Source organism: Odoribacter laneus YIT 12061 (assembly GCF_000243215.1).
In the GTDB taxonomy this organism is placed as follows: Bacteria; Bacteroidota; Bacteroidia; order Bacteroidales; family Marinifilaceae; genus Culturomica; species Culturomica lanea.
In genome coordinates this window covers 1-57,671 of the sequence record NZ_JH594597.1, presented here as the reverse complement: position 1 = coordinate 57,671, position 57,671 = coordinate 1, and the positions used below count along the sequence as shown (strand labels likewise).

51 protein-coding genes and 1 tRNA gene (1 of these 52 running past the window's edge) are annotated in these 57,671 nt (G+C 40.0%); 32 read left to right on the top strand and 20 right to left on the bottom strand.

Features of this window, described 5'->3' with window-relative positions:
* Positions 1–763 carry the 5' portion of a type I phosphomannose isomerase catalytic subunit gene (locus HMPREF9449_RS12550; RefSeq protein WP_009137636.1) on the bottom strand. Its footprint begins 215 nt before the window's first position, so the window shows 763 of its 978 coding nt (coding positions 1–763); it begins with the start codon at positions 761–763; its stop codon lies beyond the left edge, outside the window.
* Positions 764–884: 121 nt separating this feature from the next.
* On the opposite strand from HMPREF9449_RS12550, the gene HMPREF9449_RS12545 reads away from it, so the two are divergent.
* Positions 885–1,955: a hypothetical protein gene (locus HMPREF9449_RS12545; RefSeq protein WP_009137635.1), complete on the top strand. Its 1,071-nt coding sequence runs from the start codon at positions 885–887 to the stop codon at positions 1,953–1,955.
* On the opposite strand, the gene HMPREF9449_RS12540 is transcribed toward HMPREF9449_RS12545, so the two are convergent.
* The 7 genes from HMPREF9449_RS12540 to HMPREF9449_RS12505 all read right to left on the bottom strand — a co-directional run bounded on the left by HMPREF9449_RS12540 (position 1,952) and on the right by HMPREF9449_RS12505 (position 12,340).
* The gene (locus HMPREF9449_RS12540) at positions 1,952–2,719 is read right to left on the bottom strand and encodes an alpha/beta fold hydrolase (RefSeq protein WP_009137634.1); all 768 of its coding nucleotides are present in this window, start codon (positions 2,717–2,719) and stop codon (positions 1,952–1,954) included. The genes HMPREF9449_RS12545 and HMPREF9449_RS12540 overlap by 4 nt on opposite strands.
* 46 nt (positions 2,720–2,765) lie before the next feature.
* On the bottom strand, positions 2,766–3,527 hold the full coding sequence (locus tag HMPREF9449_RS12535) for a succinate dehydrogenase/fumarate reductase iron-sulfur subunit (RefSeq protein ID WP_009137633.1): 762 nt from the start codon (positions 3,525–3,527) through the stop codon (positions 2,766–2,768).
* A 72-nt stretch (positions 3,528–3,599) separates the two neighbouring features.
* A complete protein-coding gene (locus HMPREF9449_RS12530; protein ID WP_009137632.1) occupies positions 3,600–5,540 on the bottom strand; it encodes a fumarate reductase/succinate dehydrogenase flavoprotein subunit in 1,941 nt (646 codons plus the stop codon).
* Between the two features lie 73 nt (positions 5,541–5,613).
* The gene (locus tag HMPREF9449_RS12525) at positions 5,614–6,297 is read right to left on the bottom strand and encodes a succinate dehydrogenase cytochrome b subunit (protein WP_009137631.1); all 684 of its coding nucleotides are present in this window, start codon (positions 6,295–6,297) and stop codon (positions 5,614–5,616) included.
* A 186-nt stretch (positions 6,298–6,483) separates the two neighbouring features.
* Complete coding sequence (locus tag HMPREF9449_RS12520; RefSeq protein WP_040611927.1) at positions 6,484–9,492, bottom strand: glycoside hydrolase family 3 N-terminal domain-containing protein; 3,009 nt, start codon at positions 9,490–9,492, stop codon at positions 6,484–6,486.
* A 270-nt stretch (positions 9,493–9,762) separates the two neighbouring features.
* Positions 9,763–11,022: a hypothetical protein gene (locus tag HMPREF9449_RS12510; RefSeq protein ID WP_040611988.1), complete on the bottom strand. Its 1,260-nt coding sequence runs from the start codon at positions 11,020–11,022 to the stop codon at positions 9,763–9,765.
* A gap of 13 nt (positions 11,023–11,035) precedes the next feature.
* On the bottom strand, positions 11,036–12,340 hold the full coding sequence (locus HMPREF9449_RS12505) for a DUF4270 family protein (RefSeq protein ID WP_040611924.1): 1,305 nt from the start codon (positions 12,338–12,340) through the stop codon (positions 11,036–11,038).
* A gap of 265 nt (positions 12,341–12,605) precedes the next feature.
* Between HMPREF9449_RS12505 and HMPREF9449_RS12500 the strand changes: the two genes are divergently transcribed.
* Positions 12,606–13,751, top strand: a complete 1,146-nt coding sequence (locus HMPREF9449_RS12500) for a Kelch repeat-containing protein (protein ID WP_147640191.1) — start codon at positions 12,606–12,608, stop codon at positions 13,749–13,751.
* Positions 13,752–14,146: 395 nt separating this feature from the next.
* Here HMPREF9449_RS12500 and HMPREF9449_RS12495 read toward each other — a convergent pair whose 3' ends face one another.
* Entirely contained in the window at positions 14,147–15,802 is a 1,656-nt protein-coding gene (locus tag HMPREF9449_RS12495; protein WP_009137626.1) for a hypothetical protein, read from the bottom strand.
* A 156-nt stretch (positions 15,803–15,958) separates the two neighbouring features.
* Here HMPREF9449_RS12495 and HMPREF9449_RS12490 point away from each other — a divergent pair, with 156 nt between their 5' ends.
* Positions 15,959–16,939: an IS30-like element IS4351 family transposase gene (locus HMPREF9449_RS12490; RefSeq protein ID WP_009136301.1), complete on the top strand. Its 981-nt coding sequence runs from the start codon at positions 15,959–15,961 to the stop codon at positions 16,937–16,939.
* Between the two features lie 372 nt (positions 16,940–17,311).
* Positions 17,312–19,285, top strand: a complete 1,974-nt coding sequence (locus HMPREF9449_RS12485) for a tetratricopeptide repeat protein (protein WP_009137625.1) — start codon at positions 17,312–17,314, stop codon at positions 19,283–19,285.
* A 7-nt stretch (positions 19,286–19,292) separates the two neighbouring features.
* Here the strand turns inward: HMPREF9449_RS12485 and HMPREF9449_RS12480 are convergent, their stop codons facing one another.
* Entirely contained in the window at positions 19,293–19,715 is a 423-nt protein-coding gene (locus HMPREF9449_RS12480; protein ID WP_009137624.1) for a helix-turn-helix domain-containing protein, read from the bottom strand.
* A 226-nt stretch (positions 19,716–19,941) separates the two neighbouring features.
* Between HMPREF9449_RS12480 and HMPREF9449_RS12475 the strand changes: the two genes are divergently transcribed.
* The 3 genes from HMPREF9449_RS12475 to HMPREF9449_RS12465 are packed head-to-tail and all read left to right on the top strand — an operon-like array spanning position 19,942 to position 21,649.
* Positions 19,942–20,757, top strand: a complete 816-nt coding sequence (locus HMPREF9449_RS12475) for a metallophosphoesterase family protein (protein ID WP_009137623.1) — start codon at positions 19,942–19,944, stop codon at positions 20,755–20,757.
* Positions 20,738–21,394: an SPFH domain-containing protein gene (locus HMPREF9449_RS12470; protein ID WP_009137622.1), complete on the top strand. Its 657-nt coding sequence runs from the start codon at positions 20,738–20,740 to the stop codon at positions 21,392–21,394. Before HMPREF9449_RS12475 ends, HMPREF9449_RS12470 begins: the two co-directional genes overlap by 20 nt.
* Positions 21,395–21,451: 57 nt before the next feature.
* Positions 21,452–21,649 carry a hypothetical protein gene (locus HMPREF9449_RS12465; RefSeq protein ID WP_009137621.1) on the top strand — a complete coding sequence of 66 codons (198 nt, stop codon included), beginning with the start codon at positions 21,452–21,454 and terminating at the stop codon, positions 21,647–21,649.
* A gap of 202 nt (positions 21,650–21,851) precedes the next feature.
* On the opposite strand, the gene HMPREF9449_RS12460 is transcribed toward HMPREF9449_RS12465, so the two are convergent.
* The gene (locus HMPREF9449_RS12460) at positions 21,852–23,039 is read right to left on the bottom strand and encodes a 6-phosphofructokinase (protein ID WP_009137620.1); all 1,188 of its coding nucleotides are present in this window, start codon (positions 23,037–23,039) and stop codon (positions 21,852–21,854) included.
* A 164-nt stretch (positions 23,040–23,203) separates the two neighbouring features.
* On the opposite strand from HMPREF9449_RS12460, the gene HMPREF9449_RS12455 reads away from it, so the two are divergent.
* The 7 genes from HMPREF9449_RS12455 (at position 23,204) to HMPREF9449_RS12425 (ending at position 29,531) form a co-directional block, all read left to right on the top strand.
* Positions 23,204–24,334 carry a glycosyltransferase gene (locus HMPREF9449_RS12455; RefSeq protein ID WP_009137619.1) on the top strand — a complete coding sequence of 377 codons (1,131 nt, stop codon included), beginning with the start codon at positions 23,204–23,206 and terminating at the stop codon, positions 24,332–24,334.
* Positions 24,325–24,945, top strand: coding sequence for an RNA polymerase sigma factor (locus HMPREF9449_RS12450; protein WP_009137618.1), 621 nt, complete (start codon positions 24,325–24,327; stop codon positions 24,943–24,945). The genes HMPREF9449_RS12455 and HMPREF9449_RS12450 overlap by 10 nt, the downstream gene beginning before the upstream one ends.
* Positions 24,932–25,597, top strand: a complete 666-nt coding sequence (locus tag HMPREF9449_RS12445; protein WP_009137617.1) for a carboxypeptidase-like regulatory domain-containing protein — start codon at positions 24,932–24,934, stop codon at positions 25,595–25,597. Before HMPREF9449_RS12450 ends, HMPREF9449_RS12445 begins: the two co-directional genes overlap by 14 nt.
* 391 nt (positions 25,598–25,988) lie before the next feature.
* Positions 25,989–26,597 carry an OmpH family outer membrane protein gene (locus HMPREF9449_RS12440; protein WP_009137616.1) on the top strand — a complete coding sequence of 203 codons (609 nt, stop codon included), beginning with the start codon at positions 25,989–25,991 and terminating at the stop codon, positions 26,595–26,597.
* Between the two features lie 27 nt (positions 26,598–26,624).
* Entirely contained in the window at positions 26,625–27,854 is a 1,230-nt protein-coding gene (locus HMPREF9449_RS15975) for a glycosyltransferase family 2 protein (protein ID WP_009137615.1), read from the top strand.
* A 47-nt stretch (positions 27,855–27,901) separates the two neighbouring features.
* Positions 27,902–28,285: an SRPBCC domain-containing protein gene (locus tag HMPREF9449_RS12430; protein ID WP_050810445.1), complete on the top strand. Its 384-nt coding sequence runs from the start codon at positions 27,902–27,904 to the stop codon at positions 28,283–28,285.
* 10 nt (positions 28,286–28,295) lie between these two features.
* On the top strand, positions 28,296–29,531 hold the full coding sequence (locus HMPREF9449_RS12425; RefSeq protein ID WP_009137613.1) for a Gfo/Idh/MocA family protein: 1,236 nt from the start codon (positions 28,296–28,298) through the stop codon (positions 29,529–29,531).
* Positions 29,532–29,534: 3 nt separating this feature from the next.
* Here the strand turns inward: HMPREF9449_RS12425 and HMPREF9449_RS12420 are convergent, their stop codons facing one another.
* The gene (locus HMPREF9449_RS12420) at positions 29,535–29,747 is read right to left on the bottom strand and encodes an RNA-binding S4 domain-containing protein (protein WP_009137612.1); all 213 of its coding nucleotides are present in this window, start codon (positions 29,745–29,747) and stop codon (positions 29,535–29,537) included.
* Between the two features lie 259 nt (positions 29,748–30,006).
* Between HMPREF9449_RS12420 and HMPREF9449_RS12415 the strand changes: the two genes are divergently transcribed.
* Both HMPREF9449_RS12415 and HMPREF9449_RS12410 read left to right on the top strand, forming a co-directional pair.
* Positions 30,007–31,386 (top strand): OmpP1/FadL family transporter, encoded by a 1,380-nt coding sequence (locus HMPREF9449_RS12415; protein ID WP_009137611.1) that lies wholly within the window; start codon positions 30,007–30,009, stop codon positions 31,384–31,386.
* A 469-nt stretch (positions 31,387–31,855) separates the two neighbouring features.
* A complete protein-coding gene (locus tag HMPREF9449_RS12410; protein ID WP_009137610.1) occupies positions 31,856–32,632 on the top strand; it encodes a glycerophosphodiester phosphodiesterase in 777 nt (258 codons plus the stop codon).
* Between the two features lie 130 nt (positions 32,633–32,762).
* On the opposite strand, the gene HMPREF9449_RS12405 is transcribed toward HMPREF9449_RS12410, so the two are convergent.
* Positions 32,763–33,167 carry a DUF6249 domain-containing protein gene (locus tag HMPREF9449_RS12405; RefSeq protein ID WP_009137609.1) on the bottom strand — a complete coding sequence of 135 codons (405 nt, stop codon included), beginning with the start codon at positions 33,165–33,167 and terminating at the stop codon, positions 32,763–32,765.
* A gap of 143 nt (positions 33,168–33,310) precedes the next feature.
* Here HMPREF9449_RS12405 and HMPREF9449_RS12400 point away from each other — a divergent pair, with 143 nt between their 5' ends.
* The 3 genes from HMPREF9449_RS12400 to dinB all read left to right on the top strand — a co-directional run bounded on the left by HMPREF9449_RS12400 (position 33,311) and on the right by dinB (position 35,469).
* Positions 33,311–33,862, top strand: a complete 552-nt coding sequence (locus HMPREF9449_RS12400; protein WP_009137608.1) for an RNA polymerase sigma factor — start codon at positions 33,311–33,313, stop codon at positions 33,860–33,862.
* A complete protein-coding gene (locus HMPREF9449_RS12395) occupies positions 33,859–34,236 on the top strand; it encodes a hypothetical protein (RefSeq protein ID WP_040611921.1) in 378 nt (125 codons plus the stop codon). The genes HMPREF9449_RS12400 and HMPREF9449_RS12395 overlap by 4 nt, the downstream gene beginning before the upstream one ends.
* A gap of 156 nt (positions 34,237–34,392) precedes the next feature.
* Entirely contained in the window at positions 34,393–35,469 is a 1,077-nt protein-coding gene (dinB, locus tag HMPREF9449_RS12390) for a DNA polymerase IV (protein ID WP_009137606.1), read from the top strand.
* Between the two features lie 45 nt (positions 35,470–35,514).
* On the opposite strand, the gene bla is transcribed toward dinB, so the two are convergent.
* The gene (bla, locus tag HMPREF9449_RS16280; RefSeq protein WP_009137605.1) at positions 35,515–36,405 is read right to left on the bottom strand and encodes a class A beta-lactamase, subclass A2; all 891 of its coding nucleotides are present in this window, start codon (positions 36,403–36,405) and stop codon (positions 35,515–35,517) included.
* Positions 36,406–36,491: 86 nt separating this feature from the next.
* Positions 36,492–36,564 (bottom strand) — tRNA-Phe (locus tag HMPREF9449_RS12380).
* Between the two features lie 229 nt (positions 36,565–36,793).
* Between HMPREF9449_RS12380 and HMPREF9449_RS12375 the strand changes: the two genes are divergently transcribed.
* A complete protein-coding gene (locus HMPREF9449_RS12375; RefSeq protein ID WP_040611919.1) occupies positions 36,794–37,108 on the top strand; it encodes an RNA recognition motif domain-containing protein in 315 nt (104 codons plus the stop codon).
* Between the two features lie 33 nt (positions 37,109–37,141).
* On the opposite strand, the gene HMPREF9449_RS12370 is transcribed toward HMPREF9449_RS12375, so the two are convergent.
* Together HMPREF9449_RS12370 and thiL are read right to left on the bottom strand one after the other, a co-directional pair.
* A complete protein-coding gene (locus HMPREF9449_RS12370; RefSeq protein WP_009137603.1) occupies positions 37,142–37,753 on the bottom strand; it encodes a hypothetical protein in 612 nt (203 codons plus the stop codon).
* A 34-nt stretch (positions 37,754–37,787) separates the two neighbouring features.
* Positions 37,788–38,843: a thiamine-phosphate kinase gene (thiL, locus tag HMPREF9449_RS12365; protein WP_009137602.1), complete on the bottom strand. Its 1,056-nt coding sequence runs from the start codon at positions 38,841–38,843 to the stop codon at positions 37,788–37,790.
* Positions 38,844–39,307: 464 nt separating this feature from the next.
* Between thiL and sufB the strand changes: the two genes are divergently transcribed.
* The 10 genes from sufB to HMPREF9449_RS17045 all read left to right on the top strand — a co-directional run bounded on the left by sufB (position 39,308) and on the right by HMPREF9449_RS17045 (position 50,506).
* Positions 39,308–40,753 carry a Fe-S cluster assembly protein SufB gene (gene sufB / locus HMPREF9449_RS12360; protein ID WP_009137601.1) on the top strand — a complete coding sequence of 482 codons (1,446 nt, stop codon included), beginning with the start codon at positions 39,308–39,310 and terminating at the stop codon, positions 40,751–40,753.
* A gap of 70 nt (positions 40,754–40,823) precedes the next feature.
* Complete coding sequence (sufC, locus tag HMPREF9449_RS12355) at positions 40,824–41,576, top strand: Fe-S cluster assembly ATPase SufC (RefSeq protein WP_009137600.1); 753 nt, start codon at positions 40,824–40,826, stop codon at positions 41,574–41,576.
* Positions 41,577–41,634: 58 nt separating this feature from the next.
* On the top strand, positions 41,635–42,996 hold the full coding sequence (gene sufD / locus HMPREF9449_RS12350) for a Fe-S cluster assembly protein SufD (RefSeq protein WP_009137599.1): 1,362 nt from the start codon (positions 41,635–41,637) through the stop codon (positions 42,994–42,996).
* A gap of 66 nt (positions 42,997–43,062) precedes the next feature.
* A complete protein-coding gene (locus HMPREF9449_RS12345) occupies positions 43,063–44,283 on the top strand; it encodes an aminotransferase class V-fold PLP-dependent enzyme (RefSeq protein ID WP_009137598.1) in 1,221 nt (406 codons plus the stop codon).
* Between the two features lie 51 nt (positions 44,284–44,334).
* The gene (locus HMPREF9449_RS12340) at positions 44,335–44,757 is read left to right on the top strand and encodes a SufE family protein (protein ID WP_009137597.1); all 423 of its coding nucleotides are present in this window, start codon (positions 44,335–44,337) and stop codon (positions 44,755–44,757) included.
* A 32-nt stretch (positions 44,758–44,789) separates the two neighbouring features.
* A complete protein-coding gene (locus HMPREF9449_RS12335; protein WP_009137596.1) occupies positions 44,790–45,104 on the top strand; it encodes a metal-sulfur cluster assembly factor in 315 nt (104 codons plus the stop codon).
* Positions 45,094–46,002 (top strand): tRNA epoxyqueuosine(34) reductase QueG, encoded by a 909-nt coding sequence (gene queG, locus HMPREF9449_RS12330; protein ID WP_009137595.1) that lies wholly within the window; start codon positions 45,094–45,096, stop codon positions 46,000–46,002. The genes HMPREF9449_RS12335 and queG overlap by 11 nt, the downstream gene beginning before the upstream one ends.
* A gap of 229 nt (positions 46,003–46,231) precedes the next feature.
* Positions 46,232–47,731, top strand: coding sequence for a [FeFe] hydrogenase H-cluster radical SAM maturase HydG (gene hydG / locus HMPREF9449_RS12325; RefSeq protein WP_009137594.1), 1,500 nt, complete (start codon positions 46,232–46,234; stop codon positions 47,729–47,731).
* A gap of 128 nt (positions 47,732–47,859) precedes the next feature.
* Positions 47,860–50,241: a ferrous iron transport protein B gene (feoB, locus tag HMPREF9449_RS12320; protein ID WP_009137593.1), complete on the top strand. Its 2,382-nt coding sequence runs from the start codon at positions 47,860–47,862 to the stop codon at positions 50,239–50,241.
* Positions 50,242–50,344: 103 nt separating this feature from the next.
* Positions 50,345–50,506 (top strand): FeoB-associated Cys-rich membrane protein, encoded by a 162-nt coding sequence (locus tag HMPREF9449_RS17045; RefSeq protein WP_147640189.1) that lies wholly within the window; start codon positions 50,345–50,347, stop codon positions 50,504–50,506.
* Between the two features lie 4 nt (positions 50,507–50,510).
* Here HMPREF9449_RS17045 and HMPREF9449_RS12315 read toward each other — a convergent pair whose 3' ends face one another.
* The 3 genes from HMPREF9449_RS12315 to HMPREF9449_RS12305 form a co-directional block, all read right to left on the bottom strand.
* Positions 50,511–51,263, bottom strand: coding sequence for a hypothetical protein (locus HMPREF9449_RS12315; RefSeq protein WP_009137592.1), 753 nt, complete (start codon positions 51,261–51,263; stop codon positions 50,511–50,513).
* 101 nt (positions 51,264–51,364) lie between these two features.
* Entirely contained in the window at positions 51,365–52,747 is a 1,383-nt protein-coding gene (locus HMPREF9449_RS12310; RefSeq protein WP_009137591.1) for an MltF family protein, read from the bottom strand.
* Positions 52,748–52,843: 96 nt separating this feature from the next.
* The gene (locus tag HMPREF9449_RS12305; RefSeq protein WP_009137590.1) at positions 52,844–54,796 is read right to left on the bottom strand and encodes a putative porin; all 1,953 of its coding nucleotides are present in this window, start codon (positions 54,794–54,796) and stop codon (positions 52,844–52,846) included.
* 77 nt (positions 54,797–54,873) lie between these two features.
* Between HMPREF9449_RS12305 and HMPREF9449_RS12300 the strand changes: the two genes are divergently transcribed.
* Positions 54,874–56,580: a glutamine--tRNA ligase/YqeY domain fusion protein gene (locus HMPREF9449_RS12300; protein ID WP_009137589.1), complete on the top strand. Its 1,707-nt coding sequence runs from the start codon at positions 54,874–54,876 to the stop codon at positions 56,578–56,580.
* A 1-nt stretch (position 56,581) separates the two neighbouring features.
* Positions 56,582–57,463 (top strand): YitT family protein, encoded by an 882-nt coding sequence (locus tag HMPREF9449_RS12295; RefSeq protein WP_009137588.1) that lies wholly within the window; start codon positions 56,582–56,584, stop codon positions 57,461–57,463.
* Positions 57,464–57,671: the final 208 nt, after the last annotated feature.

The following is a 57,671-nucleotide window of genomic DNA, read 5'->3' as shown; positions in this document are numbered from 1 at the left end:
AATTAGTTGTAAAATAATTACAGGATACTAATTCCTCTGTATGATTTTCATGGGAGTGGTAATGTATGCTGTGTTCTGTTTGTTGCTTAAAGCAAATGACATCTGTAGCCAGTTCGGTATGGAGTTCTCTGGCTTGCCCGTTTTTATCCCGGCGGTCGTAATCGTAGATCCGATAAGTAATGTCTGATGTTTGTTGAATTTCTGCAATCAGACAACCTTTTCCGATAGCGTGTACTGTTCCGGCGGGGATAAAAAAGCAATCTCCTTTTTTTACTTTTTCGACATTGAGAAGTTCAGGTAAGGTATGATGCTGAAGTTTGTCCAGGTATTCTGTTTTATCAGTATTTTTATTGAATCCCAGTAATAAACGGGCTTCCGGGGTGGCATCTACCACATACCACATTTCTGTTTTTCCGTAGGCATTGTGCCGTTCACGCGCAATGGCGTCGTCGGGATGTACTTGGATGGATAAATCGTCGCAGGCATCTATGTATTTAATTAATAAGGGGAATTCTATACCGAATTTTTCATAGACCCGGTCACCTACCAGGTCGCCCATATAAACTTCAATTAATTCTTCCAAATTGTTGCCCGCCAGAGGACCTTCGCTTACGACAGACTGGTTTTCCTGAACGCCTGATATTTCCCAACTTTCCCCGATAGGAGAAGACTGTACGTTCTTATTTTGGCTTTTATAAGCTAGTTTTTCTCCCCCCCAAATTGTTTGTTTGAGGATAGGGGTGAATTTTAAAGGATATAACATATTTTTGTTTTTATTGTCGTGTTTATTTTTTTTCTTTTCTGGCATAAAAATTGTATCTTGCACAAAGATAGAGAAATTTAAAAACCAAAAACGAATAATTAAAAGCTAAAAATTGACAGTTATGAAAATCTTGAAATGGATGTTGGGAACGATGTGCTTGTGTGGGATGATTTCTTGTAGTGATGATAACGGGCGTGACGATACGATACTGGAAATGCATCGGCTTACCGGAAAATATTGGTATTGTACGAATTGGGCGAATAACAAAGAGGGGTATACCACTGACGATTTACTGGAAATATTGAAATTCGGGGAAGACGGAAAATTGTGGCGGATGGATTTTGGCGGAAAGATTGATGAGGTAGTCGGAAGCTGGACGAGTGATAACAATGTAATTACTTTAAATTATACGGAGAGTGGGGAAGAAAAGTGGAATGTGTTGCATAGTGGAGAGGATTACCTTCATGTAAAGGTAAACAAAGGAGAACGGAATTTTGTGCTTGAACCTCGTTATTTGCAGAATTTAGCTGCTGATGCTTTTTTAATTCAAGAGATAAGTAAGACGGAAGAAGTGCCCCTGCGGGTGGGTGTAGAGATAACCGGTGCTAATACAGTAAATATTGGAGATGCTGAAGTCATTTTGGCAAAAGGTCAGGTTGTTCCGATGGTATATAAAAGCCGTACCAAATCTTGGAATGCCCGGGATGTTATTGAAGCGAATCATTTGGGATTGCCTGGAGAAGAGCGGTTGGTCGTATTTTATATAAATGCAGGGGGGAACCCTGTAAAATTCAGTGATCGTATTTATGCCGGAGAAGTTCCTTCAAAAAGTTTTGATGCTTTCCAATTGAATGCGATTAATAAAGGACAAGTTTTGGAAGTAAGCTGGAATGCTTTTGCTCAAGCCGGAATTTACTACCGGGTAGAGGTGCTGAATGGGAATATGGATACTTCTAATCCTTATTTTGTAAGCGTATTGTACGACAATATCAGCACTTTATCCATTACCAAAGATACAAAGACAAACAATGATCTGCCTAACCGTATGGGGGAACTGAAAAACGGGATGAATTATGTGGTCCGTTTGTCTGCTATTGTCTTGGAGCCCGGCATGGATTATAATCACAAATACAGTTATACGAATCTGCAGTCTGTTACTTTTGTAAAAAGGGCCTTTGTCTGGGAAGATTAGGCAAGAAAGGCAGAAATAATTTCCGCAAGAGCTTCTGGTTGTTCAGCATGTATCCAATGGGAAGAGCCAGCTACTGTGGTGATCCGGGCAGCTGGAAAATACTTTAGAATAGACGTGATATTTTGAATGTAGGATGAATTTTCTCCTTTTATAAATAAAACAGGATCTCTGTAAGTTGCTTCCTCCCATGTGGCGGGATAGCTACAGAGATTTTCCATATTTTTTTGTATAAAATCAGGATCCGTTTTCCATTCAAAATACTTATCTGTTTTGGAAATGTTTTTTAGAACGAGCTGTACGAATTTTTCTTCCGGAAATTGTTGACGGAGGGAAATCAGTAAATCTTTTCTTTCTTTGAATTCATTGATAGGGATAGACTTCATATAATGGAGAATACGCTTGTGTTCTGCAGAGAGGGGATAAGCAACCGGGGCAATATCTACCAGGATTGCTTTTCGTACGAAGGAGGGATAAGTCAACAGAAGTTCCATAACCGTTTTTCCGCCCATCGAGTGGCCGATGATATGCGGTGGAACTGCAAGCTTTAAGCCGGTAATAAATTCTCTGACATCTTCGCTCATCGCTTGGTAAGTATGTTCCGGATGACGGGGAGAACGGCCGTGATTCCGTAAATCCGGAAGAAAAACGTGAAAATGTTCAGCTAGGAGATTGGCTACAGGTAGCCAGTTTTCAGAAGCCCCCCATAATCCGTGCAGAATAATCAACGGATAGCCTTTGCCTTTTTCTCTGTAAAATAATTGCATAGATGCAGGAATAAAGGAAAAAAGCCGCCCGGAGGCGGCTTCTTATTTAGTCTTTCAGTTTTGCTTTTAAGAACTCCCGGTTGAGACGGGCGATGTGTTCGATAGAAATGCTCTTTGGACATTCTGCCTCGCAGGCGCCGGTGTTGGTACAGTTTCCAAAACCGAGTTCATCCATTTTAGCGACCATCGCTTTGGCTCTTCTGGCTGCTTCTATTTTTCCCTGAGGCAATAGGGCCAGTTGGGAAACTTTTGCGGCAACGAAAAGCATAGCGGAAGAGTTTTTGCAGGTAGCGGCACAAGCTCCACATCCGATACAAGCTGCTGCATCCATTGCTTCTTCGGCATTGTCGTTAGAGATGGGAATGGCATTTGCGTCGGGTATTCCTCCCGTATTTACGGATACGTAACCTCCGGCCTGAAGAATTTTATCGTATGCTTTCCGGTCGACGATAAGGTCTTTTATAACGGGAAAAGCTCCGCAACGCCAAGGTTCTATAGTAATCGTAGCTCCCTCTTTAAAGCGGCGCATATGTAATTGGCAAGTCGTTACATCGTCGTCGGGTCCATGAGCGCGACCGTCGATGAATAAACTACAAGTGCCGCAGATGCCTTCTCGACAGTCATGGTCGAAAGCTACCGGTTCTTTGTTTTCGCTTACCAGTTGTTCGTTCAAAATATCCAGCATTTCCAGGAATGAAGTACCGGTAGAGATATTATGGACTTTATAGGTTTCAAATCCGCCTTTGGATTTGGCATCTTTTTGACGCCATACCTTAAGTGTTAGTTCTTTTAATATTGTATCTGCCATAACAGTTTTCTATTTATGATTTACGACCGGGACATTCGCTTGAGGGGCTTATGTCCTTGTCTGAATCGTCAATTATTTATATGAGCGTTGTGTAAGTTCAACATTCTCGAATACCAGCTCTTCTTTATGTAATTCCGGAGCTTTGTTTTCACCTGTATATTCCCATATGGAAACATATTTATAATGCTCATCATCCCGTTTTGCTTCTCCATCGGGAGTAACAGATTCCAAGCGGCAGTGTCCTCCGCAGGATTCGTTCCGGTCCAGGGCATCGTGAGCCATCAAATCAGCTAATTCGATAAAGTCTGCTACGCGGGCTGCTTTTTCCAGCTCGTTGTTCATAGCGGTAAACTCACCTACTACGCGCAAATCTTTGTAGAATTCTGCTTTCAGATCGGCAATTAACTGGATGGCTTTTTCCAATCCCTTTGCTTCACGGGCCATACCGATATAATCCCACATGATGTGTCCGAGTTGTTTGTGGAAATGATCCGGAGATTTGGTTCCTTTGATATCATATAACTTACGCAAGCGGTCAGTAACGTGTTTTTCGGCGGCTTCGAATTCGGGTGTATTGGTTTGGATTTTCGGAGTTTGGATTTCTTTCGCCAGGTAATCTCCAATTGTATAAGGCAGGATAAAATATCCGTCAGCTAATCCCTGCATCAGGGCAGAAGCCCCCAAGCGGTTTGCTCCATGGTCAGAGAAGTTACATTCCCCTATGGAATATAATCCGGGGATGGTAGTCATCAGGTTGTAATCTACCCAAAGTCCGCCCATAGAATAGTGAATTGCCGGATAAATCATCATCGGATTATGGTAAGGATCAACGGCTGTGATTTTTTCATACATTTGGAACAAGTTACCATACCGTTTTTCAATGGTTTCACGGCCTAATTGTTCAATAGCGTATTTAAAATCGAGAAATACTGCTTTTCCGGTATTGTTTACGCCGTAGCCTGCGTCACATCTTTCTTTGGCAGCACGGGAGGCCACGTCACGGGGAACTAAGTTCCCGAAAGCCGGATAGCGGCGTTCCAGATAGAAGTCGCGATCTTCGTCCGGTATATCATTGGGATTCAGAGTCCCGGCTTGTAATTTTTTGGCATCCTCTATTTTTTTAGGAACCCATACCCGGCCGTCATTACGCAAGGATTCAGACATCAAGGTCAATTTACTTTGCTGTTCGCCGTGCACCGGAATACAGGTCGGATGGATCTGTACGAAACAGGGATTTCCGAAGTAGGCCCCTCTCTTATAGGCTTGCCAGGCAGCACTTCCATTACATCCCATAGCGTTGGTAGAAAGGAAAAATACATTTCCATAACCTCCGGTAGCTAGAACAACGGCATGTGCTCCGAAACGTTCGATTTTTCCGGTTACCAAGTCGCGGGCGATTACCCCTCTGGCTTTACCTTCTACGACGACAACGTCTAATACTTCATGACGATTATATACTTTAATTTTCCCTTTTTCGATCTGACGGTTCATAGCGGCATAGCAACCTAACAATAATTGCTGTCCCGTTTGACCGCGAGCATAGAAAGTACGGCTTACCAAAGCTCCTCCGAAAGAACGGTTTGCCAATAAACCGCCGTAATCCCGGGCAAAAGGTACACCTTGCGCCACACATTGGTCGATGATAGCATTACTTACTTCAGCCAAACGGTATACATTGGCTTCACGGGCCCGGTAGTCACCACCTTTTATCGTTTCATAAAATAATCTGAATACAGAGTCGTTATCGTTGGGATAGTTTTTGGCCGCGTTAATACCTCCTTGAGCAGCGATAGAGTGTGCCCGGCGAGGAGAATCCTGATAACAAAAAGCGGTTACATTGTATCCCAGTTCGGCAAGGCTGGCTGCAGCAGAACCACCGGCTAAGCCGGTACCTACTACGATAATATCTAATTTCTTTTTATTAGCCGGACTGACCACACCGATGTGGGCTTTATGGTTTGACCATTTGTCTTTTAACGGTCCGGCAGGTATTTTAGCATCTATTATTGACATAACGATTAATTTAGAATTTTTGATGTGATTTTTGAACTCTTACTCTTCAGTAAGGGATCTGCTCCGACTGGGCTTAGTTCCCTAATCCTGCCATGAAATACAGCGGTATAATACTGAAACCAACCGCAATGATGACGGCAAAAATATAGCCTAATGCGCTCAGGCGTTTCCTCCAGATATCGTTGGAAAAACCAACGGATTGGAAAGCAGACCAGAATCCGTGTGTCAAATGGAGACCTAACAAAATTGCTCCGGCAATGTATAAACCACAGTAGACAATACTGGATTTAAACAAACTGGAGACCAGTAAGTAGGTATTTTCCATTTCTACGCCATCCACGACAACGGCTTCGAGATTACCTGTTACCTTGATGTTCCACCAGAAATTGTAAATGTGAATCACCAAGAACACCAATACTAAACCACCCAAGATGTACATGTTGCGGGATGCCCATGTGGCATTTTGGCTCTGATTTCTTTGGGCATACTTAATGGGACGCGCTTTTTGATTTTGCAAAGTAAGTATACTTGCCCAAATAATGTGAATAATAAACCCGATAGCGAGGATCGGCTCGACAATTTTAATAACAGGGTTTGTAGCCATGAAGTTAGCTCCATGGTTGAATAATTCTCCGCTGTTATCAAAAATCAGGAATAAATTTAGCGTCAGATGGACGCATAAAAATGCGATCAGGAAAAGTCCGGATAAACTCATAATGACTTTTTTCCCGATGGAGGATGATAAGAAATTACTCATAATTAAGATTATTTATTAATAACTGGTTAAATTCTTTCTTCACATGCAAAAGTATCTTTTTTTCCCGATATTACCAGTAATCAATAAGGAAAAGTTTCCATAATCGTTGACGAAATTTTTTTCTTTTTTCATCGCTGATAATCAGGTAGATATGTTTTGGTTTTTCTCTTTCTCCTTTTATAAAGATCAGGGCGTTTCGGGAGGACAGATTGCTTTGTAAATAATTTCCTGAATTTTTGTCCGTATACTTTCTTCGGTAAGCTTGGTATTGAATTCGTTGGGGTAGGTACGGTTGGATAAAAATATATAAATAAGTTCGTTTTCCGGATCAGCCCAAGCCATGGTGCCGGTAAAACCGGTATGTCCGAAACTGCAGGCAGGAGCATTTTTACAGGCCGGACTGCTTTTGGTTGTATCAGTTTCCGGTTTGTCGAACCCGAGGCCCCGCCGGTTTGTTGGTGGAGTATCTGTCTTTTGGGTGAAAAGTCGTACGGTAGCAGGCGAGAAAAAATATTCTCCTCCGTAACGACCTTGGTTGAGGTAGACGGCCATGATTTTTGCCAGATCTTCTGCTGTAGAGAAAAGGCCGGCATGTCCTGCTACCCCTCCTAACAAAGTGGCGGCGGGATCGTGTACGTATCCTTTGATTTCTGTTTTCCGGTATAATTTGTCGACACTGGAGGGAATAATACGGGAAGCATTGAAACGTTTTGCAGCTTGAAAAACAGTATTATAAGCTCCTAACTTTTGATAAAAATTTTCCCAGCAATAATGATCCAACGGTTTCCCGGTGAGATTTTCTATGGCTTTTTGAAGAAGGATAAATCCCAGATCGCTGTATACATAATCCTTTTTAGGATTGAGTTCTGAGTTTAAAATACAGCATAGGGTGGTATCCCGGTAGGTTTTACAGATATACAAACCGGGTGTCAGAAGTTCGTAATCCGGTAGTGCTTTTCGGGAAAGGGTACTGTCCCGGAAACGGTAATTGGGGTTTGCATAAAGCCGATTTTTCAGTTTCAGATTGTTTTGAGCAGTAGGTTTGACGGTAAAAAGTTGTCCGGGTAGGGCTTTTTTGTCGATAGCATACGTAAAGGTGGGAACGATCGGTTTTAAGCCGGCAGTATGAGTGAGGATTTCTTTTACTGTAATCTCTTTTTTATCGGTTTCTTTTAAGGGGGGATAATAATTTGAAAGAAAGGTATCCAGCCGGATCATTCCGGCATCGTATAACTTCATGATAGCGGGTAAAGTAGCTGCGATTTTTGTAATGGAAGCTATATCGTAAATATTATCTGTTTTATTGGGAATTTGTTTGGCGTAAGTGTGGTGGCCGAAAGCTTTATTATAGACGATATATCCGTTTTTGGCAATCAGTACCTGGCAGCCCGGAGTAGCTTTGATCTGAATGGCTCGTTTGCAGAGAGAGTCTATACTTGCTAGAGAGCGAGAAGAGAGCCCGCACATTTCGGGAACACTGTAACCTAAGCGGGTTTTAGGCGTTGAGATGCCGCTACCGACGGGATAAGCCGGAGAAATTCCGACAGGCAGGCGACCGTTTACCGGTATACCGCCGAAAATCGCCTGAGCTGCATATTGACGGGAATATAAATGGTCTTCATAATTAACCAGTATTGCATCTAGAGGAAGTGCTGTATAATTTTTCAATCCGTAAGGTATTCCGGGATGACAAAGGATGATTCTTTTTCCCTTTAATTGTTCAATAAGTTGTACGAGACGGGGCGTATAGCCAAAATCCCGCGAGGCCAGGTTGGAAGCTTTGCTATTATACAAAAGGATACAATTGTAAGAAGCCAGCTTTTTGACTAATTCCTGGATTGCTTCTACAGAAGGTTTTTCGCCTGTTTGAAAATGTTCAATATTTTCATAGTGATCCAAAGTCGTTTGAAAATGATTGAGTTTTTCCCCTCCGAAATTTACGCTGGCAAGCCGGAGAGTATCCAATCTTTTCAAGGGAAGTAGATTTGCTTCGTTTTTTAGTAAAGTAATAGCTTGCTTGTATAGTTCTTGTTTTAGAGCAAAATCTTCTGCGGTATTCAGACGGGACCATAAACCCTCGGTTTGGATAGGTAAGGGTTGAGGAGAAACATATTGATATTTGGCTATCAGGATTCTACGGCATCTTTGGTCGATAATTTCCTGTGGAATTAAACCTTCTTTAAGAGCTTGTTTTATACGGTTGATGGCTTGTTCTATATTTTGAGGAAAAAGCAAGACATCGTTTCCGGCAATTAGAGCTTGTACCTCTGCCTCACCCGGTTTGCGGTCCTGTACGACCCCTTTCATATTCAGGGCGTCAGTGAAACATAGGCCTGAATATGAAAGGGAATCCCTTAGAAAATGTTTAATAATTTGCGGGGAGAGAGAAGCGGGCAATGGACAGGTATCCAATGCTCTGATATTCAGGTGAGCAATCATTAGGGCCGGAATAGAATCTGTTATCAATTTTTTAAACGGATAGAGTTCTATCGAATCCAGGCGCGTACGGCTGTGATTTATCTCGGGAAGTGCTTTGTGGGAATCTGTATCCGTATCTCCGTGTCCTGGGAAATGTTTTACAACAGGCAAAACATGCTGAGATACGGATCCTTTTATATACATCTGGGATTTCCGGTAAACATTATCGCGGTCTTCACCAAAAGAACGCATGCCAATGACTGGATTTTGAGGGTTGTTGTTAATATCGGATACCGGAGCAAAATTGATGTGTACTCCTAATTCGCGACAATGTCGGGCGATAGTAGCCCCTAAACGAAAAATCAGAGAATCGTTTGTTAGCGCACCTGTAATTAACATCTTGGGAAATTCCATGGCGGTTTGTAGCCGCCATCCGATACCGTGTTCCGCATCCATTCCTATCCATAAGGGATACTTTGACTCTTTTTGGAAACGGTTTGTCATTTCAGCTTGCCGTACCGGTTCCCCTTGAAAAAAAATGATTCCTCCGATGTGGTAGGTCTGGAGCAGTTTACTCAACTTATCTTCATAGTCTTTGTCTTTATTACTATAGGCGGCAATCATAAATAGTTGTCCGATCTTTTCGTCCGGGGACATCGCCTGAAGACTCTTGTCCGCCCAGGCTTCTGCTTCGGCTGATTGTGCCAAACCCGAGAGAGGGGAAAGAAAAGAAAGTAAGATTGTAATTGCTGTAACTATTTTATTTAAATTCCTCATGACATTCAAGCGACCTCTATTTGAAAAGACAAGTGTGAAAAAAACACAGGAAAATAGAAAAAAGAGATTGTCTGAAAAGGTAAAATTCTCCTTTTTGAAGATCCGTGTCCCTTTTAGAAGAGAAGCGGAGGGAATTGACAACTCCGTTTCCTGCTTTTTATCAAAATTACAAATTTACCCCTCCAGCATCCGAAAAACCTTGCGGGTCCAGATTGAAAACTTGCTACTCTACTCCTCCCGTCCTTTGTTGGACAACCTCTTCCTATTTATTTAATCGATTTTTCGTTTCATAAACCATCCTTCTTTGAAAGCAATATTAATCCGGATTTTTCCGAAATTTTCCCGGATCAATCCGTTGGCTTCTGTACCCCTGACGCCAAAGTCAAAAGCAATACCGAGCAATAACTCCCGGTTAGGGATATAAACGGGAATCTGGGTTCCTAACGTAAGGGCATAAGTATTGATATTGGTATGGTTTAACCGGATTTGCGACCGTACCGCATAGGTACCTAAAATATATTTATTCCGTTGCCACCAATATCTTCCGTAGCGGGCCGGAAGTAAAGATACTCCCAGGGAACCTTTGTGATAATCCTGAAATTCCTGGTTTTCTCCGAATTCTTCGTACTGGGACATCCGTTGATAAGTATAATCACCAGCCAAATTCCATTTGTCTTTATAATCGTATGAAAATCCTCCCACAATCCGGAACGGATAGGTGATGTATCCTCTGCTTAAGAGTTCGTTATCCAGCGTTTGCTGGCCGGAAGTACTGGAATTGATTTTATAAGCTCTGAACGTCCGTTTCCCCCCTAATTTGGAGCCAAAGTTCATAGAAGCTCCTAAAGTTAAGTTGGATTTAGAGGATAAAGTAAACATATATTGCAGTCCCAGGTTAAAAATAACATCGTGTACTGAAATTTTGTTTTGCGTACTGATATAATAGCTATCCATTACTACCGGTACCAACGACAACCGTTTTTCCAGGTTCCCGAATACCAGAGAAGTATTTAGGCCGACGGAAAATTTTCCAAATTTATAGGCCAGGCCGATATAAAAATCGTTCAATCCTCCGCTTCCGGATACTTGTTGGTTATAATATTCGTTTTCACTTCCATTGATTAGTTTGTAATAATGGAGGTCATATCCAATATCGGACCTTTGGTTAAAACCAAAAGAAGAATAGAGATTTTTATACAAGCGTAAAGCCATGTTCAGAGAAGCATTTTGCGCTACCCTATAATTGGTCCTTTCCTGGTGGGTAGAAATATTGACAAATTCTCCTGTAATACCGAATTGTATATAAAAACGGTTACTATCTAAAGCTGTATAGGAGGCCGGATTTAGAAAGTTGATATTTGTGGCATCCCGCATAGCCGCAGAAACTCCGCCCATTGCTGTATAAGGTCCGTAATTATCTTGGAGTAGTCCGATCCCATACATAGAATAAGGGGTACCTGTATTATTTTGAGCCAAGAGACTGCCTGAAAATAATGCAAAAACAAGAGATAACAGGAGCGTTTTTTTCATATTAAAAAAAGCATTATTCATATTTAGCATAGTAAACTTTTAACACCGGTATGCGATCGACCGTTAAGCGGTTGTAGCTTGTACCCATTGTATTCACCGGAATACTGATAATGACCTTATTATTTTCCAAAGCATTGGGTTGTAAACATAAAGCATTATAATAATCCGTAATATTGATCACATATTTATTTTTTTCAGGAGTATTGATATTGTAATATAAAATCCCTGTAGCAGCATTGCCTGAAGCATCCAGAATGGGGGATATCACTTTATTTTCCGAATTGGATTGGTACAGATTAATCGTAGAGGGTAAACTAAAGTCCAGGTTCGCGTATTGTTCGGGTTGTAATTCTATTTCAGCTTTTACAATGGTTCTGTACTTTTCTCCCGCAGGAGCGATTGGCAGCTCCATTTTGATCATAAATCCGGTTAAACCTTGCGTAAGTGTTTGACCAAGGGCTGCATTTCCCCAGGCGGCATCCTGAAACGACAGGTTCATCATTTGATCTGTAAGTACGCTATAAGGCGTTCCGGCAGCATCATTTGTAATGTGCATAAAGGTGTACCTGTTAAATTCCGTACTTTTGGCAAAAGAATAAGTGTAACTTCTGTCCGAATCGTGAAAATGTAACTTGACATTTAAACTATCCGGGAGCGTACTCATCGTAAATACACAGGTGTTATTGGGGGCGGGAATTAATGCCAACCCTTTAAAATAGTGTATAAAGAGAGCGTCGTTCCGGATTTCTTCCGTATTGTATTTCACCATATCGAATAAAGTACGGCCTAACTTATCGTCTAAACGGAAATATAATTTTTGAAGATTTCTTTTACTGGGCAATAAATCGAAAGTACCTAAGACTTCAGGATGGTATTCTACGGTAGAAATATTGTACAATAAGTCTGTTTCTGAATTGGGGACCGGGTTCTCTTTTAACTGATGTACGGAATATGTTTGAATAGCGGTCGTATCCCCCCAGATACTTCCGGAATAACTGAAATTAAACGTGATGGAATCGTATCCGTAGGTATTTTTAATCTCAGTACCTCCGTAAGGCACAATTTCAAAATAAGGAGTAACGGTGGTTCTGCCTGAAAACGGGTCTTTTGCAGAGCCTACCATTAAATTTTTCAGCAATGTATAAGAACCAGTAGAAGTTGCAAAGGAGTCTAGTTTGACAGTAGACGTTTGAGTGATCGGAAAGCGTTCAACCGCAACAAAATCTTCATCATAAATCAAATCGTGCCCGATAGAAGTGACATCATTGGTACACGAACAATAAATGATTACAAAACAAATAAGAATGATATTTTTCATATTTATGATATTGCATATAATCAAAGGGCGAAGGTAAAATTATTTTCCAAAAATATGATACAGTAAAGGTATTTTAATTTGTGATTACAGGAATTATAGAATTTTGAAACGTAATTTAATAGATTTTTTATTGGATTTGTATATAAATTGTGTAGTTTTGCCCATGTTTTACATAAGAAATAACTGAAAGTGAAGGGGTCTGGAAAGCCAGAACGAAAAAGGGTAAAATAATATTATAAAATAAATAATGAAATAGCAAATGTTTATGAAAACGGTAAGAAATCTATGTTTTTTGGTTGTTCTGATGCTATTGGTGGGTGCTTGTCATTCCAATGACGAGAAGAGAGGTAACTGGAGAAAAGAACAAGCTTTTGGTGGAGCAGGGCGGATCGGTGCAGTTAGTTTTAAGATTGGTAATGCAGTATATATAGGTACTGGTGTAAATACTAATCAAGTTGAATTAAAGGATTTTTGGGCTTTTAATGAAACACTCAACTGGGAAGAAGTCGATACACTTCCGGCAGGAGCGAAGGCCCGTTACGGAGCAGTCGCTTTTTCTGACGGAAAATACGGGTATGTAGGCTTAGGGTATGCTGCTAATAATAATCGTTACGGTACCGAACAACCGGAATATTTTTCCGATTTTTATAGATTTGATCCTAGCGCTGGACGAGGATCTCAATGGACTAAATTAGGTGATTTCCCGGGTGAACAACGTCGTTATGCAACCGGTTTTTATGTTCCCAGTCCGAATGGTTCTACAGGAAAAGGGTATGTTTGTTTCGGAAGTAATAATGAGGGACGTAATCCTAAAGGATCTTTTAAAGATTGGTGGGAATACGATACACAAACAGATACCTGGAAGCAAATTGGCGTATATGGGGATAAGAGAGAAGGCGCTTGCGTAGCAGTGGTAGGGAGTACGGCCTATATATTTACAGGTGTAGATGATGCCGGTACCTATCCGACAGATTTTATTAAATTTACGCCGTTTGCTGGCGCGACTTCTGATACCTGGTGGAGCCTGTTGGATCCTTTAAAAGATCTGGACGGCCGGAGTTATGACAATGATTACGGAATGCTTCCCCGCGCTTACGCTGTTTCTTTTGTGACAGGGGCTGATTCAGAAGCAACTACACGTATCCACTTGGCTACAGGTTCCCGCCTGAGTTTGTTAAGTGACTGTTGGGAGTTTAATCCTTATGATCATGCCGAAGGAAGATGGAATGAGGTTTCTAATTTCCCGGGCGGACAGTTGAGACAAGCCGGTGTTGGTTTTACTCAAAATGGATTTGGTTGGGTTACTTTGGGAGGTGCTAATAGCAGCCCAAGTATGAACTTGTCGATGAGAACCTCTACATATTCATTTGAACCTGGAGTTGAAAACTGGGATCAGGATGATGAATGGTAAATAATAAAACGCTTTAAATCAGGGAATATTTGACTGACTGGAAGGTTGGACCTGACGCAAGCCTGAAGATAAATGGAGTTCTGTAAAGGACTCCATTTTTGTATAAATAGAAACTCGAAAGACGGTAGATTTAAATAGATTTACCTTGGTGATCGGTTTCCTGCCGATTGGCTGAACTTTGTTCATTCCGGTTAAAATTTTAATCTTGAAATGAAACCATACCTTTCATCCCAATCGAAGATTCGCTTATCAACATGCTAAGGGTACCCGTTAACGAGCTGCTCGTCTGAAGGGAAACGCCTGATTTGATTCTAGAAAGTGAGTTGCAACATTTTGCAGCGATAAAAAAAAACTGCCGGACCTCCGGCAGTTTTTTAAGGATTTAGTAAAAATGTTTATTTCTTTTTGAATTCAGCTTTTAATTGCTCTTTTATAGAAACAGCAGAAGTACTGTGTTGTTGGTATTTGGGTACATTTAAATGTGTTTGCATATCGCGGCTAAAGCGATAAGATCCGTTTGTGAGAGCTGTAAATTTACTCCATGTTGTAGAAAGGGAAGCTCCTGCTGCAAAAGTAAGTGGTCCGTTATAACTACATTTGAAATGAGAGCCTTCGTCGCTGACAAACTGCATCGTAATTTGATAATTTCCTCCGTTTTGGGTGACCGTGATGCTTCCGGAAGCGAAATCAATACTGGAGACTGTACCGGCGGCATCCCAGGAATTCGCCCAGGTGTATTGTTGGCTGCATGTTCCCGTGGCAAAGGTATTGTTCGGGTCTAACGTATAAGTTCCTGTCGGGAAGATCGGAAGGTTCGGGTCGGTAGATTCGCTACCATAACAGTCAATCACCACCCAGTTGCCTGCACCTCCGTCAGCGGGGTAAAAACGATTATCTGCGTCAATGGCCATTTCGCAGTCCCCGAATTCTACATAATAATTACCCGGCCAATATAAAACTTTTAATGCCCTGTCTAATACGATATTGTCGCCACTAGCTTCTTTTCCTGTACGGAATTCTTTATTTACTTGCACTTGATCGCCGTTTGCATCTATTCCGATGAGGTACATGACATAATCTGTATCCGGAGAAAGTTTTGTCCATACAAAGTCGTCTATACCTTCATCACAACGATCGCCGCTGTTCAGAATATAAGCCCGGAAGGCATCGGCTCCTTTTTCTGCGATAAATTGGTCTGCTACTTCTTTTTTGAATAATACCTGATAAAAATAGATAATGCCTTGTTCGGGAGTACATACAATGCGGGCTGTGGTAGGTTTTATTTCGAATACTTCGATGGTAATGTTGTAAGGAGCTGTGCCAGGAGTTTCCGTTGTAAATTCGATCGTCGAAGTTTTGCCGGTTACATTTCCCTCAGCATCGGTTTCTACCGCTAAAATGACTTGAGGAATACCTGCCAGAACTTCCACGATAGCATTATTATCGGGATCTATTTCCCCGTCTTTCAGCGTATAGGTTTTTTCTCCTGTACCATGATATCCAAAATTCACCAGAATATCTTGCTTCATAGCTTCGATTTCCGTTTCATCCGTTAAGTCTTCCAGGAAAAAATCGAGTAAATCTTTTTCGACGCCTAAATGGAGCACCGGCGTATTAGCTGCTGTCGTTTTGATATGGTAAGAATAATAGTTTTTGCCTTTCTCCAGTAGCGTGATGAGTTGGGTGTAGTCTCCCGTCTGTAATTCGAGTGAAGCAACTTCACTTTTTAGTTCCCCGCTTTTGGAGGCCGCATATACCTGGTATTTGGTATTCCTTTCCAGATCTTTAACTGTGACTTTTGCATTTTCAGTAGCTGCATAATTGGTCCCTTCTGAAAAAATCTGATCGAGACTAGGGGCTGTTGCTTCTTTTTTTACGAGGAGATAAGCCATTTCGTCTGCATGCTTCGGTAGCATAGTAAAAGATACCGTTGTTTCTGTCGTTTCTCCTGCCTCTAAGGTAAGAGAAGGAGGATAAATTTCATTCTTGTTGTCGTCATCGCTACAGCCTGTCGTACCGAAGGCAAAAATAGAAATAACTCTTGAGTTCAACTTATAAATGCAACTTTTTGGGTGCGGATAATAAGCAATAAAAACATTTATTTTTCAGAGAGGAAAGAGAGACAATGTCCCCCTTTCTCTCACTCTGAATGGATAAAGTTTGCTATCTTTGCTTTAATTGTCCGTCCAAAGAAAAAAAAGTTGCAGATGAGCAAACATATAACCGAGGAACAAAGGTATGCAATTTCTATGATGTTGCAAATACCGATGAGCAAAAAAGCAATAGCGGAAGCTATCGGAGTAGATAAAAGCACTGTTTACAGGGAGATAAAGCGCAATTGCGACGCCCGAAGTGGTAGCTATAGCATGGAGCTTGCCCAGCGAAAAGCAGACAGGCGCAAGCAGCAAAAACATCGCAAGGAAGTGCTTACACCGGCAATGAGAAAACGGATAATAAAGCTGTTGAAGAAAGGATTCAGCCCGGAGCAGATTGTCGGCAGGAGCCGCTTGGAGGGAATTGCGATGGTATCTCACGAAACGATATATCGCTGGATTTGGGAGGATAAGCGGCGGGGTGGCAAACTGCACAAATATCTTCGCAGACAAGGTCGCAGGTATGCCAAACGTGGTTCTAAAAATGCAGGGCGAGGATTTATCCCAGGCAGGGTGGATATTGATGAGCGTCCCGAGATAGTGGAACTGAAGGAGAGATTTGGTGATTTAGAGATAGATACAATTATTGGTAAGAACCACAAAGGTGCCATTCTTACCATTAACGACAGAGCAACAAGCAGGGTCTGGATACGCAAGTTGTCGGGAAAAGAAGCCATCCCGGTAGCTAAGATTGCAGTATGGGCACTGCGGAAAGTGAAAAACTTAATACACACAATTACGGCTGACAATGGAAAGGAGTTTGCAAAGCACGAGGAAATTGCGCAAAAATTGGAAATAAAATTCTATTTTTGCAAACCATACCACTCATGGGAACGTGGTGCCAATGAAAACACCAACGGGCTTATCAGGCAGTATATCCCAAAGGGTAAGGACTTTAGTGAAGTAACCAACAAACAGATTAAGTGGATTGAAAATAAACTCAATAATCGACCTCGTAAAAGACTTGGATACCTCACGCCAAACGAAATATTTAAACAAATTATTAATCAGAATTCTGTTGCATTTGCAAGTTGAATTCAGCACTAACAAGTTTACCCAATAAAGAAAACTTGATTTCATAACGTTTTATTTTATAAGTTATAGGTTATTAGCAAATATAAACATAAATAATTAATATGCAAATATTGTAAACAATTAAAGTGTATAAAGCGAAAATGAATTGTCAACCGAAATATGTTGGAATGATCTTTTGAAAGAGGTAAAATAGAATCCATAACACTGAACAGGATCTTTAAAAAGGAGAATCTGTTTAAAACAGATACAAGTAGAATATTTCCTATTAAATTTAAAATATTAGAGCAAAAAAAATGAAAAAAGGAAATCCGGCTTTTCAGAATCATCTCTTTTTATCTATATTTACTGCTTTAAAACAGGTTAGGACATTACATGAAAAATATATTGTGTAAAGGGTTTTGGGGAGGTCTGCTATTGCTGCTTACATTGAGTGCGTCAGCACAATGGAATACCTATAATATGTTGCAGATGGGAAAAAATGCCATCTATTTTGACGATTATGTAAGTGCGATCGACAATTTTAATAATATTATCCGGATAAAACCTTATCTTTCAGAACCCTATTTTTTTCGGGGATTGGCAAAGATGAATCTGGACGATTACGAAGGTGCGATAGCGGATTATACGCAGGCGATTGATTTGAATCCCAATTATTTTTATGCTTATATGTATCGGGGGATTGCTTATCACAATCTGAGAAAATTTAAAGAAGCTATGCGGGATTATAACGAAGCGATAACTTTGGATCCCAGTGATGCTTATGTATATGCAAACCGGGGAATCACCAAGGCGGAAACCGGAGATTATAAAGGAGCGGAAAAAGATTATTCCAAATCTTTAATGATAGATAATAAATTGCTGGCGGCTTATTTGAACCGGGCCATTATGCGAGAAAAACTAGATGATCCTGAAGGGGCGATGGCTGATTGCAATGCAGCTATAAAATTGAATATGTTTTCGGATGATGCTTTTGGTCTCAGGGGCTATCTCTGGTATAAGCAGAAAGATTACCACAATGCGATAGAGGATTATAACCGGGCTTTGAAAGCAAATCCTAAAAATAAAAAAATATTGATGAGCCGGGCTATCGTCTGGTATGAAATGAAAAAGTTTCCGGATGCTTTGAAAGATTATGGGGAAATAATAAAAATAGACAGTACTTATATTTATGCTTACTATAATCGGGCGATGTTGAGAGCTGAAGTCGGAGATTACAATAATGCTATTTCCGATTTGGATAAAGTTGTCGAGACGAATCCGGATAATATCCTGATTTACTTTAACCGGGGATTATTGAAGATGGAAATCAAAGACTATGCCGGGGCTTATGAGGATTTTTCGGAAAGTATTCGTTTATACCCCGATTTTGTAAAAGCTTATTTAGCCCGTGCTGCGGTGAATAATGCCCTTCAGCATTATGCGGCTGCCGATGAGGACCATGGGAGGGCATTGGCAGTTATGGACCGTTACCGAAAAATGAAAGAAGGGGATAGGAATGCTTTAGTGGATACAACGGAAAATTTCCAGCGCTTAATAGACTTTAATGCCCGGGAAGACAAAATGCGGGATGTTATCAATGGCAGGGTACAGGATAAAAATGTAATCGTTTCTTTACGGGATATTTTCTGTGTGCAGTATCTGAGTCTGGATTCGCTGAGAAATGGTAAAGTCCAGTATTATAATACGCATATCATGAATTATAATCAACAGCATAATTATCAGCCTTCTTTATCCTTATCCAATAGAAAATACAGGTACCCGGCCTCTTTCATAGAGGAGAATATTCAACAATTAAGCTCGAAGATTACACAGCAGCCTACTGCAGATGATTATCTGTTGCGGGGAATTTTCTATATGAATAGCCGGGAGTATCCGAAAGCAATTGAGGATTTTATGGCTGTCAACGAACTGGAACCAAACCATATACTGGCTTTATTTAACCAAGCCAATGCCCGGATGCAAATGTTGGATTATATAGAATCGATAGAGGATAATACGGTTGAAGTTATAGGGGAAGAAAAACAGGTGAAGCGTATTATAGATTATTCTCAGGTATTGGAGGGGTATAGAAAGTGCCTGGAAATCGATCCCGCTTTTATATTCGCTTTGTACAATATCGGCAATGTGTATGTGAAGAGTGAAAAAATAGACCAGGCAATAGAGGCTTATTCCGAAGTGATCCGGCAGGATAAAGAATTTGCTGAAGCTTATTTTAACAGAGGACTGTTGTATATCTATACCGGAAGGAAGGCAGAGGCGAATGCTGATTTGAGTAAAGCAGGAGAATTAGGGATTATTGATGCCTATAATATTATAAAAAGGTATTGTAAAGAAGGGAACGATTAGGGAAGGACTAATCGTTTCTCTTTTTTTCTTTTTTTTCATATTGATAAAGTCGTTCCTCCAGCTTTCCGGATTCTTTGTATTGCTCTTTTAATTCCTGTTCCTTTTTCTCCAGCAGGTTTTTAAGCATTTCAATTTCTTTGTCTTTGTCTATGCAATCTTCACAAAAGCCATATTCGTTCCGGTTGATTTGTCTCAATTGCTTTTGGTCGATCAACATATTTCCGGCACCCCGCAACAACCAATTGGCATTTAATTCAGGAAATTGCCGGATGATGGCTAATACATGTTTATCCGGGATAGGGTCGTGACAATTTATCCAATTGCTGACTTGCTGGCGTGTTTTTAACCCCAATTTGATTCTCAATTTTTCCTGAGAAATATCCTTTTCGAATAAAAATTTCTCTAGCCTTTTATTAATAGACATATCCATAGATATCTGTTTTCCTTTACATGTAAATATAATAAACGATAAAATTTATAAAATCGTTTACTTTTTCTGATATTATTTCTTAATAATATAGAATAATTAGAGAAACTATGCAAATCTTTCGTACATCTTTACATGTATGCCCGATAAAGAACGAACTTAAAAGTTAAAAAAATACGAAAGAGGCATACATTTTGTTAGAAAGAGAGAAAAATTAAAACACAATGAAATGAAGGGAAAATTTTGTATTGGCATGATTTGTTCGGCTTTGATTTTGTGCAGTTGTGAACAGGTATTTGAATATCATCCTTATGAATTGAGACTGGATGAAAAATATAAACACATCAATGAAAAGAACATAGAGCGCTTGCGAATTTCAGATCGGAATAGGGATACCGTTCGTTTTATCGCGATGGGAGATACACAACGTTGGTATGATGAGACGGAAGATTTCGTAAATGCTGTAAATAGACGGGATGATATCGATTTTGTGATACATGGGGGAGATATTTCTGATTTCGGATTGAAAAAGGAATATTGCTGGATTCACGATATCATGAGTCGATTGAAAGTGCCTTATATGGCTGTGATTGGGAATCATGATAATTTAGGTTCGGGAAGAGAAGTATATGAAGCTATGTACGGGGCTTTGAACTTTGCTTTTGTATATGGAGGTATAAAATTTGTCTGCCTGAATACCAATGCTTTGGATTACGATTATTCTATTCCTGTACCGGATTTTGAGTTTATTCAGGAACAAATTGCTGATACTTTAGAGCAGCCGATTCATTCCTCTATAGCCGTTATGCATACGCAGCCGGGGAATGTGATTTTTAACAATAATGTCAAAGTTCCTTTCCAGGAATATTTGAAAAAATTGAAAAATCTGCGTTTTTGTGTACATGCACATGAGCATCATGTGATGGTAAATGATTTCTTTGAAGATGGAATTATTTATTATGGTTCAGATGCAATGAAGAATCGAAACTATTTGTTGTTTACAGTAACGAAAGAGAATTATTCTTATGAGGTGGTCTATTTTTAGATATGTATTGATTTTTATTTGTTTGGAAGGGGGAGGAAATGCAGCTTTCGCTCAGTCTCTTAATAAAGGAAAAATTAGCAAGCATGAGAAATTGCAGGAAAAGTATCAATCGAGATGGAATAGATTAGTACCCCGGTATAACAAATTTCAGTTTGCCGGAGGCATGGGACTTTTTTCTTTAGGTGTGGGGTGGGATTATGGAAAGAAAAAACAATGGGAAACTGATATTTTTTTGGGCTATTTACCGAAATTCGACGGAAAGGAACATCATATTACAATTACGTTAAAGGAGAATTATATTCCCTGGAAACTTCGTATTAAAAACAGTCGTTGGGTAGGGGAACCTTTTACGGTAAGTCTCTATATCAATAAAATCTTTGGAGAGGAATTCTGGACCAGGGATCCGGACAAGTATCCGGACAAATATTATAATGTCGCGACAAATTTGCGTTTCAATATTGCTTTCGGACAACGGCTTAGATTTGATTTGAAACCGAAGTTATTGACGGATCATATCACTCTTTTTTATGAGGTGGGGACAAACGATTTGTATATCATCAGCTATTTTACCAACAAGTATTTACACCTAACGGATATTTTTAGTTTGTCGTTAGGAATAAAATTCCAGTTTTTATAAACTTCAATTTCCCTGTTTCGTATAAAATGACGAACTTATACTTAAAATACGGGAAAAATGAAAACAAATTGGAAAACAAAATTCGGATATATTGTCTTGATTCTATTGTTTATTTCAGTAGTTTCTTGCCGGAACTCTGCTAAAAAGCAGGCTGCCCGGATGAATCAGCCTCAAGATTCCGCTGTGATTGTAGAACAGGAAACGGTTATTATAGCAGTAGATAGTATCTCACCTGATTCCATGCCTAATAGATAGGAATAGCTTGATTGTTGCTCGTGAACGGATGTTCGTTCGTGCCGAACGACAATAATCTAATCCATCGCTGATGAAGAATTCCCTGTCCTTCTACAATAGGATAAGGAACTACCGTTTTTTCACCAGCGATGGATCGATCTGTTTTTGTGGATAATAAATATCCGTTTCCCTCTTTTTAGGAGGACCTTACGGTCCCTCCTTTTTAAAGTATCATCTGAGGCATAAATTCGAAACTGTTGTATTTCGGACGAAGCCGGTCTGTGTTATAGAATTTTTCCACATCCACTAATTTCTTCGTACTGGTTACAATTTCGATAGGAGCGTTGTCATAACGTCCGTTACGCAGAATGACAAGACGTCCGTGCATCCCTTTGGAGATCAGATCCAGCGCCAGGTTACCGTATGCCATAGGTACAATAGAGTCCATTGCATCCGGATTCCCGCATCTCACCAGATAACCCAGTTTTTGGTTGATTACATTAATGCTTTCTCCATGATTGAATTTAGGGGAAAGTTCTTTCAGCTGATTGGCAATATGATCTCCTATTCCTCCTAATTTTTTATGTCCGAACATATCGGTTTCCTCGCTTTGAAACATCATATCCCCTCCGTTATAGGTAGCTCCTTCGGAAATGAGAACAACGGAATATTTACTGGGATTGGTATACCTGTCCTGGCAAAGGAGCTCACAGAGCCGATCGATGTTAAATTGATATTCCGGGATCACACAGCGGTTGGCGGCTCCTGCTAAAGTAGGAAGCATAGCAGAGAATCCGGCATAGCGTCCGAATACTTCCAGAACCAGCAAGCGTTCGTGTGAACCGGCACAAGTCCGCAGACTATGGGTCAATTCTATCGTTCGGGTGATACAAGTACTGAAACCGATACAATAATCTGTTCCCGGTACGTCATTGTCCATCGTTTTGGGAATAGCAATGACCTTTACTCCTTCTTTACTCAATCTTACGCCATAACTCAGCGTGTCGTCCCCTCCGATCGGAACAAGATAATCAATACCCATAAATTCTAGATTCTGAAGTACTTCAGAGGTCAGGTCATTGACTTTATCCGTATACTTGTCTTTCAGATGCTGGGGGACGGATTCCTGTGGGACATGGGATGCCCGCGTACGGGAAGTATGCAGAAAAGTTCCTCCGGTACGCCCTGCTCTGTTGACAATTTCTTCCGTTAATTCAAAGAAGTTTCCGGAATTATCTGCTTTTTTATCCCGTACGATATCGATCAGGCCCCGCCAACCCCGACGGATGCCAATAACTTTATATCCTTCTCTGAGAGCTCTGATAGTTACTGCACGAATGGCCGGGTTAAGTCCCGGCACATCTCCTCCTCCGGTTAAAATACCGATGATTCCTTTTGATTTTTGGCTCATAATACAATAAAATTTATGTGTTAGTTACAGCTTTAAATTTCACAAAATATATCCGGAATTGCAAAAAAAATCCTAGATAAGTACGTATATTTGTCTGATTTTTTCCAAAAAAATGGAAAATAGTGAAATAAAGAAAGTTAACGGTATAAAGGTAAAAGTTTATAATGAATAATTTTATAGAGTTTTGGGAAAATCTGGGTGAAAATAAGTATCTTTTTTTGTTTGCAGGGGTGTTCTTTCTTTATCATTTGGTGAGTGTGCTGTACAAAAGCCTGCTTATTTGCTCAAAGGAAAAAAAGATTCCGCAAGAAGAAAAAGAAGGAGTATCTGTCATTATTACCTCCAATAACAGGGCTGAAGAATTGAGAAAAAATTTGCCTTATTTTTTGAGTCAGGAAGATACTAATTTTGAAGTTATTGTGGTGGATGAATGTTCCGAAGACGAGACGCAGGAGGTTTTAACAGAAATGCAAAAAAAATATTCCCAGTTGAGAACGACCCGTATTTTCCCGGAAACAAAGTTCCGAAGTACAAAAAAATTAGCGATCAATATCGGAATTTTAGCTGCCCGTTACGACGTTTTGCTTTTTTCTGAAATAAACTGTTGTCCGGCTTCTTCTCATTGGGTAAGTGCAATGCGTACTTATTTCACTCCCGATACTGCGGTCGTACTGGGATATGCTAATTATACAGCTCCTAATGGAAAAGTTAAAATCCGGCGTATGTTTCGGTTTTTGCGGTATTTGAAAATGTTTTTATTGGTAAAAAGAAGATGTTTTGTTTTGGGGGATGGGCATAATATGGGATACCGGAAAAAATATTATTTGGCGAAAAAAGGTTTTTCTAAAAACTCCCAAAGTTATACCGGTTATGATAATGAGATGGTGGCCTGTCTTTCTGCCTTAGGAAAAGTCAAGGTCGCTAAGCAAGAGGAAACTTATGTGAATTTAAAGGATAGCGAAAAGAAAACCTGGAAAGAAGATTATACGTATTATTATCAAAACAAACTAAAATGGCCGATTAAAGCTTTAATTAGATACGATTTTGATACATTTATTGAGTTTTTGTTTTATATTTTTTGTTTTATTTTGATATTTAAACATGTATTATATATTTACATTATTGCGTGTATTTTATTAACATTTTTATTAGATTTTATAACAATAAATATCTGTTTGAGGCATTTAAAGCAAAGGAAATTATTCTTAATTTCGTTCATTGTTAGTTCTATAGGTTTTTTATACAGATGGTACTATAATGTACATTCAATTTTTACGAAGAAAAAATGGAGATAACGAATAATTTATCGGAGAAGGCGCTTTATGATTATAAGATAGTTAAAAATGCCATCGCCGGGGATGAAAAAGCATATGCAGAACTTTTTAAGAGGTATAAGGATTCTGTATACTTTATGATTCTGAAGATGGTAAACAATCGGACAGATGCTGAAGACTTGATGTTTGAAGCATTTGAAAAAGCATTTTCCAGTTTAAATTATTATTCTCCTCAGTTTGCTTTTAGCACATGGTTATTTAAAATTGCTTCGAATAATACGATCGATTTTATCCGCAAACGTAAAACGTTGACTGTATCTTTGGATAAGGATGATATTAATCCTGATGACCGGGGATATATTAATAGTATTCCGGCAGATATCCGTACGCCGGATGAAGAAGCGATTCGTTCTCAGCGGGCTGATTTTATGCGGGAGAAAGTTTCCATGTTGAAAGGTCGTTATCGCCGTTTGATTGAATTGCGTTATTTTGATGAATTTTCATACGAAGAGATTGCTGATGAGCTGGCTATCCCGTTAGGAACAGTAAAAGCCCAGTTGTTCCGGGCCAGGGAATTATTGTTAAATATCCTGCAACATACCGAGATCGCAAAGGAAAATGAAAAAAATTAGTTTGTTGTTGTTTTTAGGGTGTTGGATGTACAATTGGGGCCTGGCACAATCGTTGTTAGAGGAGGAAGTACGGTTTTCAGGTGTAGTGATTCATTCAGCGACCACCCGTCCGATTGCAAATGTGAATTGCCGGGATGGGGAACGGGTGACGACAACGGACGGAATGGGACGTTTTGCTTTAAATACATCGAAAGGAGATACCATCTATTTTACTCATATTGGTTTTAAGTCTTACGAAATTGTCGTACCCGATACCCTTGCAGGTGGCGAATATATGGTGGCTGTTTTTTTATCTTCCGATACGATTAATTTGCCTGAAGTCGTTGTGAGAAGGCGCTATGGGGAACAAGCCCGCCAATATCGGATGAATGCTAAAAATAATATGGCCGGTATTGAACGGGATGCTTTTTCAAATGCTCTGGAAATGACTCCGGAACAAAATCAAAAGAGAGTTTTGGATGACTTTGCTGCCAGTACGAATAAGGGACATGTCGAAGTCAAGTTAGGTGTCGGTTTGGAAAGTTGGAGAGCCTATGAACAATTGAAGAGAGCCCGTAAATTTCAAGACGCTCCTGAACCTTTGATGGTGGAAGAAATTGACTTGCTCAAAATGATTTTTACTGTAAATCGACGGGAAAAAAATATAAAATAGAAAACATCCGTAAAGCCAGGTGGAAAGATAAAATGCCAACTTTTAAAATAAACGTGTGCGTAAACCGGCAGCAAAGAGGGTGTGATTTTTAAAGAAATTTAATTTGTCTTAATAATTGTTGTCTGGCTGTTTGAAAAAAGTAAAATAGCCTGTTAAAGAAGATTTTTTATATAGAAAAAAAGGAAAAAGGTGGAGATTGAAAAAAGATAAGATTATCTTTGTCCAACAAATCTGTGGGATGAATTTGAAGTTTGAAAAAGAAGGAAGACCTGGAAAAGGGAAAATCGTAATTTGAGGTTCTCTTATCGTTTGTTCTTTTTAGCGCTTTGGATTTTTAATGGAAAAAATACAGATTTGCAAGTGCGATTATTATTAACAAAGTTGTAATATTATGAAGAATTATTCTATTGTATTGAATGTGATATTATTGATTGCCGTAGCAGTGCTTTATGTTTTGCATTTTACAGGAAACCGGGAGAATACGTCGGTAAAACCCAGAGTAGATGGAAACGAAACTGTGAATGGAACAAAAATAGTATATGTAAATACAGATACATTATTGAGTAATTATTTGCTTTCTGTCGAATTGAACGAAGCTTTTTTAAAAAAGCAGGAAGAAAGACGGACGGAATTAAATATGAAAGCGAAACAACTGGATCAGCAAGCGAATGAATTCCAACGTAAATTAGAGAATAATGGTTTTATCAGCCGGGAAAGAGCAGAAGCTGCCAGACAGGAAATTTTAGATAAAAACCAGCGCTTACAAATGTTACAGCAGGAAATGACGGAAAAAATGCTCAAAGAGCAAGGGGACTTGAATAAGCGTTTGTTTGAATCGATTACGTCTTTTCTTACAGAATATAATAAAGAAAAAGGATATGACATTGTGTTGAGTACGGTTTTAGCCGGGAATGTACTTTATGCCGAACCGGGTTTTGATATTACCGGAGATGTCGTGAAACGGCTCAACGAAAAATATAATCAGAAAAAGGCTGAGTAATCAGCCTTTTTTTCTTAACGGTATTTTATGAAAATTTTTGACCGTTATTTTGAAAAGAATCCTTTGAAATTTTTTCCGGATTTCCCGGATAGACTTGCCTTGATTATTGTCATTCCTGTTTTTGATGATCCCGATATTTTCCGGACTTTGAATTCTTTGCTGAATTGTCGGGTGGACGATAAGGTCGGAATTATTCTCGTTGTAAATCATGCGGAGCACTGTGAAGAAGAATTGAAAAAGAGGAATAGCCGGCTTTATGAAGAGTTGAAAGATTTTTTTAAGAATTCTCCTGTAAGAGGGATATATGGAAATGTTTTTCCGGCTTTTGATTTGCCTTCTAAACAGGCAGGTGTTGGGATGGCCAGAAAGATTGGTATGGATGCTGCTGCCTGGTATTTCTGGCAGATAGGAAATGAAAAGGGAGGGATCGCTTCTTTGGATGCAGATACTTTGGTCGATGTGGATTATTGCCGGGAGCTCATTGCTTGTTTTGCTAAAACAAATTATGCCGGAATAACGATTGCCTACGAACATGTTTTTCCGGATGCGGCGGAAGAGCGGACAGGTATTATGAAGTATGAGTTATATCTTCGTTATTACCGGTTGGCTTTGCTCTATATAGGACATCCTTATGCTTATTCTTGTTTGGGGTCTGCTTTTGCTGTCAGGGCAGAAGATTATGTCGCCCAGGGGGGAATGAATAAAAAGCAGGCGGGGGAAGATTTTTATTTTATTCAAAAGTTGATTGCTACAGGGAGGTTTGCCCATTTAAATCGGGTGAAAGTATATCCTGCCGGAAGAATTTCGGAACGCACTCCTTTTGGTACCGGTCAGGTCGTTTTGCAAATTGTAAAACAGGGGGGGATTTATGATACCTATCATGTCGGGGCCTTCGAAGTTTTAAAGCCTTTTTTCCGGGATATTCCTCTGTTGTATAAGGCAGATGCTGCTCAGATAAAGAAATATAGGGAACGACAGGAAATTTGTCTGCAACATTTTCTGGAAGCCAATGATTTTGTGGGGATGGTTGTGGAATTGAATGCGAATTGTGCTGCTCCGAAATTATTTTTGAAACGTTTTTTTGATAAATTCAATGCTTTTCGGGTATTGAAATATTTGAATTACGTACATCCTTTCTATTTTCAGAAACAAGCTGTAGAAATAGCTGCAGGCGGTTTACTGGAAAAGATGACAGCCGAACCTATATCCCGGGATCTGCCGGATTTACTTACTGCCTATAGGAAACGGGATATTTGAAAATTCCAAATACAATGTATCTTTGTAGAAGTTATTAAAGAGGAATGATGGACTTTAAATATGAAATAAAAATCATGGCGGATCCCGAAGAGGTTTTTGCGGCCTTGACAAATCCTTTTCAGATTGAGCTGTGGAGTGGATATGCTGCAGATATGAAGGCCGAAGTAGGCTATGTTTTTTCGCTGTGGGAGGGGGATATTGCAGGTGTCAACCTGGAAATTGTACCGGACCGGCTTTTGGTGCAGGAATGGTTTTTTGGAGAAAACGCCGAACCTTCTATTGTTCGCCTGGAATTAAAAAAGGATGGAAATCGGGGGACTGTTGTGCGGCTTCTCCATACGCATATTCCGGCAGAGGTTTTTGAAGAAATTACAGAGGGGTGGAAGGAATATTATCTGGGGTCGGTGAAAAATATGTTAGAGGTATACTAATTTTTACGGAATGAACGGAAAGCAGATGCGGAAGATAAAGGTAGCGGCTATTGGTGCAGGAAACCGGCTGAATGCTTATGCTGAATATGCCCGTTTGTATCCGAAAGAATTGGAAATTGTAGCGGTTGTAGAACCGAATGAAGTTCGCCGGAAGTATTGTGCGGATTATTTTCAGATTCCTGCTGAACGTTGTTTTACCTCCTGGCCCCAATTCTTTGAATTTCCCCGTTTGGCTGACGCAATATTTCTATGTACTCCGGATCATTTGCATTATCAGCCGGCTATGGCAGCCTTGGAAAAAGGATATCATATATTATTGGAAAAACCGATAGCCCAAACGTGGCAGGAATGTATGGATATTGCCCGGAAAGCAAAGGAATGCGGATGTATTGTCGGAATTTGTCATGTCTTGAGGTATCATCCTTATTTCCGGAAATTCCGTCAGATTGTAGAAAGTGGAGAGTTGGGGGAAATAATTAGTATCAATCATGTAGAGGAGGTGGGAATCGAAAGGATGACTCATGCTTTTGTGCGAGGGTTGTGGAGAAGAGAGGACGAGACAAATCCGATGATTCTTTCTAAGGCTTGTCATGATTTGGATCTTATGGTCTGGCTGAGCGGACGTCACTGCCTGGAAGTAAGTTCTTACGGATCTTTAAAATGGTTTAAAGAAAAAAATGCACCTGAGGGTAGTACTTTGCGTTGTACGGACGGTTGTTTGGTAGAACGGGAATGTCCCTATTCCGCTTTACGGTTGTATTATCGTCAGAAACGTTGGTTGCGCCATTTTGACATACCGGAGGGAAAGGACCCGGATAGTGTTATTTGGCAGGAATTGAAGACAGGGCCTTATGGAAGATGTGTATATCGTTGTGATAATGATGTCGTGGATCATCAGGTCGTATCGATGTTGCTGGAAGACGAAGTGACGGTAAATTTTTCGATGGATGCTTTTACAAAAGAAGGGGGACGAAAGACACACATCATGTTTACGCAGGGGGAGGCTTTTGGAGACGAAAAACAACTGACGGTCCGTTATTTTCTGCCCGATAAAGCTGATAAAGTATTTGATTTTTCAGCTAGTTTCGGGGAATGTAATTTTCACGGAGGGGCGGATTTGTATATTGTAGCGGATTTTCTGCAAGCCATCCGCGGACAAAAAGTCTCAGGCTTATTGACTTCGATTGAAACTTCTTTGGAAAGTCACAGGATCGCTTTTGAAATAGAGAAAAAACGTGTAAAATAAATGTTATTCCGCTAGGATCTGAATGGTTTCACCCAGGACTTCAATAATTTCTCCTTTTCTGATTTTTGCCCGCTTTCGTTGTTCTATTTGTCCGTTTCGCTTTACTTCTCCGTTTTCTACCAGTATTTTAGCCATCCCTCCGCTTTCTGCTATCCGTGTAATTTTCAATAAGCGGATTAATTCAATATAGTCTTCTGTAAGCGTAAATTTTATCATCGGAGTATCTTATTTGTTTAAAAGGTTACAAAAATAGTATAAACCCTTTTTATAAAGGGCATTTTATGGGGGAAATTTATGGATATTTTTAGGGGAAAAAGGGAGAAGGGACTAACATACCGTAAAGTAGAAACAAGCCGGAGATAAAATGTTAATTTTGCAGCCTTTAAATGAAAAAGAAAAAGGGGGAATGCAAAGTGGAATAAGAACTTTTTTCCCGCTTTTCCGTTTTGAAAAAAGATAACGAAAACAGATTTGAATGAGAAAGTTAGTAATTGGGGCAATAGCCTGTATTTTAGGAATTCCTGTATTCGCGGAAGGATATCAGGTAAATGTATTGAGTGCCAAACAGACCGGAATGGGACATGTCGGTACAGCTATGAAATTGGGTGCGGAAAGTATGCATTTTAACCCGGCAGGGCTTGTTTGGCTGGATAATCATATGGATATTTCTATCGGTATTTCTGCTGTTTCTTCCCAGGCAAAATACAGTCATGAAGGCTATTCCGCTAAAACGGATAATCCTTTGAGCACACCTTTATATGCCTATGTCGGGTATAAAATATACGATAACTTTGCCGCAGGGATCAGTCTGACCACTCCTTACGGGAATTCTTTAAAGTGGCCCAAAAATTGGGCTGGGGTTAATGTAATCCAGGATATTAAACTACGGTCGTATGTATTGCAACCTACTCTTTCCTATAAAATTACGGATAAGTTGAGTGTTGGCGTCGGATTAATGCTGGCTATCGGAAATGTCAATCTTTCCCGTGCTTTAATGAGTACCGCCGATTTTCAGATGATCGGCACTATTATCGAAGGATTGCCTTTACCGGAAGAACAAAAAAAATATTTCGTGGAAACCATACGGGATAATAAATTCCCTCCGGCTTCGGCAACTTTGAATGGCCATGCTAAAGTCAGGGCCGGCTTTAATATCGGAATTTTGTACGATGTTTCGGATAAAGTCAGTATCGGATTATCGTATCGTTCTAAAATTAAAATGCGGGTAAAAGAAGGAGATGCGACTTTGGATTATGCAAACCGCAACATAGAGGACTTAATGGGTACATTGGGAAAATTAGCTCCTGCTTTTGCCGTACCTAAATACGACCAGGGATCTTTCCGGGCCGAACTGCCTTTACCTTCCAATACGACTTTGGGAGTGAGTTACCGACCGACCGACCGATGGGAGATGTCTTTGGATTTACAATATGTCGGCTGGAATGCATATGATTCCCTGAATGTGTATTTCAACGAAGAAGAATTGGGCATTAATCCGATTAAAGCCAATAAAGATTATAAAAATACCATTATTGCTCGTATCGGCGCTCAGTATAAAGCTACTGATCGCTTGGATGTGCGGGCTGGTTTATATTTTGACCAAAGTCCTATCCGGAAAAATAATTATAATCCGGAGACTCCGGGGATGAATAAAATCGGTATGTCTGCCGGTTTGTCTTTCGAACCTTATCAGAACCTGCAATTTGATTTTGCTTTTCTGTATATACAGGGAATTGGACGGGATGGCTCCTATACTTATAATAATATTGTTATTCCTACTCAGATAGATACCTTCAGTGGACATTATAAATCCAATGCATTTACGGTTTCTCTGGGAATTTCTTATAAGTTCTGAAACTGAAAATAATTTCGTTTTCGAACACTAAGAGAATGAGCGGGCGAATGAGGAAAAATAATAGAGTGGGATAAAAATAAAAGGGGGGATATCCTTGGTATCATTCTTCAAACCTGTATCGGGCTAAGTTTCCTATAAGCAGTGTTGTTTACGGGAATACGGCGACGAACAGAGAATGATGCTTCTACGCTAAGGCCCCCCTGATATTTTATTCTGTGACGATTCACAGAATTTGGTTATCCTCTCAAAGTATTATACCGATTCTGATACCCGTAGGTTTGCTATTTCAGGAACTTTAATGTTTATGCTCGTATCTTAGGAATAACTTGCCGGGAGGAAATAAATCCGAATGAAAAAGGATGAAATTGAATAATATTCATTAATTTTCATCGGTCAATTCAGAGGTCGTAAGAAGGCGAAAAATGTATTCGACTCGGGAAGAAAACTTAATCTAAAAGGAAATAAGAATATGAAAATTTTATTATCTGTATGTATGATCGTTGCATTTCAATCTGTATGGGCTGCTAAACCACAAACGAAAGTGATCGCACACCGTGGGTTCTGGGAAACAGAAAATTCTGCACAGAATTCCATTGCTTCTTTGAAAAAAGCAGGGGCGATAAAATGTTATGGAAGTGAATTCGATGTACAGATGACCGCTGATGGTGTGTTAGTTGTATTTCACGATGCTAAAGTACAAGGGAAAGTGATAGAAGATACTCCTTACGACAGTTTGAAGATGATTCGTCTGGCCAATGGAGAAGCCATACCTACGCTGGAGGAATATTTGCAGGCAGCGAAGAAGATTGGTAAGACTCGTTTGATATTGGAAATCAAACCCCATGCCACTTCTCAGAGGGAGACGGAAGTTGTCGGGAAAGTGGTTGCACAGGTGAAAACAGCCGGCCTATTGAATAAAACAGACTATATATCTTTTAGTATACATGCTGCAAAGGAAGTAATACGTTTATTGCCAGAGGCTCAGGTTGCTTACCTGGAAGGAGACCTTTCTCCCGAAGAAGTCAAGGCTGCCGGTTGTACGGGGCTGGATTACCATTATCGGGTGTTCCAGAAGAATCCGGATTGGGTGAAAAAAGCTCATGATTTGGGTTTAACCGTAAATGTATGGACCGTAGATAAGGAAGAGGTTATGAAGGAAATGATAGGCCAAGGGGTAGATTTTATCACCACAAACCAGCCTGTACTATTACAAAATTTACTAAGGGAACGTGGATCCGTGAGATAAAACAGACTTATTTTTCAAAAGCTATTTCAGCTTTTCGAAAGAAATCCGGTGAAATAATAAATCAAGCGAGGCCCACTGAAAATTTTTATTTTCAGTCGGCCTCGCTGCTTTTACTAAAAACCAGAGAAAGTTAATTTTCTTTTTCCTTGCTGTATTTCAATTCCAGAAAAAAGGCTACCAATAAGCCGATGCCTCCGAAAATAAGTATGCTGGCACCGTTTATCATAGAGATTAAACCGTTGATACTGTAATCTTCTGTACCGAAGCCGTCGATATATCCCCGGCATATAAAGAAACCTACTAACATACCGATACCGATGCCCATCAGTAAACAGCCGGCTTTTAATGCTCCGAAAGAGATTTTACCTCTGGATAGAAAAGGAAAATAGGTTTTATTGCTTATCAAAGCGGGATCGAGATTGTCCCCTAGTTTTTCGATGATCGCCATTCTTTCTCTTCTCCGGGCAAAAAGTTCGAATAATCCGTAAATAGTGGAAAACACTATAAATAATGCAATTGTTGTGGTAATGTCCATGATTTTGTGTTTTAATGTAATTTATTTTGCCTCTTTGACGCTTTTGTCGAATAGAGGTTACACTTCTTGGCAGCTAAAATATTTTTCTTAATTTTACTTTCCGGAATGTAACCTGATTTGCTAAATTGCGTCCAAAGGGCGACATGAACGGATTGGACGATACATACTATATACAGAAAGTGCTGGACGGGAAAACTGAATTTTTTTCCCGTTTGGTAAATCGGTATAGTCAGCGTATATATTGGCTCATTTTGAAAATTGTCAGAAGAAAAGAGGATGCAGAAGAATTGACGCAGGATGTTTTTGTGAAGACTTTTCGGGTATTGTATACTTTTAAAGGAGATTGCCGGTTTTCGACTTGGTTGTATCGAATTGCATACAATACAGCTATTTCTGCAACCCGTAAAAAGAAACATGAATTTCTTTATATAGAAGAACAAACTATAAATAATGTATTGGATGAAAAAGTGGAGCAGGCCTTAGAGGACTCTGATAATGAAGAATTATTGAGGAAATTGGAATCCGCCCGGGAACAGTTGAATCCTGAAGAAAGAGGATTGATCGGTTTATTTTATAACGAAGAACATACAATTGAAGAAATCAGCGAGATTTCAGGATTGAGTATCGCCAATGTAAAAGTAAAATTACATCGTATTCGTAAAAAATTGTATGTAATAATGGAGGAAATGTCATGAATAAAGAAGAAATGAAAGATAAAGCTTTACATGAAATTTTCCGGCAGATGGAAAAATCCGTTTTGCCGGAGGATTTTAACGACCGGATTATGAAGAGAGTTTACCGGGAACAAAGGCGGAAAGAGTGGCGGAATGTTGTCTTGGTAGCTTTTACATCGGTATTGTTGTTGCTAGGGGCTGCCTATATATTTGTGCATTATTTTTCTTTTAATTTCCATACGGTATTCGGAACTCTTTTGGAAAAGACTGGGGAAATCATTTCTTCCGGTTTAGTTTTTTACGGCTTTATTTTACTACCTGTTTTGTTATTGTGTTGGATGGATTACCGGATGAGACGTCATTTCCATTTGAGAAATTTACGGCCGGATAAATAGAAGGAATCGGAATTTGCAGGAAAATTTTTCTTCAGAAAAGAAAAATTACACATTAGGGCACGTCCCTAATGTGTAAAATGACCAAAAATGTTATTCGGTCCGACAGGACATCTTCCCCTGTCCTTAGGGGGCTAAATTTATATAGAGGGATTGAGAATGGAACGACGGAAGATTATTCATATCGATATGGATGCTTTTTACGCTTCTGTGGAGCAACGGGATCATCCAGAATATCGGGGGAAACCTGTGGTGGTGGGGCGTCCTTCCCAGAGGGGAATTGTTGCTGCAGCCAGTTATGAGGCCCGAAAATTTGGCATACATTCGGCCATGTCGGCTCAGAAGGCCCGGCAATTGTGTCCCGCTTTAATTTTTGTCCCTTCCCGCATGGATGTTTATAAAGCTGTTTCCGCTGAAATTCACAAAATCTTTCATGAATATACAGATGTTGTTGAACCTTTGGCTTTGGATGAAGCCTTTTTGGATGTAACCGAAAATAAATCCAGCTTATTGGCAACAGATATCGCCCGAAAGATTAAAGAAGAAATTCGGGGGGAACTGGGATTAATCGCTTCTGCGGGGATTTCCTATAATAAATTTTTAGCAAAGATCGCTTCGGATTACCGAAAGCCAGATGGTCTTTATACAATCCATCCCGATAAAGCCCAGGAATTTATAGATGCCCTTCCGGTTGAAATGTTTTGGGGAATTGGAAAAGTGACGGCCCGGAAAATGCATTCTCTTGGGATTCATAATGGAGCGGAACTCCGGAAATGTTCCTTGGAAATGTTAAAGCGGAATTTCGGAAAAAACGGAACTCTCTATTATGATTTTGCACATGGTATAGACCTCCGGGTAGTGGAGGCGGAGCGGATCAGAAAATCGGTCGGTTGTGAGTGCACTTTTGAAAAAGATCTTGCAGGACATACCGCTGTTATTATTGAACTTTACCATGTTACCCTCGAATTGATAGAGCGGCTTAAGAGGTCGGATTTTAAAGGACGTACACTGACTTTGAAAATAAAGTTCAATGATTTCTCTCAGAGAACCAAGAGTATCACCGTTGAGAAGCCGCTTTTTACCAAAGAGGTCCTATTACCTTTGGCTAAAAAATTATTGCGGGAAATGGATCTGGAACAAAAGAGGATTCGGCTATTGGGTTTAAGTGTTTCGCATGCTGAAGAATCGTCCTCTGCTTCTACTCCCTCTCCCATTCAGCTTTCCTTTGATTTTTAAAAACAGGTTGACAATTTTTTATCCGCTTTTCTGGCCCGGTTCGTTTTAGGGAATCATGGCTTCGTATACCAGCTTAGAGATATGAGCAATAATAGCTGCATTGGTCTGGTCTGTTTCTTGTGAGTCCATTATAAAAACGGCGATGTAAAATGATTTTCCCTGGGGAAGGAGGACAAGGCCTGCATCGTTATCCGCTATTTTTATTCCTTCTTTTGTCCTGTCGGAAGAACCTGTTTTATGTCCGACCAAGACATTTTCAGGTAACAATCCTTTCAATTTGTTTGCTCCGGTAGAAGTTTCCAGCATCGTTTTCCAGAGAAAATCTTTGTACGGAGCGGAAAATAACTCTTTAGTATAGGCTAATTTCATGAGTCTTACGACTTCTAAAGGGGTACTCCAGTTCAAATAGGCATTTTTAATACCTTGGTGCATGAAATCTTCCGTTGCCGATAAGTTAAAGTCCTTGATTCCCAGTTTTTGTATATATTTATTGATGGCCGCTATACCTCCGGTGGAATCGATCAGGATATCACAGGCGTTGTTGTCGCTCAAAGAGATACTATACTGTAATAATTCTTTCCAGGAAAGGGTAAGGTCCTGGTTGGGAAATTTATCCCGTAGTGGACTGTAGGTATCGGCGCGTAATTGAGAGGCTTTTATTTGTATCGTACTGTCTAAATCGATATGCTGTTTATCCAGTTTATTTAAAACGGCCAAAGCGACGTGGAATTTGAAAACACTGAGCAGCGGGAAATGGACGGAATTATTGTATTGGATGATTTTATCGTCTTCGGTTAATACGGCTACACCGACAGTTGCTTTCTTGTCTTTTACGAAATCGGCAATCTGTATTTCGATATCTTTTTCCTGCATCTGGGCTATCGCTCCTTCAGCGATAAGTAGAAGGATGGTAAGACAACTTAAAAAATGTTTCATGTTTGAATAATTTAAAAGGTGGTAAAAGCACCCTCCCTTTGTCGCAGACAAAAAAATCCGGAATTTATATTCCGGATTTCGGGCGGTGGTATCACCTGGAATCGAACCAGGGACACAAGGATTTTCAGTCCTTTGCTCTACCGACTGAGCTATGACACCGTCTTTTTGCGTGTGCAAATGTAGTGGGTTTTTCTGAATTTGCAAATAAAATGAGAAGGAAAATAAAAAATATTTTTCGTTATAAAATTATAAGACTTTTTTATTTCTGTGTATTAATAATTTAGTTTATATTTGCCTCCGATAGAAGAATCCCGGATTTGTTTTTTTGTAACTAAAAAAATCATGCTGCGTATCCTTCTATATGTTTTACTAATTTAATTTTTTTATTGTGAATATTTTTGTTGCAAAAATGAGTTCTGCTACTACTGGCGAGGACTTGGCTGCTCTTTTCGGAGAGCACGGTACTGTTACTTCTGCTAAAGTGATTACTGACAGAGAAACCGGAAATTCAAAATGTTTTGGTTTTGTTGAAATGGAAGATGAAACCGAAGGTATGAATGCAATTAATGCCCTTAATGAAACGGAATTTCAGGGACGGAAGATTGTTGTAAAGAAAGCTAGACCCAGAGAAGAAGGAGAAAGAAGCACACATAGATCTTTCCAGAGGGGTGGAGGAGAAAGAAGATTTAACTCTAATCATTAATTTGGAAAACGTGAACTGAGAGCCTTAAAGCTCTCAGTTTTTGTATTTAGCCTTTAGGTAAGCGTATAATACTTTGTGTAATAATGCGGCTTCTTTTTTTTCTTCTTCTGTCAAATTCGGGTCCATTTCGATCGAATTGCAAGCTTCAGCCAATTGTGTGTTATTATCGATAAAGTGCGGATAATTTTCTTCCAGCCAAAACATATCCGCCAATTGCATTTTTTCCAGACACTCCAGGGCTAATTTACGGGCTTCCAGCATATTGTCTTTCCGGTATTTTTTCAGAAAAATTTCAATAATGGCGTCTGTAAAATAGTCGCTAAAATAATGCAACAGCAACAGTCGTCTTTGATAATGTTCGGCTGTAGAAACCGGTGTGTAGAGGACCGATCCGATTCCGACATAGGACATTTCTGCAATTTCAATACTTTCTTCTTCTTCCTCATCCAATTCCAGGAGTAATATTTTGAATAAAGCATCGCTAAAGTCATCTTGCATACTCAGGGAAATGCTTTCCTGGTAATAAGCTTGCCGGTTATTCATAAGTTGTCTTAAAGAAGACGCCAATTCTTTTCGGTTTCCGGTAGAACACTGCTGTTGTATTTGGAGCAATAATGCTTCTAGTTTTGTTTTATTAACTTCCATTATTTTTTAGGACAGATCGTTAAATAAATTCTTTTCAGTCTTTTGTCTCCGGTTTATTGAAATTCACCCAGCCTTGTGCTTTGAGTTCAAAAGAATTACCATCCCGGGTGATCAGAGTATAACCTGCTGAAGCTTTACAAGTGTGTCCGATGACGCTGACGGATTCCAAAGCGGTGAGTTTATCATATAAATCGAGAGGGGCTGTAAATAGAAGTTCATAATCTTCTCCTCCGGAGAGGGCGCACACTGTCGCATTCAGATTCAGTTCTTCTGCCATTTTATAGGTTTGATAGTCTATGGGGATTTTTTCTTCGTAAATAGTGCATCCCACTTGAGAATCCTTACATATATGCATAATTTCGGAGGCCAGTCCGTCCGAAATATCAATCATGGCTGTCGGCCGGATATTTTTCTCTTTTAACAATTTTATAATATCGATTCTCGCTTCCGGTTTGAGTTGCCGTTCCAATATATATTCATAACCAGTGAAGTCGGGTTGACTATTTTCCGGTTGGCCGGCAAAAACGGCTTTTTCTCTTTCTAAGAGTTGAAGTCCCATATAAGCAGCTCCCAAATCTCCGCTTACACATAGGAGTTGATTCTCTTTTGCCGTATTGCGGTATACGATATCTTCGGCATAAGCTTCTCCTAAAATCGTAATGCTAATACACATACCGGTTTTAGAAGAAGTAGTATCACCTCCTACCAGATCTACGCCATAGTGATCGCAAGCCAGGTAAATTCCGGCATACAGTTCTTCGATGCTCTCTACTGAAAAATGATTAGAGACAGCTAAAGAGACTGTAATTTGCCGGGGAATACCGTTCATGGCGCAAATATCGCTGACATTGGAAGCAACTGCTTTATAGCCCAGGTGTTTCAGGGGGGTATAAGTTAAATCGAAGTGAATACCCTGAATGAGCATATCCGTACTCATTAATATTTTTTTCTCCCCATAGTCTAATACGGCAGCATCGTCTCCTACTCCTTTCAAAGTCGATTTGTTTTTCAGTTCAATGTGCCGGGTCAGGTGGTCGATTAGGCCGAATTCCCCCAAGGAAGAAAGTTCCGTATAATTTTTATTTTCCATATTTTTCAATGAGTTTAAGAACTTGTTTTTAGGTGAACCTGTTTAGATCGGTTCAAAAGTTTAAAAGTTCAATTCTTCAACGGTATAAATAGTTAGTCGTTTGCATATACAAAAGTTTATCGGTATAAATGTTTCCTTGGTTCTTTTCGTACCCTTCCGTGGCTTTCTATGCCGAATCAGCGATTTATAGTTGAATCGTAGAGCTTTTTCTATTCAAGGGATAAAGATAATGTAAAAAATAGAGGTACGAAACTCCGGCAACAAAAACAAAGCGGATGTTTGGTCGCTTTTCGGGAACATAGAAACTGAATATCAATCCATAAAGAATATCTATTCCTTGTAAGTGTAGCAGTGGATATTTTTTTGTATTTTTGCAGAATTCAGAAAATGAACCGGATGAAAAGAGGGGAAGAGAATAACGTTTTATCTATAAAAATCGTAAATCTGAGAGCAAAGAATTTTTTATGGCTAAAGAACAAGACAATATATTACAGGAAGTTACAGCTAGTGAATATAAATACGGTTTTGTAACAGATGTAGAGACGGATACGATAGGAAAAGGATTGAATGAAGACGTGATCCGTACCATATCGGCTAAAAAAGAAGAGCCGGAATGGTTGCTGGAATTTCGTTTAAAAGCTTATCGGAAATGGTTGATAATGAAGATGCCCCGTTGGGCGCAATTGAATATTCCGGAGATTGATTATCAGGATATTATTTATTATGCTGCTCCGAAACAGGAGGTAAAAAAAGAGTGGGAAGATGTTGATCCGGAGTTAAAGGCAACGTTCGATAAATTGGGAATTCCGCTCAATGAACAGAAAACTTTGGCGGGGGTAGCGGTAGATGCCGTTATGGACAGTATTTCTGTGAAGACGACTTTTAAAGAGACTTTAGCGGAAAGAGGTGTGATTTTTTGTTCGTTTTCAGAAGCAGTAAAAAATCATCCGGATTTGGTGAAAAAATATTTGGGTACGGTTGTACCTTATGGGGACAATTTTTTTGCCGCTTTGAATTCGGCTGTATTTAGCGATGGTTCTTTTGTATATATTCCGAAGGGGGTGCGTTGTCCTATGGAGTTGTCTACTTATTTCCGGATCAACGCAGCGAAAACCGGTCAGTTTGAGCGAACGTTGATTGTGGCGGAAGAAGAGGCTTATGTAAGTTATCTGGAAGGTTGTACAGCGCCTATGCGGGATGAGAATCAACTGCATGCTGCTATTGTGGAAATCGTTGTAGAAAAAAATGCAGAAGTCAAATACAGTACTGTACAAAACTGGTATCCGGGGAATAAAGAAGGCAAGGGAGGAATTTATAACTTCGTTACCAAACGAGGGCTTTGTCGGGGTGAGAATGCCCGTTTAATCTGGGCGCAGGTCGAGACCGGTTCTGCCATTACCTGGAAATATCCCAGTACTATTTTGAAAGGTGACGGGTCTGTGAGCGAATTTTATTCGGTAGCCGTGACCAATAATTACCAGCAGGCCGATACGGGTACAAAAATGATTCACATTGGCAATAATACCCGGAGCCGTATCGTATCGAAGGGTATATCGGCAGGGTACAGTAGTAATGCTTACCGGGGAAAAGTAAAGGTGGTGAAGACATGTAAAAATGCGAGAAATTATTCTCAATGTGATTCGCTTTTATTGGGAGATAAATGTGGTGCACATACTTTTCCTTATCTGGAAATTGAGAATTCCACAGCACAGGTAGAACATGAGGCGACGACTTCTAAGATCGGGGAAGATCAGATTTTTTATTGTAATCAGCGGGGCATATCGACCGAAGATGCAGTCGGATTGATTATCAAGGGTTATGCCGGGGATGTCATCAACAAGATGCCTATGGAATTTGCTGTAGAAGCCCAAAAATTATTACAGATAAGCTTGGAAGGGAGCGTCGGATAAACGTAAATAAGAGAAGAAAATATAAGATAATAGAAGCAGTATTCCAATTATCGATTTCAATTCAAATGCTATGTTAAAAATAAAGAATTTACATGCCGTTGTTGACGGAAAAGAAATACTTAAAGGGATAGATCTGGAAGTAAAAGCCGGAGAAGTTCATGCGATAATGGGTCCGAACGGAGCCGGAAAAAGTACGTTGTCTGCTGTATTGACAGGTCGGGAACGTTTTGAAGTAACAGAAGGAGAAGTAGAATTTAATGGAAAGAATTTGTTGGAATTGCCGGCGGAAGACCGTGCCCGGGAAGGAATCTTTTTGAGTTTTCAATATCCTGTAGAAATCCCTGGGGTAAGTACGGTGAATTTTTTAAAGACGGCCGTCAATGAGCATCGGAAATATCAGGGACTGCCTCCTTATCCGGCCGGTGAATTTTTAAAAATGATCCGGGAAAAGATGGAATTGGTAGGGATTGATAGCAAACTTTTAAATCGTTCTCTGAACGAGGGATTTTCCGGAGGGGAAAAAAAGAAAAATGAAATATTTCAGATGGCGGTCTTAGAGCCGAAGTTGGCGATATTGGACGAGACGGATTCCGGTTTGGACATAGATGCTTTGCGGACGGTTGCACAGGGGGTCAATAAGTTGAAGAAACCGGAGAATGCTACGATTGTGATTACGCATTACCAGCGTTTGTTAGATTATATCGTTCCGGATGTGGTGCATGTATTATACGATGGCCGGATTGTAAAAACTGCCGGTAAGGAGTTGGTAGCGCAACTGGAAAAACAGGGTTATGACTGGATTAAAGAAGAGATGAAAAAATAATAATTTTTATTCCGTAGGAAGTTGAGCAGGGATTAGGGGAATTGGTAATGCAAGATATATGACTGGAATTGATAAAATAAATAATGATTTCGTATCGCTTTTTAGAGAAGGGCGTTCGTGGATGGAAGCTGGCTGTGGACCGGAGGTGAATGCTTTTCGGGAGGACGCTTTCAGTAAGTTTTTAGCTTTGGGAGGGATTCCTTTTAAAACAGAGGATTATTTATATATGGATTTGCTTCCGGTATTCGGAAAGGATTACAAAGTCGTATTAAAATATATTCCTCAGGATGTAAATGTGAAAGAAGTTTTTCGCTGTGCCGTTCCGGAGCTTGCTACGGATTTGTTGCTGACTGTTAACGGTTGGTATTTTAAAGAAAATGAAAAGGCAGATGTACCGGAAGGGGTGGTTATCTGTAGTTTTCAGGAAGCGAGTTTGAAATATCCGGAATTGTTTGCTGCTCATTACAATCAGTATGCTCCGGCAGCGGTAAAGGATGGGCTGGTTTCTTTAAATACGGCTTTTGCTCAGGATGGGGTATTTGTGTATATTCCGGAGGGAGTAAATTTGAAGCGTCCTCTTCAGATCGTGAATCTGCTGCGGGCTAAGGCCGACTTGATGGCTTATCAGCGAAATATGATTATTTTGGAGAAGGGAGCGGAAGCTACTTTACTGGTATGCGATCATACATTGTCGGAAAATTATTTCTTGATGAATAATGTAACCGAAATATATGTAGGAGAAGGGGCGCATTTAGATTATTATCAGGTACAAAATCAGCATTTGGGAGCTTCTCAGATTAATTCATTGTTTGTATCGGAACAGCGGAATGCCGTTTTTGAAAGCAATATGGTTACTTTGTATGGAGGTATGATCCGGAATAATCAGTATGTGGCTTTAAACGAAGAAGGAGGAGAATGTCATTTATATGGGATTTATATTTTGGATAAAAGTCAGAAAGTGGATAATTTTTCGTATATCGATCATATTGCTCCTCATTGTACCAGTAATGAACATTTCAAGGGTGTATTAGATGATTCGTCTTTAGCTAATTTTTCAGGATGTATCCGGGTAGAACCGGATGCTCAGAAAACGGAGGCTTATCAGGCGAATAATAATTTGTTACTGACGGATTCGGCTCGGGTAAATGCCAAACCTCAGTTGATCATTGATGCCGATGACGTAAAATGTAGCCACGGAGCTACAGTGGGGCAAATAGACGAGGAAGCTATGTTTTATCTGCGTTCCCGGGGAATCAGTTTGGCGGAAGCCCGGATGATGATGATGTTTGGTTTTGCACATGACATTGTTCAGCGGGTAAAATTGGAACCGCTGCGGGTAAAAATAGACGATTTAATCGATAAGCGGTTGAGGGGCGAGTTTTCAAAATGTCACAATTGCCTGATGCAGTGTAAAAAGTAGTTGCCTTCGACCTGTTTTTAAAGGGCCATTTTAATCAAAACCGAGAAGAATTAAATTGAATCAATCATGTTTGATGTGAATAGAATCCGGCAGGACTTTCCGATTTTGGAGGAAAAAATATATGGAAAGCCGTTGGTATATCTGGATAATGGGGCTACCAGTCAGCGTCCGCTTCCGGTTATTGAAAAAATGACCGAGTATTATCTCAAATACAACTCAAATGTACATCGCGGAGTGCATTATCTCAGTAATGTATGTACGGATGCTAACGAAGAAGCCCGTCGTATTGTGCAGCGTTTTATTCGGGCAGCTTCGGAAAAAGAAATTATTTTTACGAGGGGAACAACCGAAAGCATTAATTTGATTGCTTACACTTATGGGGAAGCTTTTATTGAGGAGGGAGATGAGATTTTAGTAACCGAAATGGAGCATCATGCCAATATTGTTCCCTGGCAAATGTTGTGTGAGCGGAAAGGGGCTATTTTAAAAGTTGTTCCTTTTACAGATAAGGGGGAATTGGATAAAGAGGCTTTTGGGCGTCTTTTGACGGATCGGGTAAAACTAGTTGGGGTGGCTTATGTTTCGAATGTTTTGGGAACAGTAAATCCCGTGAGAGAGATTATCGCCCAGGCTCATCGGTGTGGAGCGAAGGTATTGATAGATGGTGCCCAGGCTATACAACATATTCCGGTAGATGTGCAGGAGTTGGATTGTGATTTTTTTGTTTTTTCCGCACATAAAATTTATGGACCGACGGGAGTAGGAGTATTATATGGTAAAGAAGAATTGTTAAATCAGATGCCGCCTTGGCAAGGGGGAGGAGAAATGATCAGAGAGGTGCGTTTTGAGAAAACGACTTATAATGAACTCCCGTTTAAATTTGAAGCCGGAACTCCTGATTTTATTGGTATTATCGGATTAGGAGAGGCTTTGAAATACGTAGAGTCGGTTGGCATGGAGCATTTTGCCGGTTATGAGCATCAGTTGTTGGAATATGCTATGGAACAAATGAAACGGATTCCCGGGATGCGAATTTTTGGGGAAGCGGCTTGTAAATCGTCTGTCCTTTCTTTTGCCGTCGGGAATATTCACCATTCAGATGTAGGGCTTTTGTTGGATAAAATGGGAATAGCCGTAAGGACGGGACAGTTGTGTGCGGAACCGGTGATGCAACATTATGGTGTTACCGGCATGGTCAGAGCTTCTTTAGCAATGTACAATACAGAACAGGAAATAGATATTTTTTGCCGGGGGATCGAAAAAGTGGAGAAAATGTTTCGGCTATAAGGAGGATAAGAAGAGAGGAGGTCGGGAAGCTAATAACGAGAATAGAAGATTATGGAAACAATAGAAAAAATAGAACAGGACATTATAGATGAATTTTCGGTCTATGACGATTGGATGGATAAGTATGCCTATCTGATAGAAATCGGGACGGCTATGCCCGCCATGGAGGAGCAATATAAAACGGAAAATAACCTGATAAAAGGATGTCAGTCCCGGGTATGGTTTCACGCCGGAATGCAGGGAAATTTGCTTTATTTTACGGCAGATAGCGATGCGATTATTACAAAAGGAATTGCAGGCTTATTGGTCAGGGTATTTTCGGGGCAAAAGCCGGAAGATATTGCAAAGGCCGATTTAAAGTTTATCGATGAAATCGGTTTGACGCAGCATTTGTCTCCTACTCGTTCCAATGGACTATTGTCTATGGTAAAGCAGATAAAAATGTATGCGATTGCTTTTTCTGCCAAAAAATAAGTTTCCACTAATGAATATGTAATTTTAGAATTATGGCTGCTAGTTTAATGAGGGACCTGATCATAGAGAAACTTTGTACGGTTTACGATCCGGAAATACCGGTGAATATCTGGGATTTGGGATTGATTTATGAGATTCATTTTGTAAAGCCGGCGGAGGTGATTATCGATATGACGTTGACGGCCCCCGGTTGTCCTATTGCTGATGAGATTGTACAGCAGGTTCACGATGTGGTTATGGAAGTGGAGGGGATAGAGAGCGTCACGGTAAACCTGGTTTTTGAACCGGCTTGGGGACCGGAGCGTATGAGTGAGGTAGCGAAGTTGGAATTGGGATATGATATCTGATCCGAGAGGAACATTGAAACTGGAGGATTTTTGCCGGAAAGCGGCAACGCTCGGATTTGATGTTATCGGGGTAGCCCCTTATGAAAAGTTGGGGCAGGAGATACGCCATTTGCAATTGTGGTTGCAGAAAGGATGTCAGGCCGGAATGTCTTATATGGAGCGGAATGTGGATAAAAGAGAAGATCCTCGTCTGTTGGTCGAAAATGCACATTCCCTCATCGTTACCCTTACCAATTATTTCCATCCTTTTCGGCAAGCGGAGGGAATTCCGGTAATTGCCCGATATGCGTACGGGAAAGATTACCATAAAATTGTGAAAGAAAAACTGGAGCAATTGAAGGGACAGATTGCCGGAAGGTGTTTTGTCGATTCGGCCCCCGTATTGGAACATGAATGGGCCAGACGGGCAGGACTGGGTTGGGTGGGAAAAAATACTTTGCTGATCAACCGGGAAAAAGGGTCCTTTTGTTTTATCGGAATCATTATTACTCCTGAAAAATTCGATCGTTATCATATACCTTTTGATAAGAACTATTGTGGAAATTGTAATCGTTGTATAGAAGCTTGCCCTACAGGGGCTTTAGCCCCTTACCAGTTGGATGCCCGAAAGTGTATATCTTACCATACCATTGAAAATAAAGGGGAATACCCGGAATTTGTAAAACAAAAAGCAGGAGAGAGAATATTCGGTTGTGATATTTGCCAGGAAGTCTGTCCTTGGAACAGCCGTGCAAAGATGCATCAGGTGGCAGCCTTTTTACCGTCTCCGGAAAGGTTGAATCTGCAAAAGGAAGATTGGAAGAAAATGGATGAATTTACTTTTGCCCGTCTGTTTAAAGATACTCCTTTAGAAAGAACGGGATTGGCAAGAATTCTCCGGAATCTTTCTGATGCTTGACATTTGATTTTTAGGATAGAAAGAATATATCGGTTGATAGAAAAAAATATAGGTAAATAGTTTCAGCATTCGGAAATTATTGACAATCTTTGTGGTATAAAAAAGGTGTGCCTGAACGACTTCTCTGTGTTCCGTGGGATGGGTTCTTCTGTAGGAAAAGATAATTGCCGTTTTGTTGAGTATCAGTTCTTCAGGCGTAATAAAAGTAATATTTAAATAATAGTTAAACATGGATGTACAAGCTTGGGTAAAGCAGGTCATACGACAAGAGGAAATCGATAAATATCTGGTAAAAGGGAAAGACTTTATCGATGAAAAAAAGATCAGAACAAATTTAGAGCAACAAGCTCATCCGGATCCGCAGAGGGTTCGGGACATCTTACAGAAATCTTTATCGATAAAATTACTTACCCCTGAAGAGACGGCTGTACTATTAAATGTGACAGACCCGGCTTTGTTAGAAGAAATGCGGGAAGCAGCCCTGGAAGTGAAAAAGCGGGTATACGACAACCGGATTGTATTTTTTGCGCCTTTATACTGCTCTAATTTATGTGTAAACCGTTGTGTTTACTGTGGTTTCCGAAGTGATAACCCGGAAGAAAAAAGGCATATCTTATCGCCTGAGGAGATCTATCGCGAAACGGAAGCTATTATTGATGAGGGACACAAACGTCTGATTGCCGTATACGGAGAGCATCCTAAGAGTGATGCAGATTATATAGCCGATTCGATTTCAACGATATATGCAGTAAAACGGACTACTCCTTCCGGGAATGGTTTTAATAATATTCGCCGGGTAAATATAAATGCAGCTCCTATGGCTGTTGAAGATTTGAGAAAATTGTGGCGTGCGGGTATTGGAACTTTTCAGGTTTTCCAGGAGACTTATCATCCGGGACGTTATGCGGAGTTACATCCGGCCAATACGATAAAGGGGAATTTCCGCTGGAGATTATATGCTATGCATCGGGCGATGGATGCCGGAATTGATGATGTCGCTATTGGAGCACTTTTCGGTTTATACGATTGGAAATTCGAAGTGATGGGCTTGGTGGAACATGCGCACGATTTAGAGCGGCAATTCGGTATCGGACCTCATACCATATCTTTCCCCAGAATGCAACCGGCACCGGGAAGTTTTCTCAGCGAGAATTCTCCTTATTTGGTAAATGACGATGCATTCAAACGGTTGGTAATGGTATTGCGTCTGGCTGTACCTTATACGGGGCTGATCGTGACGGCAAGGGAAAGAGCTGAATTGAGGAGAGAGATTATCAATTACGGTTGTACCCAAACGGATGCTTCTTCCAAAATCGGTATCGGAGCTTATGCCGGAAAGAAATTGCAAGAAGAAAATGCGGATAAAGTACAGTTTATGTTAGGAGATCAAAGAAGTTTGGATGAAGTGATAAAGGAATTGGCAGATGATGGATATATTACTTCTTTTTGTACGGCTGGTTATCGCTGTGGGCGAACGGGCGATAAGATTATGAATTTGTTGGAGAAAGGGGTAGAAGGAAAGTTTTGTAAATTGAATGCTGTACTTACTTTCCGGGAATACCTCAATGATTATGCTTCTGCGGCAACGAAGGAAGCCGGAGAGCGTTTGATTCAACGGGAATTGCAGGAAATAGAAAATACCTCTTTTTTCACGGATAAAAAATTGTTGCCGACTTTTTTTAATTATTACAGGCGGATAGCAGCCGGGGAGCGGGATTTATATATGTAATTCTTATAAATCGGGGGCCAGAAACTGCTCCCGATTTTTTTGCTGTTTTCCAGCTATTTGTATCCCTATAAATGGGGATTTTATATGTTATTTGAAAATACTATTTTTGCCGCGTAATATTATTAGGGATGGAGAATCGTTTTTTACGGCTGGCTGATATTCCGACAGGGAATGAATGTGTGGTAGTCAAGGTACATGGACACGGTAGTTTTCGCAACAGAATTGTCGAGATGGGATTTGTAAAGGGAGAGAAAATAACTGTGATTAAAAATGCTCCTTTACGGGATCCCATCGAGTATAAACTGATGGATGGACATATTTCTTTGCGTCGGAGCGAAGCGGAGTTGATTGAAGTGATGGATATCACGGATTATTCTCCTGCTTGTTCGAAAGATGCTTCCTATAATGGAACATTTCTGGATGAGACGGTGAAAAATGTGATTCAGGAGAAAACAAATACCATAGAAGTCGCTTTAGTGGGAAATCCGAATTGCGGCAAGACTTCTTTTTTTAATCGGGCTACGGGTTTACGGGAACACGTGGGGAATTATAGCGGAGTGACGGTGGATGCCAAGGAGGCTGTATTTAAGCACCGGGATTACACGATCAATCTGATCGATTTACCCGGTACATATTCGATTACAGAGTATACTCCGGAGGAAATATTTGTCCGGACTTATATCACCGATCGGCATCCGGATATTGTACTGAATATCGTAGATGCTTCCAATCTGGAGCGGAATCTTTTTCTGACCACCCAATTAATCGATATGAATATAAAAGTCGTGATGGCTTTGAACATGTACGACGAGCTGGCTAAGGAAGGGGCAACGCTGGATTATCAATATCTGGGAAAATTATTGGGTTTTCCCATTATTCCTACTACGGCTTGTTCAGGAAGAGGAATTGAGGGCGTTTTGGATAAGATTATTGAAGTATTTGAGGATAAGAACGAACTCAGCCGTCATATACATATCAACTATGGGACGGATATCGAAGCCGCTATTGATAAAGTGAAAGAGACGATAGCGCCGAATAAAGCGATTACGGATAAGTTTGCTCCGCGCTATTTGGCTATAAAAATGATTGAAAATGATTCACTCACAAAAAAAATATTGACCCAGCTTCCCAATTACAAGCAGATAGAAGAAACCGCCCAGAAATGTATTGCGTTTTTAGAGAAAGAATATAAAGAAGATACCTGTACGATTATCACCAATGCAAAGTATGGTTTTATCCGGGGAGCGCTGAAGGAAACTTATATTGTCGGAGACAGGGATAAAAGGCAGTTGACAAATGCTATTGATACTGTATTGACACATCAGTGGTTGGGATTTCCGGTGCTGATTCTTTTTATGTGGGTCATGTTTCAGGCGACTTTTTCATTGGGCAGTTATCCGATGGATTGGATTCAGGAAGGAGTCGATGGGTTAGGAAATTGGATAGCAGGAAGTATGCCTGCTGGCCCTTTGACTGATTTGCTTGTCGACGGGATTATTGCCGGAGTGGGAGGAGTAATTGTTTTTCTACCGAATATTTTGATTTTATTTTTCTTTATCTCCTTAATGGAGGATACCGGCTATATGGCCCGTGCGGCTTTTTTAATGGATAGAATGATGCATAAGATCGGTTTGCATGGGAAGTCTTTTATCCCTTTGCTAATTGGTTTCGGGTGTAATGTCCCGGCTATTATGGCTACCCGTACGTTGGAGAGCCGTCGGGAGCGTTTGATTACCATGTTGATCATTCCTTTTATGTCTTGCAGTGCCCGCTTACCGGTTTATATTTTATTGGTTTCGGCTTTTTTCCCTTCCCAGCAGGGATTGGTATTGCTGTCTTTGTATTTGGTGGGAATAACGGTGGCTATATTGACGGCTATCGTATTGAAAAAAGTACTGTTTCACAAAGCTACGGATCCTTTTGTAATGGAATTACCTCCTTATCGTATGCCGACGATGCGGAATACTGCTTTTCATATGTGGGAAAAAGCAGGGCAATATTTGAAAAAAATGGGTACTATAATTCTCTTTGCTTCCATTTTAATCTGGGCCTTGGGTTATTTCCCTCATACTGAATACGGGAAACAAAGTGCCGAGCAAATGGAAAATTCTTATATCGGGCGCATAGGGAAAACGGTGGAACCGGTTATAGCTCCCCTAGGTTTTGATTGGAAAATGGGGGTAAGTATTATTACCGGGTTGGCTGCTAAAGAAATTGTGGTAAGTTCTATGGGCATACTTTATCATGCCGGTTCAGAAGGAGAAGTGGATACTCAGAATCTGGCAGAAAAATTACAGAAACAGACAAATGCTGAGGGGAAGCCACTGTTTACTCCTTTAATCGCCTTTGGCTTTATGCTTTTTATCTTGATCTATTTTCCTTGCATGGCTGTCATTGCTGCTATTCGGAAAGAGGCCGGCTGGAAATGGGCATTTTTTACTATATTTTATACTACCGGTTTGGCCTGGATTATTGCTTTTTGCGTATACCAAATCGGACGTTTATGGTAAGCTCAGCCTATAAAAAGGAGAAGGATGAGTTGTCGAAAGTTCTTTTTGAATCCTTTTCTCCTCATTTATATATTTGACGTTTGAATTCGTTCAATCTACTTTTATGCAGCAGATTTGTGTTTATATTATACTTATATGGGCGATTATTTGGGTCGTATGGAGAAATATCCGGTTATGGAAAAAAAGAAACAATTCCTCCTCTTGTCAGGGATGTGCCGGATGCCCTTTGAAAGACAAGTGCAACAAACCTGAAAAGAAAAACTGATTTTTTAAAAAGGAAGCTTGAGGGTAATATCTTCCGCGTCTTTTTTCCGTTTCAATCTTTCCCGTTCCCCTTTACGAAATACATAAACCAGACCGTATTCTTCGCAATGTTGTCTTTTTTTCTCTTCGTCTTTTTCGGAAGAGAAATAATTTTCTACTTCATTCCATATATTCAGGATCAGTGCATCGGCTTCGTCCCGGAATTGAGCTACTTCGGCACTGAAACGGGAAGAATTTACCTGGAGTTGTTTTTGGAAATTATAACTTTGTTTGAAATTTTCGTAGCTGACCCGGACAAGGGCGATAGCCGGACTATAGATAGGATTGCCGTAACGGTTATTCAGTCGTTCCTGTTCTCCGTTAATGACTTTTTCTCCCCAGAGAATGAGTTCTTGTTCGGTCAATAAATTGGGAACTTTTGAATCCTTTTCATCTAGACCGTAAAAAGTACGGGCATAGGGTTTCAGTTCTCCTCTGGCTATTGTAAAATTCAGTACCTGAATAAAATGTGAAATATAGAGACGGGCTTTTTTTGTTAGTTCCGTGAACTTTCGACTGTTCTCAATTTGTTTTTCCCGGGCGGCTTTAGAAGTTGTAATTGCTATTTCGAATTTAGGTAAAAAAATATCAATTTTTTGTTTCAAAGGAAAAGAATAAGCAATTTGGTTTATGTCATCAAGGCTGTCTCCTTTTTTCAAGGCTGCTTTTAATGCCCTTATTCTTGCTGCATCTGTATTTGGTAATCTTCTGTAAGGCATGAGCTTATGAATTTTAAAAAGCTAAACAATTCATCATGCGAAGGTATGTAAAAAAAAATGGCAAATCAATATTCGTACAAACATTTTTCCCTTAATTTATATTAAGGATTTATGTATTTATAATTATTATAGGTTTCCAGTATGCGGTGTACATAGTCATAAGCTTGTTGACCGTTGCAATAACCATTCCGGGAAAGAGAGTCCCGGTAATATTTCGGTTCGGATTTATATTTTAAATAATAAGCTACATTCTGGTCCCATTTGTAAGGATTTTTTTCATATTTGCGGGCCAGGCGCATGGCGTCCATAACGTGGCCTGCTCCGACATTATAGGATGCCAGTACGAATTTTAATTTTTCTTCCGGGGGTAAGGGATATTTGGAAAAAGTCTGATCGAGGTATTTCAGGTAACGTACCCCTACATAAATATTACTGTCCGGTGTGAAATAATCTTCTACGTGAAACATGGTTGCTGTTTCCGGGGTAATTTGCATCAGGCCGTAGGCTCCGATCTGGGAAATAGCTTCGGGATCAAATTTGGATTCATTGTAGACAATGGCGGCTAAGAGACGCCAATCCCATTCCAGCATTTTACTTTCTTTTTTCAATTCCCTGTCGAAAGGAGATAAATCGCTCTTTTTCAACAATACGTATTTAGACGTGTGGTGAGGAACGGAATTCCGATTGTTGAAATACCGTTTATACAGAAAATTTAATTTCCCGTTTTTCTTTACTTCTTTTAGCCATTCGTTTATTTCCTGGGTTAAGATGTTATTTTCCGGATTGGTGGCCCAGGAGATAGAAATACCGTTTGACAGCTGAATCGAGTAGTCCAGGTTTTTCATCGAAATACTCAGAGCTGAAGCGATGTTTTCATCGGTAATGGTAAAACCGATTTCTCCGATTTCCACTAGGTGAAGTAAATCTTCAGTAGAATAGCCGGTGACTTCTGAAATTTTAATATGTATATGTAAGGAATCTTGGAGTTGGGAAAGTAGTTTTTTATAAGGAGCGTCTTTTTTAATAAAGATCGTCTTCCCGTCCAATTCTTCTATTTTCTTTATTCCTTTCTTTTTATGTTGTACCAGTACTTCTCCTGTTTTAAAAAAAGGTTGGGCGAATTTAATTTTTTCTTTACGTTCCGGGGTTTCGGTCACGCTTACAGCAAGTAGGTCGTATTTACCTTGGCGGAGCCTGGAGATGGCAGTATCGATGTTATTGTTTACTTCCAATACCCGGAGTTTGACTCCCAGAAAATGAGCAAAATCTTGTGCCAGTTCGTAATGAAAACCGCGGGTAATTCCTTTGTATACATAATAGTCTGTGGTGGAATAAAAAGTAGATATATCTAAAAAACCTTTTGTCTGGATTTTTTCGACAGATAAAGGAGCCGGAATGATAAATTCCGGATTTTTTTCCTTTGTATCTTTACAGGAAAAGCAAAGGAAAAGGAGAGTGTATATTACTATTTTCTTTGCTTGCATTGGGTAAAGATATAAAAAATTGTCCAATCTAAAAAGTCCCTTCCGAAGACAAGCAGGAGGGCGATTCTGCTGTTCCTCTCCTGTTGGGACCGAAGATCAGTCAAAAAAGTTCCATTTCAATCCGAACTTAAACATGGCCGGGTTGATAGGATAGTTAAGGGCACTGAAATATTCTCCGTTTGTGAAGTAATAATTCAGATGTTCATATTTCAGGAAAAGATGTGCCCGTTTGATAGCAAAATCTATAAATACATCCACCTTGGGATATCCTCCGGTTTTTTCATCCCTTTGATTATAAAACTGCATAGAAGAAGGTTTATATTTGTCAGCATAGAATTTTGTATTGTAAAACAAATCAATACCGACGCAAAACTTCAATGCTTTTTTGAAAAAAGTATTTTCGTAATAATTGTGAGAATATAAAGCAATGACGGGGAGAGAAAGTATATCTTCCTGTGTACTTTTCTGGAAATATACAGTTTGATCGAAATGGAAATTTCCGGCTTTAAAATTTTGTTTGCCCCAAGCTGTTAGGACCATAAGTGTTTTGGAGCTCTGTACAGGCATTGAGGTGGTGTCAAAATAGACATAATCAATGATGTTCGACCAGGCGATACCTACTTCTGTACGGAGTTTTTCATTGACATAGCGTCCTTGAATGTTGAGGGTTTTTATGTTGTTGAAATTATTTTCCCAATAATCGTGATTGCCGATGTAATTGCTGAAAAAGGGATTGACAGCTTTCGATTCGATCAAAGCATCTACTTTTACGTAGGAATTTCTGTTTTTATTAAAATATTGCTGGATAAAACCTTCAATAGTAAAATTCCCCACATAATCTCCGATAAGGCAAAGCCGGGCGCTGGCGTCGAAATTAAAAATGGCTGTGCTATCTACATTAAACAATCCCCCGGTTAACCAGATTCCGCTATATTTTTTTTTGCCGTAATTATTCACCGTATCTAAAGATGTTCTGCCACTGTAGTCCAGATATTTGTAATTCAGACCCGCGTAGACTCCTGGCAAATACTTGTGTTTAGGATGTTCATTGACGACAAATTTTGTCGTAATCTCATAGATTTTGTCGCTTTGAATATCCAGACTGGTTACGGTATCCAGATAAGTGACAGGGAAAAAATCCCGGTTGACATTTGCTTCTTTAAAACGGTGTATATTATCTTCTATGGTTGCGGAAAATAAAGCTTTTGCCGGATACGTGATGGTGGTATCCGTAGGGGTAATGACTTCTTTCGGTTTCCCAATATTGTATTGCACCTGTGCGTAAAAATTGAAATTCCGGTAACTGTTGGAAGTATTAGATAAATTCACTGGTATATTTTCGGCATTTATAGTCGTGTCGCGGATGTATTTTTTATCGGTAATACCTCCATTTTCATTGAATTTTCCATTATTTTGATTGAGGAAAAAAGAAATGGCGAGACGCTCGTATTCATAAGAAGAGAAAAGAGAAAAATTATAAGCTTTGGATTTTTGATTCATATAACGTCCGTCGCTGGATATTAGGTTATAACGAAAACCTGCATTCCAGAATGGGCGGATATTTTGGGTATGCCAAACATCCAGCAGGGTTTCATTTTTTCCTTTTCCTCCTCCTGTAAAATAGGTTAATTGAGTAAAAGGCGTCGTCGTATTAAAATAAAGAGCATCTACCGGACGGTATAAATAAGCCCGTATATTGGTCAAAGCGAAGAAATCCTGATCGGGAGCCCGGTTGATAAAAATATCAGAAATATAAGGAGAGGGGAAATTAGCCAAATAGGTGTTGGCGACACTTTTTTTGAAGATATAGTTGTAATTATGAATATTGTCCAGTGTTGTATCCAAAGGAACATCCTGACGATAAACGCCATCGTGTGCCCATCTCCAGGTTCTCCTGAAATGTTCGACATTTTGTTGGGGAACAGAGTCCCGGTCCGCAAAAGGAGAACGGTTGTTATCGTTGTCTCCGAATTGGGCATTATCCGCTATCTGGGCAAAACTTGGCAAGCCCCAGATACACAGGAATAGTATGTATGCTAAATTTTTCATTGCCGCAAATATACGTAAACTTTTAAAACTCTCATAAATTACTTACTTTTGTGACTCAAAATATAAATAAATATCATATGGATACAAATCATCACATCTCAGAGACAGAAGATGAAGGCAAATCGTTGAATTTTATAGAGCAGATCATTGAGGAAGAATTGGCAGAAGGTAAGAATGAAGGCCGGGTTTATACCCGTTTCCCTCCGGAGCCCAATGGTTATCTCCATATCGGGCATGCTACCTCGATTTGTTTGAATTTCGGATTGGCAGCTAAATATCAGGGTAAATGTAATTTACGTTTCGACGATACAAATCCTGTAAAGGAAGATGTAGAATATACGGATTCTATCCAAGAAGATATACAATGGCTGGGATTTGAGTGGGAAGGCAAAGTGCGGTATGCTTCGGATTATTTTGATCAGTTATACGAATGGGCAGAACAAATGATTTTGCAAGGGAAAGCGTATGTGGATGATCAGACCGCTGAAGAGATTAGTGCCGGACGTAAAACGATAAATGAACCGGGAGTGAATAGTCCTTACCGGAATAGAAGCGTGGAGGAAAATTTAGATTTATTTCGTCGGATGCGGAAAGGAGAGTTTCCGGAAGGGAGTAAAGTGTTAAGAGCGAAAATCGATATGAGCTCTCCGAATATGTTGATGAGGGATCCGATTATGTATCGTATTCTTTTCAATAAACATCACCGTACCGGAGATAAATGGTGTATTTATCCGATGTATGATTTTACTCATGGACAAAGTGATTATTTGGAGGGAATTACACATTCTATTTGTACGTTGGAATTTGAAGTTCACCGTCCTCTTTATAATTGGTTTCTGGATCAGTTAACTCATACTGAATACCGGCCCCGGCAAATTGAATTTGCCCGCCGGAATTTGAATTATACGGTGATGAGTAAGCGGAAATTGCTGGAATTGGTGCAAAAGGGATATGTATCGGGTTGGGATGATCCGCGTATGCCTACTATATCAGGTTTGAGACGACGGGGATATACTCCTGAGTCGATAAGGGCTTTTGCTGAAAAAGTCGGAGTTGCCCGACGGGAAATTGTCGTGGATATTGCTTTATTGGAGTATTGTATTCGGGAACATCTGAATAAGACGGCCCCACGGGTTATGGCCGTGCTGCATCCGGTGAAAGTGGTTTTAGACAATTACCCGGATCAGACAGAGATGGTAGAAATCGAGAATAACCCGGAAGATGCGAGTGCTGGCATGAGAAAAGTACCCTTTTCCCGTGAATTGTATATAGAACGGGACGATTTTATGGAAAATGCACCGAAAAAATTTTTCCGCTTGACGCCGGGTGGAGAAGTACGTTTAAAAGGAGCTTATATTATAAAATGTGAGCGTGTGGAAAAAGATGCAGAAGGGAATATTACCTTGATTCATTGTTCATGCGATATGGAAAGTAAAAGCGGGAGCGGAACAGAAGCCAGTAACCGCAAGGTGAAAGGTACTTTACACTGGGTTTCCGCTTCTGAAGCTATAGATGCTGAAGTTCGTTTATACGATCGTCTGTTTAAAGATGAAGATCCGGCCGGGCATAAAGACGTGGATTTTAAGGAATTTATCAATGAGAATTCTTTAGAAATACTGAAGGGGTGTAAGTTGGAGCCCGGTTTAAAAGAGGCGAAGCCGGGAGACCGTTTTCAGTTTCAACGCCTGGGGTATTTTTGTGTGGATAAAGATTCCCAACCGGAGTCGCTTGTGTTTAACCGGACTGTCGGCTTAAAAGATACGTGGGCTAAATTGAAAAATTAAGATGGAAGTAAATAAGAAAAAACTGATCGGAGAGATAAAATCTTATCTGATTATATCTCTGGGAATCGCATTGTATTGTTTTTCTGCTTCAGCTTTTCAGATTCCCCATAAGATTGTCGGAGGAGGAGCAACAGGTATAGGAACTATTGTTTATTACTTGACAGGCCAGCATGTTCCGGTAGCCGTTACTTATTTATTGGTCAATGTCTTCTTGTTGGCCGTTGCTATAAAAGTGTTGGGGCCGAAATTTGGCGTAAAGACCGTGTATGCCATCATTATGAGTTCTATCCTTTTGGGAATTTTGCAACCTCTTTTCCCTGTAGGCGTGGTGAAGGATGTTTTTATGAGCGCTATTATTGCCGGTATCTTAACGGGAGTGGGAATTGCTTTGGCTATTTCGAACGGAGGAAGTACTGGCGGAACGGATATCGTTGCCATGATCATTACCAAGTATAAAAATGTAAGCCCCGGTAAGATGATTATGTATTGCGATTGTGGAATTATTGCTTGTAGTTTGCTTATCAATTTCAATCTCGAAGGCCTGATGTACGGATACGTATTGATGGGGGTTACCTCCTTTACAATCGATTTTGTACTTACTGGTAAAAAACAATCTGCCCAGTTGTTTATTTTTACCGAAAAGTATGAAGAAGTCGCTGCCAAAATTACAGAAAGTTTTGTGCATGGTGTTACCGTCGTGGATTGCAAGGGCTGGTACTCCGGTCAGGCGAAAAAGATGTTGATTATTGTTGTCCGGAAAAACGAGGCTATAGAAGTGTTGAGAATCGCTAAGCGGGTTGACCCGAATGTGTTTATGACGATGAATACTGTTATGGGGGTATTCGGAAAAGGTTTTGATGAAGTCAAAGGAATAAAACAATGAGAGTTTTTGCTCAGGCAAAGAGTTTTTTTTAAAAAGTTTTATTTTTCTGTTATATAGTATTTTATGTCTTATTGTGAAATTTTTTCAAAAAAAAAGGTGTAAAAATTTGGAAAAGGGGTAATAATTGTTTTATCTTTGCACCCGCTTTCGGGAAGAGTTGCAGGAAGGGAAAGGGGTAAACAAACCGAAACGCGAGTTCTTAAAAAAA

Excerpts from the sequence above, each read along its gene's own strand:
- HMPREF9449_RS12545 (WP_009137635.1), top strand. The coding sequence starts at position 885 with ATGAAAATCTTGAAATGGATGTTGGGAACGATGTGCTTGTGTGGGATG.
- HMPREF9449_RS12540 (WP_009137634.1), bottom strand. The coding sequence starts at position 2,719 with ATGCAATTATTTTACAGAGAAAAAGGCAAAGGCTATCCGTTGATTATT.
- HMPREF9449_RS12535 (WP_009137633.1), bottom strand. The coding sequence starts at position 3,527 with ATGGCAGATACAATATTAAAAGAACTAACACTTAAGGTATGGCGTCAA.
- HMPREF9449_RS12530 (WP_009137632.1), bottom strand. The coding sequence starts at position 5,540 with ATGTCAATAATAGATGCTAAAATACCTGCCGGACCGTTAAAAGACAAA.
- HMPREF9449_RS12525 (WP_009137631.1), bottom strand. The coding sequence starts at position 6,297 with ATGAGTAATTTCTTATCATCCTCCATCGGGAAAAAAGTCATTATGAGT.
- HMPREF9449_RS12520 (WP_040611927.1), bottom strand. The coding sequence starts at position 9,492 with ATGAGGAATTTAAATAAAATAGTTACAGCAATTACAATCTTACTTTCT.
- HMPREF9449_RS12510 (WP_040611988.1), bottom strand. The coding sequence starts at position 11,022 with ATGAAAAAAACGCTCCTGTTATCTCTTGTTTTTGCATTATTTTCAGGC.
- HMPREF9449_RS12505 (WP_040611924.1), bottom strand. The coding sequence starts at position 12,340 with ATGAAAAATATCATTCTTATTTGTTTTGTAATCATTTATTGTTCGTGT.
- HMPREF9449_RS12500 (WP_147640191.1), top strand. The coding sequence starts at position 12,606 with ATGAAAACGGTAAGAAATCTATGTTTTTTGGTTGTTCTGATGCTATTG.
- HMPREF9449_RS12490 (WP_009136301.1), top strand. The coding sequence starts at position 15,959 with ATGAGCAAACATATAACCGAGGAACAAAGGTATGCAATTTCTATGATG.
- HMPREF9449_RS12485 (WP_009137625.1), top strand. The coding sequence starts at position 17,312 with ATGAAAAATATATTGTGTAAAGGGTTTTGGGGAGGTCTGCTATTGCTG.
- HMPREF9449_RS12480 (WP_009137624.1), bottom strand. The coding sequence starts at position 19,715 with ATGGATATGTCTATTAATAAAAGGCTAGAGAAATTTTTATTCGAAAAG.
- HMPREF9449_RS12475 (WP_009137623.1), top strand. The coding sequence starts at position 19,942 with ATGAAGGGAAAATTTTGTATTGGCATGATTTGTTCGGCTTTGATTTTG.
- HMPREF9449_RS12470 (WP_009137622.1), top strand. The coding sequence starts at position 20,738 with ATGAGGTGGTCTATTTTTAGATATGTATTGATTTTTATTTGTTTGGAA.
- HMPREF9449_RS12465 (WP_009137621.1), top strand. The coding sequence starts at position 21,452 with ATGAAAACAAATTGGAAAACAAAATTCGGATATATTGTCTTGATTCTA.
- HMPREF9449_RS12460 (WP_009137620.1), bottom strand. The coding sequence starts at position 23,039 with ATGAGCCAAAAATCAAAAGGAATCATCGGTATTTTAACCGGAGGAGGA.
- HMPREF9449_RS12455 (WP_009137619.1), top strand. The coding sequence starts at position 23,204 with ATGAATAATTTTATAGAGTTTTGGGAAAATCTGGGTGAAAATAAGTAT.
- HMPREF9449_RS12450 (WP_009137618.1), top strand. The coding sequence starts at position 24,325 with ATGGAGATAACGAATAATTTATCGGAGAAGGCGCTTTATGATTATAAG.
- HMPREF9449_RS12445 (WP_009137617.1), top strand. The coding sequence starts at position 24,932 with ATGAAAAAAATTAGTTTGTTGTTGTTTTTAGGGTGTTGGATGTACAAT.
- HMPREF9449_RS12440 (WP_009137616.1), top strand. The coding sequence starts at position 25,989 with ATGAAGAATTATTCTATTGTATTGAATGTGATATTATTGATTGCCGTA.
- HMPREF9449_RS15975 (WP_009137615.1), top strand. The coding sequence starts at position 26,625 with ATGAAAATTTTTGACCGTTATTTTGAAAAGAATCCTTTGAAATTTTTT.
- HMPREF9449_RS12430 (WP_050810445.1), top strand. The coding sequence starts at position 27,902 with ATGGACTTTAAATATGAAATAAAAATCATGGCGGATCCCGAAGAGGTT.
- HMPREF9449_RS12425 (WP_009137613.1), top strand. The coding sequence starts at position 28,296 with ATGAACGGAAAGCAGATGCGGAAGATAAAGGTAGCGGCTATTGGTGCA.
- HMPREF9449_RS12420 (WP_009137612.1), bottom strand. The coding sequence starts at position 29,747 with ATGATAAAATTTACGCTTACAGAAGACTATATTGAATTAATCCGCTTA.
- HMPREF9449_RS12415 (WP_009137611.1), top strand. The coding sequence starts at position 30,007 with ATGAGAAAGTTAGTAATTGGGGCAATAGCCTGTATTTTAGGAATTCCT.
- HMPREF9449_RS12410 (WP_009137610.1), top strand. The coding sequence starts at position 31,856 with ATGAAAATTTTATTATCTGTATGTATGATCGTTGCATTTCAATCTGTA.
- HMPREF9449_RS12405 (WP_009137609.1), bottom strand. The coding sequence starts at position 33,167 with ATGGACATTACCACAACAATTGCATTATTTATAGTGTTTTCCACTATT.
- HMPREF9449_RS12400 (WP_009137608.1), top strand. The coding sequence starts at position 33,311 with ATGAACGGATTGGACGATACATACTATATACAGAAAGTGCTGGACGGG.
- HMPREF9449_RS12395 (WP_040611921.1), top strand. The coding sequence starts at position 33,859 with ATGAATAAAGAAGAAATGAAAGATAAAGCTTTACATGAAATTTTCCGG.
- dinB (WP_009137606.1), top strand. The coding sequence starts at position 34,393 with ATGGAACGACGGAAGATTATTCATATCGATATGGATGCTTTTTACGCT.
- bla (WP_009137605.1), bottom strand. The coding sequence starts at position 36,405 with ATGAAACATTTTTTAAGTTGTCTTACCATCCTTCTACTTATCGCTGAA.
- HMPREF9449_RS12370 (WP_009137603.1), bottom strand. The coding sequence starts at position 37,753 with ATGGAAGTTAATAAAACAAAACTAGAAGCATTATTGCTCCAAATACAA.
- thiL (WP_009137602.1), bottom strand. The coding sequence starts at position 38,843 with ATGGAAAATAAAAATTATACGGAACTTTCTTCCTTGGGGGAATTCGGC.
- sufB (WP_009137601.1), top strand. The coding sequence starts at position 39,308 with ATGGCTAAAGAACAAGACAATATATTACAGGAAGTTACAGCTAGTGAA.
- sufC (WP_009137600.1), top strand. The coding sequence starts at position 40,824 with ATGTTAAAAATAAAGAATTTACATGCCGTTGTTGACGGAAAAGAAATA.
- sufD (WP_009137599.1), top strand. The coding sequence starts at position 41,635 with ATGACTGGAATTGATAAAATAAATAATGATTTCGTATCGCTTTTTAGA.
- HMPREF9449_RS12345 (WP_009137598.1), top strand. The coding sequence starts at position 43,063 with ATGTTTGATGTGAATAGAATCCGGCAGGACTTTCCGATTTTGGAGGAA.
- HMPREF9449_RS12340 (WP_009137597.1), top strand. The coding sequence starts at position 44,335 with ATGGAAACAATAGAAAAAATAGAACAGGACATTATAGATGAATTTTCG.
- HMPREF9449_RS12335 (WP_009137596.1), top strand. The coding sequence starts at position 44,790 with ATGGCTGCTAGTTTAATGAGGGACCTGATCATAGAGAAACTTTGTACG.
- queG (WP_009137595.1), top strand. The coding sequence starts at position 45,094 with ATGATATCTGATCCGAGAGGAACATTGAAACTGGAGGATTTTTGCCGG.
- hydG (WP_009137594.1), top strand. The coding sequence starts at position 46,232 with ATGGATGTACAAGCTTGGGTAAAGCAGGTCATACGACAAGAGGAAATC.
- feoB (WP_009137593.1), top strand. The coding sequence starts at position 47,860 with ATGGAGAATCGTTTTTTACGGCTGGCTGATATTCCGACAGGGAATGAA.
- HMPREF9449_RS17045 (WP_147640189.1), top strand. The coding sequence starts at position 50,345 with ATGCAGCAGATTTGTGTTTATATTATACTTATATGGGCGATTATTTGG.
- HMPREF9449_RS12315 (WP_009137592.1), bottom strand. The coding sequence starts at position 51,263 with ATGCCTTACAGAAGATTACCAAATACAGATGCAGCAAGAATAAGGGCA.
- HMPREF9449_RS12310 (WP_009137591.1), bottom strand. The coding sequence starts at position 52,747 with ATGCAAGCAAAGAAAATAGTAATATACACTCTCCTTTTCCTTTGCTTT.
- HMPREF9449_RS12305 (WP_009137590.1), bottom strand. The coding sequence starts at position 54,796 with ATGAAAAATTTAGCATACATACTATTCCTGTGTATCTGGGGCTTGCCA.
- HMPREF9449_RS12300 (WP_009137589.1), top strand. The coding sequence starts at position 54,874 with ATGGATACAAATCATCACATCTCAGAGACAGAAGATGAAGGCAAATCG.
- HMPREF9449_RS12295 (WP_009137588.1), top strand. The coding sequence starts at position 56,582 with ATGGAAGTAAATAAGAAAAAACTGATCGGAGAGATAAAATCTTATCTG.